This is a genomic window from Acidovorax sp. HMWF029 (assembly GCF_003060895.1).
Taxonomy (GTDB): Bacteria; Pseudomonadota; Gammaproteobacteria; order Burkholderiales; family Burkholderiaceae_C; genus Acidovorax.
On sequence record NZ_QAIH01000007.1, the window covers coordinates 1 to 46,092 of the forward strand.

The 46,092-nt window shown below is 64.1% G+C and carries 38 protein-coding genes and 1 pseudogene; 13 read left to right on the plus strand and 26 right to left on the minus strand.

Translation table 11 applies throughout. From position 1 onward, the window contains the following. Positions 1–161: 161 nt before the first annotated feature. The 9 genes from DBR12_RS00535 to DBR12_RS00575 all read right to left on the minus strand — a co-directional run bounded on the left by DBR12_RS00535 (position 162) and on the right by DBR12_RS00575 (position 9,642). Positions 162–1,151, minus strand: coding sequence for a catalase (locus DBR12_RS00535; protein ID WP_108615466.1), 990 nt, complete (start codon positions 1,149–1,151; stop codon positions 162–164). Positions 1,152–1,244: 93 nt separating this feature from the next. Continuing rightward, the gene (locus tag DBR12_RS00540; RefSeq protein ID WP_108615467.1) at positions 1,245–2,357 is read right to left on the minus strand and encodes an aldose epimerase family protein; all 1,113 of its coding nucleotides are present in this window, start codon (positions 2,355–2,357) and stop codon (positions 1,245–1,247) included. A 9-nt stretch (positions 2,358–2,366) separates the two neighbouring features. Then, the gene (locus DBR12_RS00545) at positions 2,367–3,296 is read right to left on the minus strand and encodes a DMT family transporter (RefSeq protein WP_108615468.1); all 930 of its coding nucleotides are present in this window, start codon (positions 3,294–3,296) and stop codon (positions 2,367–2,369) included. 83 nt (positions 3,297–3,379) lie between these two features. Continuing rightward, positions 3,380–4,954 (minus strand): galactarate dehydratase, encoded by a 1,575-nt coding sequence (garD, locus tag DBR12_RS00550; protein WP_369861265.1) that lies wholly within the window; start codon positions 4,952–4,954, stop codon positions 3,380–3,382. A gap of 54 nt (positions 4,955–5,008) precedes the next feature. Then, the gene (locus DBR12_RS00555; RefSeq protein WP_108615470.1) at positions 5,009–6,292 is read right to left on the minus strand and encodes a TRAP transporter large permease; all 1,284 of its coding nucleotides are present in this window, start codon (positions 6,290–6,292) and stop codon (positions 5,009–5,011) included. Positions 6,293–6,329: 37 nt separating this feature from the next. After that, the gene (locus tag DBR12_RS00560) at positions 6,330–6,818 is read right to left on the minus strand and encodes a TRAP transporter small permease (protein ID WP_108615499.1); all 489 of its coding nucleotides are present in this window, start codon (positions 6,816–6,818) and stop codon (positions 6,330–6,332) included. Positions 6,819–6,892: 74 nt separating this feature from the next. Further along, entirely contained in the window at positions 6,893–7,870 is a 978-nt protein-coding gene (locus tag DBR12_RS00565) for a TRAP transporter substrate-binding protein (protein ID WP_108615471.1), read from the minus strand. Positions 7,871–7,927: 57 nt separating this feature from the next. After that, positions 7,928–8,812 carry an SMP-30/gluconolactonase/LRE family protein gene (locus tag DBR12_RS00570; RefSeq protein ID WP_108615500.1) on the minus strand — a complete coding sequence of 295 codons (885 nt, stop codon included), beginning with the start codon at positions 8,810–8,812 and terminating at the stop codon, positions 7,928–7,930. 11 nt (positions 8,813–8,823) lie between these two features. Continuing rightward, a complete protein-coding gene (locus tag DBR12_RS00575; protein ID WP_108615472.1) occupies positions 8,824–9,642 on the minus strand; it encodes an NAD(P)-dependent oxidoreductase in 819 nt (272 codons plus the stop codon). Between the two features lie 126 nt (positions 9,643–9,768). Between DBR12_RS00575 and DBR12_RS00580 the strand changes: the two genes are divergently transcribed. From DBR12_RS00580 to DBR12_RS00620, 9 genes and pseudogenes are all read left to right on the plus strand, one after another. Further along, entirely contained in the window at positions 9,769–10,497 is a 729-nt protein-coding gene (locus DBR12_RS00580) for a FadR/GntR family transcriptional regulator (protein ID WP_108615473.1), read from the plus strand. A gap of 276 nt (positions 10,498–10,773) precedes the next feature. Next, positions 10,774–12,213, plus strand: coding sequence for an aldehyde dehydrogenase family protein (locus tag DBR12_RS00585; RefSeq protein ID WP_108615474.1), 1,440 nt, complete (start codon positions 10,774–10,776; stop codon positions 12,211–12,213). 149 nt (positions 12,214–12,362) lie between these two features. Then, a complete protein-coding gene (locus tag DBR12_RS00590) occupies positions 12,363–12,722 on the plus strand; it encodes a DUF2946 family protein (protein ID WP_108615475.1) in 360 nt (119 codons plus the stop codon). 183 nt (positions 12,723–12,905) lie between these two features. Next, positions 12,906–15,119, plus strand: a complete 2,214-nt coding sequence (locus DBR12_RS00595; RefSeq protein ID WP_108615476.1) for a TonB-dependent siderophore receptor — start codon at positions 12,906–12,908, stop codon at positions 15,117–15,119. A gap of 27 nt (positions 15,120–15,146) precedes the next feature. Continuing rightward, positions 15,147–16,730 (plus strand): PepSY-associated TM helix domain-containing protein, encoded by a 1,584-nt coding sequence (locus DBR12_RS00600; protein ID WP_108615477.1) that lies wholly within the window; start codon positions 15,147–15,149, stop codon positions 16,728–16,730. 181 nt (positions 16,731–16,911) lie between these two features. Then, positions 16,912–17,229 (plus strand): hypothetical protein, encoded by a 318-nt coding sequence (locus DBR12_RS00605; RefSeq protein WP_146185435.1) that lies wholly within the window; start codon positions 16,912–16,914, stop codon positions 17,227–17,229. Positions 17,230–17,435: 206 nt separating this feature from the next. Next, positions 17,436–17,753, plus strand: a pseudogene (locus DBR12_RS00610) (PepSY domain-containing protein); the annotation flags it as partial. Positions 17,754–18,161: 408 nt separating this feature from the next. Next, a complete protein-coding gene (locus DBR12_RS00615) occupies positions 18,162–18,716 on the plus strand; it encodes a pesticin C-terminus-like muramidase (protein ID WP_108615479.1) in 555 nt (184 codons plus the stop codon). Further along, complete coding sequence (locus DBR12_RS00620) at positions 18,713–19,426, plus strand: hypothetical protein (protein WP_108615480.1); 714 nt, start codon at positions 18,713–18,715, stop codon at positions 19,424–19,426. The genes DBR12_RS00615 and DBR12_RS00620 overlap by 4 nt, the downstream gene beginning before the upstream one ends. 37 nt (positions 19,427–19,463) lie before the next feature. Here DBR12_RS00620 and DBR12_RS00625 read toward each other — a convergent pair whose 3' ends face one another. Next, a complete protein-coding gene (locus DBR12_RS00625) occupies positions 19,464–21,101 on the minus strand; it encodes an iron ABC transporter permease (protein ID WP_108615502.1) in 1,638 nt (545 codons plus the stop codon). A gap of 119 nt (positions 21,102–21,220) precedes the next feature. Here DBR12_RS00625 and DBR12_RS00630 point away from each other — a divergent pair, with 119 nt between their 5' ends. Next, positions 21,221–22,303 carry an ABC transporter ATP-binding protein gene (locus DBR12_RS00630; RefSeq protein WP_108615481.1) on the plus strand — a complete coding sequence of 361 codons (1,083 nt, stop codon included), beginning with the start codon at positions 21,221–21,223 and terminating at the stop codon, positions 22,301–22,303. A gap of 40 nt (positions 22,304–22,343) precedes the next feature. Here DBR12_RS00630 and DBR12_RS00635 read toward each other — a convergent pair whose 3' ends face one another. The 10 genes from DBR12_RS00635 to DBR12_RS00680 all read right to left on the minus strand — a co-directional run bounded on the left by DBR12_RS00635 (position 22,344) and on the right by DBR12_RS00680 (position 31,482). Continuing rightward, positions 22,344–22,763 carry a thiol-disulfide oxidoreductase DCC family protein gene (locus DBR12_RS00635; RefSeq protein ID WP_108615482.1) on the minus strand — a complete coding sequence of 140 codons (420 nt, stop codon included), beginning with the start codon at positions 22,761–22,763 and terminating at the stop codon, positions 22,344–22,346. Next, positions 22,760–23,323: a DUF4166 domain-containing protein gene (locus tag DBR12_RS00640; protein ID WP_108615483.1), complete on the minus strand. Its 564-nt coding sequence runs from the start codon at positions 23,321–23,323 to the stop codon at positions 22,760–22,762. Before DBR12_RS00640 ends, DBR12_RS00635 begins: the two co-directional genes overlap by 4 nt. Before the next feature lie 154 nt (positions 23,324–23,477). After that, positions 23,478–24,704, minus strand: a complete 1,227-nt coding sequence (locus DBR12_RS00645; protein ID WP_108615484.1) for a Yip1 family protein — start codon at positions 24,702–24,704, stop codon at positions 23,478–23,480. Positions 24,705–24,981: 277 nt separating this feature from the next. Next, entirely contained in the window at positions 24,982–26,673 is a 1,692-nt protein-coding gene (locus DBR12_RS00650; protein WP_108615485.1) for an OmpA family protein, read from the minus strand. Positions 26,674–26,831: 158 nt separating this feature from the next. Further along, positions 26,832–27,569: a 1-acyl-sn-glycerol-3-phosphate acyltransferase gene (locus tag DBR12_RS00655; RefSeq protein ID WP_108615486.1), complete on the minus strand. Its 738-nt coding sequence runs from the start codon at positions 27,567–27,569 to the stop codon at positions 26,832–26,834. 27 nt (positions 27,570–27,596) lie between these two features. Further along, complete coding sequence (locus DBR12_RS00660) at positions 27,597–28,892, minus strand: dihydroorotase (RefSeq protein ID WP_108615487.1); 1,296 nt, start codon at positions 28,890–28,892, stop codon at positions 27,597–27,599. 79 nt (positions 28,893–28,971) lie between these two features. Next, on the minus strand, positions 28,972–29,934 hold the full coding sequence (locus DBR12_RS00665; protein WP_008903259.1) for an aspartate carbamoyltransferase catalytic subunit: 963 nt from the start codon (positions 29,932–29,934) through the stop codon (positions 28,972–28,974). 2 nt (positions 29,935–29,936) lie between these two features. After that, positions 29,937–30,458 carry a bifunctional pyr operon transcriptional regulator/uracil phosphoribosyltransferase PyrR gene (gene pyrR / locus DBR12_RS00670; protein WP_108615488.1) on the minus strand — a complete coding sequence of 174 codons (522 nt, stop codon included), beginning with the start codon at positions 30,456–30,458 and terminating at the stop codon, positions 29,937–29,939. Next, entirely contained in the window at positions 30,455–30,886 is a 432-nt protein-coding gene (gene ruvX, locus DBR12_RS00675; protein ID WP_108615489.1) for a Holliday junction resolvase RuvX, read from the minus strand. Before ruvX ends, pyrR begins: the two co-directional genes overlap by 4 nt. Next, positions 30,883–31,482 (minus strand): YqgE/AlgH family protein, encoded by a 600-nt coding sequence (locus DBR12_RS00680; protein WP_108615490.1) that lies wholly within the window; start codon positions 31,480–31,482, stop codon positions 30,883–30,885. Before DBR12_RS00680 ends, ruvX begins: the two co-directional genes overlap by 4 nt. A 21-nt stretch (positions 31,483–31,503) precedes the next feature. On the opposite strand from DBR12_RS00680, the gene DBR12_RS00685 reads away from it, so the two are divergent. Continuing rightward, a complete protein-coding gene (locus tag DBR12_RS00685) occupies positions 31,504–33,006 on the plus strand; it encodes a deoxyribodipyrimidine photo-lyase (protein ID WP_108615491.1) in 1,503 nt (500 codons plus the stop codon). Between the two features lie 413 nt (positions 33,007–33,419). Here the strand turns inward: DBR12_RS00685 and DBR12_RS00695 are convergent, their stop codons facing one another. The 6 genes from DBR12_RS00695 to DBR12_RS00720 are packed head-to-tail and all read right to left on the minus strand — an operon-like array spanning position 33,420 to position 43,575. Then, positions 33,420–39,677 (minus strand): response regulator, encoded by a 6,258-nt coding sequence (locus DBR12_RS00695; RefSeq protein ID WP_108615493.1) that lies wholly within the window; start codon positions 39,675–39,677, stop codon positions 33,420–33,422. A 48-nt stretch (positions 39,678–39,725) separates the two neighbouring features. Next, on the minus strand, positions 39,726–42,014 hold the full coding sequence (locus tag DBR12_RS00700; RefSeq protein WP_108615494.1) for a methyl-accepting chemotaxis protein: 2,289 nt from the start codon (positions 42,012–42,014) through the stop codon (positions 39,726–39,728). Positions 42,015–42,035: 21 nt separating this feature from the next. Next, positions 42,036–42,563: a chemotaxis protein CheW gene (locus tag DBR12_RS00705; protein WP_108615495.1), complete on the minus strand. Its 528-nt coding sequence runs from the start codon at positions 42,561–42,563 to the stop codon at positions 42,036–42,038. A gap of 15 nt (positions 42,564–42,578) precedes the next feature. Next, a complete protein-coding gene (locus tag DBR12_RS00710) occupies positions 42,579–42,944 on the minus strand; it encodes a PleD family two-component system response regulator (protein WP_010459520.1) in 366 nt (121 codons plus the stop codon). After that, entirely contained in the window at positions 42,944–43,342 is a 399-nt protein-coding gene (locus DBR12_RS00715; protein ID WP_005796099.1) for a PleD family two-component system response regulator, read from the minus strand. Before DBR12_RS00715 ends, DBR12_RS00710 begins: the two co-directional genes overlap by 1 nt. A gap of 59 nt (positions 43,343–43,401) precedes the next feature. Further along, a complete protein-coding gene (locus DBR12_RS00720) occupies positions 43,402–43,575 on the minus strand; it encodes a rubredoxin (RefSeq protein ID WP_108615496.1) in 174 nt (57 codons plus the stop codon). Between the two features lie 94 nt (positions 43,576–43,669). Here DBR12_RS00720 and DBR12_RS00725 point away from each other — a divergent pair, with 94 nt between their 5' ends. Together DBR12_RS00725 and hemL are read left to right on the plus strand one after the other, a co-directional pair. Beyond that, complete coding sequence (locus tag DBR12_RS00725) at positions 43,670–44,632, plus strand: bifunctional hydroxymethylpyrimidine kinase/phosphomethylpyrimidine kinase (RefSeq protein ID WP_108615497.1); 963 nt, start codon at positions 43,670–43,672, stop codon at positions 44,630–44,632. Next, complete coding sequence (hemL, locus tag DBR12_RS00730) at positions 44,616–45,920, plus strand: glutamate-1-semialdehyde 2,1-aminomutase (RefSeq protein WP_108615498.1); 1,305 nt, start codon at positions 44,616–44,618, stop codon at positions 45,918–45,920. Before DBR12_RS00725 ends, hemL begins: the two co-directional genes overlap by 17 nt. The last annotated feature ends 172 nt before the right edge of the window (positions 45,921–46,092 follow it).

Sequence of the window (46,092 nt, forward strand, 5' to 3'; positions counted from 1 at the left end):
GGCCAGGATGAGTCGGCGGGGTGTAGAGGTCAGCGTGGTCGTGTTCATGGTGGTATGCCTTTCCCATCGGAGTTGCGATGAAAGGCAGTGTGGACACGCACGCTTAGACGAAACTTAGGCGCCGCCAAGGGCGCCCCGCAAGACCAGGGGAAGGCCGCAGGCTACGCCGCCCCGCGCCCTTTCTGGCTCTCGAAGTAGACCACCTTGCGGGCGCGCATCACGTCTCCAAGCGGGCGGTGCGCCGCAAGGGCCTGCCAGGGGTCGAACACGGCGGCCTCGACCTGCGCGGCCAGCGTGGGGTCGGCTGCAGGGTCTTGGCGGGGCAAGGTCAGCCGGGCCACGGTGGTGTAGGGCGTGGGCCAGTCCACGCTGGCATCCTCAATGGGGGTGGTGGCCTCGTCCACAAAGGGCTGCAGTTGCAGGTCCCACGACAGGTCCTGCTGGCACAGGCGGCCCGAGAACTCTGCGTTCCAGTCGTCCTGCACCTGGGTGACCGGCGCACCATTGGATGCATGGGGCACCAGGCGCACACGCACGGCATAGGGCCCGCTGGCGATGGGGGCCGCACTGTGCAGGGGGTGCGACGCGAAGCCGCCGAAGGAACGCCCAAATGTCTTGACTGTCTTTGCGATCTGCCTGGCGGCCCCCAGCAGCCCGTGGCGCTGCACCAGGAACTTGATCAGCGCACCACCGCCATGCGAGGCAGCCACCACAAAGTCCACAAACTCGCCACTTTGGGGAAAGGCAAACTTCTCCTGGTTGATAAGCAGGAAATCCTGACTTTTGGCAGGCCCGTTGCCCAGAGCAGAATCGCCCCGCACGCCCAAGACGCTGAAGGCAAAGCCACGGATGTCCGGCTTGCGGTCTGAGGCTGTGTCCATGCCGCCGTTGCTCAGCCGCACAAGCACCTCGTACAACCCGGGCTCCGCAAACAACCCCTGGGCCGCAAACGCGGGCAGATCGCCCAGCACCTTCAGTCGACCCCGGGCGGCCGTGAGCTGCTTGCGGTGCAGGCCCCGCCCATTGCCGTACTTTTGCGACTTGCGTGCCTGCAGATCTGCAAACTGGCGCGCATACCCGGCAAAGCGCTGCGCTTCGTCGGGAGCCACCACTTCTTTCCAGCCGGTGCTGGGGGTGTAGCGTGTGTCCATGGGCCACCTCGTTTTAAAGCCAGCGCGCATGGTAGCGCGCCACACCCCAAACCGCCCCCCCCTGCAGCCACTGCAGCCACTGCAGCCACTGCGCTACAGGCTCAAGAAACGGTACACGATGGCCCCCTGCACCGCCTCGCCCGGTGCCAGCCAACGCACCGGAAAGGCGGGGTGGTTGGGCGCATCGGGGTACTCCATGGGCTCCAGGCAGATGCCGTCACCCGGCTGCCAGAGCCAGCCGCCCGGCCCAGCCCCACGCCCCAGGTCCCGCGCGGGGTCGGCCTTGAGGCCGTGGCCTGCATACACCTGCACGCCGGGCGCGGTGCTCCAGACCTCCAGGGCGCGGCCGCTCACGGGCTCGCTGAGCAGCGCCGCCAGGCGCAGGCCGGGTGGGGTGGCGGATGCAGCCGGGGCAGCGTGGAAAGCGCCCGGTTCATCGAGCACCAGGTAGTGGTCCAGCCCACCGGCCAAGGCCATTTGCTCATGCGGCGTTGTGATGGCATCCCCCACACGGCGGGCCTGGCGGAAGTCGAACGGCGTGCCCGGCACAGCTGCCAGCGCGCCCGTGGGGCACACATCGGCGGCCAGTGGCACATAGCGGCTGGCGGGCACCTGCAGGCTGTGTCCATGGGTGCTGCCCCGGCCTGCCAGGTTGAAGAACGCATGCCCCGTGAGGTTGAGCACCGTGGGCGCGCGCAGCGCCTGGGCCGTCCAGGCCATGTGCAGCGCGTTGTCGGCCGTGACCTGCAGGTGCAGCAGCACATGCACATCGCCCGGTACGCCGTCGTCTTCGGTGCGAAAGGTGTGGCTCAGTGTGAGTGCATCTGTCTGCACATCATCCACAGCAAACACCTGAAAGCGGCTGCCGCGCGGCCCACCGTGGTGGTGGTGTGGGCCGCTGTTGGTGGGCAGCTGCAGGTGCGAGCCGTCGGGCAGGGTGAGCGTGCCTGCACGCAGCCGCCCGGCCCAACGCCCGATCAATGCGCCCATGGAGAGCTGACCGTCTAGGTAGCCCTGCAGGCTGTCATAGCCCAAAGCCACATCCACCAGACCGCTCTGCCCATCAGGCACCGCCACCTGCACCAGGCGGGCGCCGTAGTTGCTCACGGCCACCTGCAGGCCACCGGCTCCATGCAAAGTGAAAAGATCGGTGCGCTGGCCATGCAGGTCGCGCTGGAATGCTTCGCGGGAAAGTGGGTATGCCATGCGCCAAGTCTATTTCGTGGGGCTGGCTGCGTCGCGCGTCACCAGCCAAATGCCGCCACACACCAGCACCAGGGCCAGCAGGTTCTTCCACTCCCACAGCGCCTCGCCCAAGAAGAGTGCTGACAGCGCCGCGCCGAAGATCGGCACGGTGAAGTTGAACACCGTGACCTGGCTTACCCGGTTGTGCTTGAGCAGGATGCTCCACAGCGAAAACGCGGCCGACGACAGCAGCGCCAGGTACACCAGCAACACGCTGGAGCCCCAAGTAAAGCCCCTGAGCGAGCCGCCCAGGCCCCAACCAATCGCCAGCAACGCCGCGCCGCCAATGCCCAGTTGCCATCCTGTCATCACCACCGAATCCATGCGCTGCGACACCTGCTTGCCGTAAATGCTGGCCGCAGCCAGCACAAAGGCCGCGATCACCACAAAGCCTTCGCCCAGCAGGGTGAAATCCAGGTCCAGCGTGCCACGCCCCAGGTTCACCACCATGACGCCCGCGAAGCCCACCAGGCAGCCGCAGAGCTTGGCGTGGCTCAGGCGGTCGTTGTGATAGACCCAGTGCGCGAGCAGCACGCTGAAAAAAGTGCCCGTGGCATTCATGATCGAGCCCTTGACCCCGGTGGTGTGCGCCAGCCCTACGTAGAAGAACACGTACTGCAGCGTAGTCTGCGCCAGGCCCAGCCCTACCAGCTGGCGCCCTGCCCCAAAACCCAGGCCCCAGATGGCCTTGCGCGTGGCCGCAGCCCAGGCGAGCAGGATGAGCCCCGCGCCCAGAAACCGCCAGCCTGCAAACACCAGCTGAGCAGGAATGTCATTGCGGGCAATGCCAAACCAGGCGTAGCCGGTCTTGATGGCAGGGTACGAACTGCCCCACAGAAGGCAGCACAGCAACGCCAGCGCCACCACGACCTTGCGGTCGGAAAAACGGGAATGCCCCATGAGAAACGGTCTTTCAAGGACAACAGCCCTTGCGGGCAAGGGCTGTGGAAGAGAGAACACAAAGGGCCGCAGCCCAGCGAGAGTCAGGTCACAGGTGCGGGGTTGAACAGCACCAGTGCGTTGTGCAGCTGCCACTGCTCTGCCCAGGTCTTCTTGCGGCCGCTGGCCACATCGAGCAGCAGGTGGAACATCTCCCAGCCCAGGTCTTCGATGGTGGCCTGGCCGTCGGCGATCTTGCCGGCGTTGATGTCCATCAAATCGTGCCAGCGACGGGCCAGATCAGTGCGCGTAGCCACTTTGACCACCGGGCATTCGGCCAGGCCGTAAGGCGTGCCCCGGCCGGTGGTGAAGACGTGCAGGTTCATGCCAGCGGCCAGCTGCAGCGTGCCGCAGATGAAATCGCTGGCAGGCGTGGCGGCGTACACCAGGCCGCGCTGATCGCACCGCAGCTTTTCGCCAGGCGCCAGCACATGCGCAATGGGTGCGGTGCCGCTCTTGATGATGGAACCCATGGCCTTTTCGGCAATGTTGGACAAGCCCCCCGCCTTGTTGCCCGGCGTGGTGTTGGCCGCACGGTCCACGCGGCCCCGGTCCAGGTAGCGGTCGTACCAGCCCAGCTCGCGCACGATGGATTCGGCCACCTCGGGCGTGGCCGCGCGGCTGGTGAGCTGCTCGACGGCGTCGCGCACCTCGGTGTTCTCGCTGAACATCACGGTGGCGCCCGCGCGCACCAACAGGTCGGCGCAAAAGCCCACGGCGGGGTTGGCGGTGACGCCCGAGAAAGCATCGCTGCCACCGCACTGAACGCCCAGCACCAGCTCGCTGGCGGGGATGGTCTCCCGGCGGCGGGCGTTCAGGCGTTCCAGGTGCGGGCGCGCGCTTTGCACGATGTGCTCGAGCATGGACATGTAGCCCACATGCTCGTCGGCCTGCAGGCACACGGTCTCGGGGCCCAGGGCGGCATCGCGCTCGTCGGTGATGGGGAAGCTGCCCGGAGGCAGCAGGCGATCAGGCTGGAGCTTTTCGCAGCCCAAGCTGACCACCATGACCTCGCCACCAAAATTGGGATTGAGGCTGATGTTGCGCAGGGTGCGAATGGGGATGATGGCGTCGGCTGCATCAATGGCCACACCGCAGCCATAGGTGTGCTCCAGGCCGATCACGTCGTCCACCCGTGGGTACAGGGGCAGCAGCTCGGCCTTGATGCGGCGCACAGCCTGTGCCACCACACCGGCCACGCACTGCACGGTGGTGGTGATGGCCAGAATGTTGCGCGTGCCCACCGAGCCATCGGCGTTGCGGTAGCCCTCAAAGGTGTAGCCCGTGAGGGGCTCCAGCACGGGCGGCTTCACCGTGGCCATGGGCAGGCCCTCCAGCGCGCGGGCCGAGGGCATCTGCAGCAGGCGCTCATGCACCCAACTGCCCGCGGGAATGGGCTTCAAAGCGTAGCCGATGGGCACGTTGTAGCGGCGCACCACATCGCCCTCGGCAATGTCCTGCAGTGCCACCTTGTGGCCCTGGGGCACTTTGTCGCGCAGGGCCAGACCTGCGCCGGGCACACCCGGGGGCAGCACAGTGCCAGAGGGCAAGCCGCCGTCGTTGGCCACGATGGCGACGTTGTCATCCGCGTGCATGCGGATGGTGAGGGGTTCTCGCATCGGTTCGCTCACTTCGTTGTCATTTCGCGCGCAGCGCAGCCATGAGCACGCACCTCACTTGAGCACCAGGTTCGGTAGCCACATCGAGAACGATGGCACGTAGGTCACCAGCATCAAGGCGGCGATGAGCGCGCCATAAAACGGCCATATCGTGCGCATGACCGACCCCACGGAAATGCCTGCAATCGTGCACCCCAGGAACTGGGTGGTCCCCACCGGCGGCGTATTCAGCCCCAGTGCGCAGTTGATCAGGATGACGATGCCGAACTGTTCGGTGGTCATACCGAACTGCTGGCAAATCGGGAGAAAGATAGGCGTGCAGATCAGGATGGTTGCCGCCATGTCCAGGAACGTGCCGAGAATGAACAAAATCAAGTTCACGCAAAGGAAGATGACCCACGGGGTGGTGCTCATGGAGCGCAGCGCCTCTGCAGTCAGCTCGGCCACACCGTACAAGCCGATCAAGTAACCGAACATGGACGAGATACCGATCAGGAGCAGCACGGTGCCAGTAGTTTTGACCGCCTTGGCCGCTGCCTTGAGGAACTGGTCCTTGGTCAGACGGCGGTACACCAACGCGGACAGGAACAGCGCCCACAACACCGCAACTGCTGCAGACTCCGTTGCAGTGAAAGCACCCGAGAGGATGCCGGCAATGATGATGAAGACCACAGCCAGCCCTGGCAGGGAGGCCCTGAAAGAGATCCACACAATCTCCCAGCCAGGGAACGTGCCCGCTGGGTAGCCGCGCTTGACGGCCACCAGATAGGCTGCGAGCAGGTTGCAAATGGTGAGCAAAACGGCTGGCACGATACCCGCAAGAATCAGAGCGGCGATGCTCACCTTGCCGCCGGCAGCGAGCGCAAAGATGATGAGGTTGTGCGAGGTGGGCATGAGCGCACCCACCAGCGATGCATGGGTCGTCACGTTGACCGCGTAGTCCGCGTGGTAGCCCTCTTTCTTCATCTGGGGAATCAGTACGGCCCCCATGGCAGACACGTCTGCCACAGGCGAACCCGACACGCCGCCAAACAGCGTGCAAGCCACCACGTTGCTCATGCCCAGCCCGCCGCGCACATGCCCCACCAGGCTTTTGGCGAAAGTGACGATCCGGTCGGCAATGCCGCCGTACATCATGATTTCACCCGCAAAAATAAAGAACGGAATCGCCAGGAACGAGAACGGGTTCATGCCCGAAATCATTTGCTGGAAGCCCACGGCCAGCGGCAGGCCTTCGTACAGGATGGTGGCGAGCGACGACAGGCCGATCGAAAAGGCGACGGGCACGCCCAGCAGAAGTAAGAGCGTGAAAGTCACGCACAGAATGGTCAACGCCATGATGGAATCTCAGGTGGTTCTCAGGGAGAAAAGGGGATCAGTGCCAGGCGGGCTCGACCTCTGTGCCGCGGACCAGGGCGATGATGTGCTCCAGCGAGAACATCGCCACCAGCACGCCAGCGAGCGCGGGGGGAACGTACTTGAACGCTTCAGAAATACCGAGCGTGGGAATCTTGTAGGGCGCCACGGACTCGGCCAGCACGCCGCAGTTCCAGGCCATGACAACACCGAAGATCAGCACCAGCACGTGGATCACGATTTCCAACTTGTGTCGCAGCCAGTCAGGCGCCAGCACAAGGAAGGACTCCAGTCCGATATGGCCTGCATCGCGCACCCCCACAGCCATGCCCAGCATGGTCACGTACAGCACCAGCAGCACTGCACCGCTTTCCGCCCACGTGGGCGTGTCGTTGAAGATGTAGCGGCCCACGACCTGGTACAGGACGGCACAGACCAGAAGCACCAGCCCCGCCACGCCCAGCTGAAGACAGGTGCGCGCGATGAAGGCGCAAAGACGCGTATACATAAAGAACATTCAAAGAACAGAAAGATGAACTTGCCGCAGAGCACATGGCCCTGCGGCAGGCAAGCCCAGGCTGGTTACTGCACCGCGTCGATGCGTTTGACCATGTCCTGCAGCTTGGGATCTTTCAGGAACTTGTCATACACAGGCTTCATGGCGGCCTTGAAGGCGACTTTGTCGATCTCCACGATCTGCGCGCCACCCGCCTTGACGGTGGCCAGAGACTTCTCTTCCCGTTCGTCCCAGATCTTGCGCATGAAGCCCACAGACTCCTTGGCTGCCGCACGGATAGCCTTCTGGTCATCTGCACTCAGCGTATCCCACACGCGCTTGCTGAACAGCAGGATCTCGGGCGCCATCGAGTGCTCGGTCTTGTTGAAGTACTTGGCCACTTCGAAATGGCGCGAGCTTTCGTAGCTGGGGTAGTTGTTTTCGGCGGCATCCACCAGGCCCGTCTTGAGCGCGGTGTAGACCTCGCCGAACGGCATGGGGGTCGCGTTGGCCCCCATGGCTTCGAGCAGGGACACCCACAGGTCGCTCTGCTGCACGCGCACCTTCAGGCCCTTGACGTCGGCCAGGGTCTTGACGGGCTTCTTGACGGTGTAGATCGAACGCGCGCCAGAGTCGTAAAACGCCAGGCCCACGAAGCCTTGCGATTCGCAGTCCTTCAGGATCTCGTCGCCAATGGCGCCATCGAGCACCTTGCGCATGTGTTCCTTGTCGCGGAACAAGAAGGGCATGGTGGGCACCATGGTGGCAGGGCAGATGTTGTTCATGGGCGCGACGTTCACGCGCGTCATGGCGATTGCCCCCAGCTTGGTCTGCTCGATGGTGTCCTTCTCGATGCCCAGCGACCCCTTGGCGTAGACCCGGATGCTGTGCTTGCCGCCGGTGGCCTTGGACAACGTTTCGCCCATGTGGCGCACGGCCAGCACAGTGGGGTAGTCCTCAGGGTGGATGTCCGACGAGCGGAACTCCGTAGCCTGTGCAGCCAAGCTTCCGAGCAGAACGCTGGCAGCCAATGCAACGCGGCCAAAAAGATGGGGGATTTTCATGGTTGTCTCCTGGGTTGAATGTGTTGTGAACGGGCAGAGTCCTGAGGTCTGTGGTCCTCAGGCGCTCCGATAGGATGTTTCTGGCAGCCCCGCCACACCAGGCCGAGTGGCAAAAATGGCGCCGCCTAGCGCCACGTCGTCGCCCTTGGGCTGACCAGGACGGATGGAGGTGACGAACAGCACGTCCAGCCCCGGGCCGCCGAAGCTGCACATCGAGGGCTTGCTGGTGGGCACGTCGATGGACCGGTCCAGGCGGCCGTCGGGGGTAAAGCGATGCACCACGCCAGCGTCGTTGCCGCAGATCCAGTAGCAACCGTCGGCATCCACAGCGCCGCCGTCGGGCCGGCCGGGCAGCGAGCGCATGTCTACAAACAGCGCGCGTTCGCCCAGGGACCCATCGTCGTGCAGCGGCAACTGCCAGATCTGCTGCACGCTGGGGTGGCTGTCGCTCAGGTACATGGTCTTGCCGTCGGGGCTGAAGCCCAAGCCGTTCTGCGTGACCAGGCCCTGCACCTGCGGCGCCGACAGGCCGCGCTCTGCATCCAGGCGATGCAGGCGGCCTGCGGCCTGTGCCAGCGACATGTCGCGCACCATGGTGCCCGCCCAGAAGCGGCCCTGCCGGTCGCAGCGGCCGTCGTTGAAGCGCATGCCGGGCTGGGGGTGATCCACACCTGCAAGCAGCGTGGCAGACAGCAGGCCACCGGGCTGTGGCTGCAGGTGGAACACGCCAGTTTCCATGCCCGCGATGAGCCCTCCCGTCGCATGCAACGCGATGCAGGCGGGCCGCTCTTCGGTGTCCCAGCTTTGCACCTGCTGGTCAGCATAGGTCCAGCGGTGCAGCTTGCGGCCTTCGATGTCCACCCAGTAGAGCGCCTGCTCGGCGGGGCTCCACACCGGGCTTTCGCCCACCTGGTCTCGGTGGCCGGGCAACAGCAGATCCATGCGTGCCTCCATCACTCGAACGGGCCGGTGCGCACAAACGGCCCACCCTGGTAAATCACGGCTGGGTCGGTCATGTCAGGCACTGGATCGGCGGCTTCGACCTTGGCGCGAAACGGCTCCGAACTGTCTTGCGGGCGGTAGCCGATGTGGCGAGCGAGCGTGTTGTCCCACCAGGTGGTGGTGTTGTCGCCCATGCCATAAATGATGCTGTGGCCTACCACGGGGGCGGTGAGGCTGGCGACCACCAGGCGCTCCAGGTCGTCGTAGCTCATCCAGGTGGCCAGCATGCGGCGGTTGCGCGGCTCAGGGAAGGATGAGCCAATGCGCAGGCACACGGTTTCGATGCCATAGCGGTCAAAATAAAAACGCGAGAGGTCTTCGCCAAACGCCTTGGAGACGCCGTAGAGCCCGTCGGGGCGCGCCGGGTCGCGCAGGCCCACGACTTCGTCCTGGCGATAAAAACCCGTGACATGGTTGGAGCTGGCAAACACCACCCGCTTGACGCCCTGCTTGCGCGCCGCTTCGTACAGGTTGTAGACGCCGACGATGTTCGCCTGCAGGATCGGCTCCCAGGGCTGTTCGGTGGACACGCCCCCGAGGTGCACCACGGCATCCACCCCCTCCAGCAGGCTGAGCACGGCGCCAGCATCTTCCAGGCGCGCGGGGCGCAATTCCTCTCCTGCGCCCTCATCGCCCAGGTTGGCGATGTCCGACAGGCGCAAGGTCGTGCAGTAGGCCTTCAGCCGCGTGCGCAGCTCCTGACCCAGGCCTCCGGCAGCTCCGGTCAGCAGCAGGCGTTGAAAGCGGAGGGGCGTCGGGTGGCAAGGCATAGCGGTTACAAAGGCAGAGGTTCTTGGTACAGTGGCAACACATTCGGTGAACGTCATCAGTTGTCGTACAACGAACTGCAATGTACTGCTTCTGCCCCCGGCGCCCCATAGGGATAACACCAACAAATGACCACAGACATCGCCCTTCGCCGCAAGCCCCGCACCCTGGCCCTGGAGCTGGTGGAGTCCCTCGGAGACCGCATCCGGGACGGCCGCCTGGCCCTGGGCGACAAGCTGCCCACCGAGGCGGCGATCATGGCCGAGTTCAGCGTCAGCCGCACCGTGGTGCGCGAGGCGATCTCCAAGCTGCAGGCCTCCGGCCTGGTGGAAACGCGGCACGGCATTGGCACCTTTGTGCTGGGGCTGGGCCAGGCACCCGGCTTCAAGATCACGCCCGACCAGTTCAGCACCCTGCGCGATGTGATTGCGGTGCTGGAACTGCGCATCGGCGTCGAAACCGAGGCCGCCGCACTGGCCGCTCAGCGCCGCACCGATGCCAACCTCAAAGCCATGCGCGAGGCGCTGGACGCGGTGGCCGCCGCCGTGGACGCAGGGCGCGACGCCGTGGCATCCGACTTCCAGTTCCACCTGGAGATTGCCCGTGCCACGCAAAACAGCCACTTCGCCGAGTTGATGGGCACGCTGGGCAGCATGATCATCCCGCGTGCGCGCCTGGCCGCCATGGATTCAGCCAACGAAGAGCGACGGCAATACCTTCGGCGCGTCAACGGCGAGCACGAAAGCATCTACGACGCCATCGTCGGCCAGGACCCGGATGCTGCCCGCGCCGCCATGCGCACCCACCTGGCCAACAGCCGTGAACGCCGACGGCGTGCACAGGCAGAGGCCAGTTAACGGCAGGCACCGCTCGGCGGCCACACGCCCCTGCGCAGCAAGCGTTCTCCCGCACAGCCTGCGCAGGCTTGCCCTGGGCCCATGCGTAGTTACCCTCAATATCCAAAGTTTGCATCATGTTGTACGATGACATACAACAAAACCCACACCAGTCTCCGCACGGCGTGCAGCCACCGCCCAACGCCAAGCAACTGCGGCGTTGGGTTGTATTTGCCCCATGTTCTACGGCGCGGGGGCTTGGATTCGACTTTCTACAACCACCACATCACTACAGCCATGCATGCAAACCTGATTGGCGGCGCCTGGACCGACGGCGTCCGCACCTACCAGAACACCAACCCCTCCGACACGCGCGACGTCATCGGCGACTACGCCGTGGCCAGCCGCGAACAGGCGCTGGACGCCGTGGCTGCGGCACATGCAGCCTTCCCGGCCTGGAGCCTGTCCACCCCACAGCAGCGCTTTGACATCCTCGACGCCGTGGGCAACGAAATCATTGCCCGCAAGGCCGAGCTCGGCGACCTGCTGGCCCGCGAAGAAGGCAAGACGCTGCCCGAAGCGATTGGCGAAGTCGGCCGCGCCGCCGCCATCTTCAAGTTCTTTGCAGGCGAAGCGCTGCGCCCTGGCGGCGAGGTGCTGCCCTCGGTACGCCCTGGCGTGGGCATTGAGATCACGCGTGAGCCGCTGGGCGTGATCGGCATCATCACACCATGGAACTTCCCCATCGCCATCCCGGCCTGGAAGATCGCGCCCGCACTGGCCTACGGCAACACCGTGGTCTTCAAGCCCGCAGAGGTGGTGCCCGGCTCCGCCTGGGCGCTGGCCGACATCCTGCACCGCGCGGGTCTTCCAGCCGGTGTGTTCAACCTGGTGATGGGCCGGGGATCGGACGTGGGTGCCGTGCTGCTGGAAGACGAGCGCATTGCAGGCGTGAGCTTCACCGGCTCCGTCGGCACGGGCCAGCGCGTGGCGGCCGCCTGCGTGCCACGCGGCGCCAAGGTGCAGCTGGAGATGGGCGGCAAGAACCCGTTTGTGGTGCTGGACGACGCAGACCTGAACGTGGCCGTGGGCGCGGCCATCAATAGTGGCTTCTTCTCCACCGGCCAGCGCTGCACCGCCAGCAGCCGCGTGATCGTGACCGAAGGCATACACGACCGCTTCGTGGCTGCCATGGTCGAGAAGATGAAGACCCTGAAGGTGGATGACGCCCGCAAGGCGGGTACCGACATCGGCCCTGTGGTGGACGACCGCCAGCTTGCGCAAGACCTGGAGTACATCGCCATCGGCCAGCAGGAAGGCGCCAAACTCGCCTACGGCGGCGAAGCGCTGGAGAAGAACGGCGACGGTGCGCCGGGCTTTTACCTGCGCCCCGCCCTCTTCACAGAAACCACGCCCGGCATGCGCATCAACCGCGAAGAGATCTTCGGCCCCGTGGTTAGCGTGCTGCGCGCCAAGAACTACGACGAAGCGCTGGCCCTGGCCAACGACACGCCCTTCGGCCTGGCCAGCGGCATCGCCACCACCAGCCTCAAGCACGCCACCCACTTCAAGCGCCACGCGCAAGCGGGCATGGTGATGGTGAACCTGCCTACGGCGGGCGTGGACTACCACGTGCCATTTGGCGGCCGCAAGAGCAGCAGCTACGGCCCGCGCGAGCAAGGGCGGTATGCGGCGGAGTTCTACACCACGGTGAAGACGGCGTATACGCAGGCATGACCCCGTACAACTGCAGCCTCCCGCGCCGCACGATTCTTAGTAAAAATGGCCGCTTCCGCCTATCCACAAAGCGCTAGCCGCTATCATTTTTGAATCAATCGATTGGCCAGCCCCTGTGCGGATGCCGTGGGCGGCTATCATCGCGCCCCATGATTGCCTCCCAACGAACCTTTGCTGCGCTGCGCCTGTGGGTGCTCGCATGGTTCGTGGCGTCGATGGGGGTGGCGATTGCGTCGCCGCTGGTGCACCCGCAATCCTTTGAGGTGATCTGCTCGGGCGCTGGCACCATCAAGCTGCTGGTGCAGACCGACGACGGCACGGTGGAGATGGGCGCCATGGGCATGGACTGCCCCTTGTGCTCCACCCCCAGCGCCCCGCCACCCGCGCCGGTGGCTGCCACACTCACCACCCATCCCCTGGCCCATGCGCTGCAGCCCATCGAGGCGGCACGTATCGCGGCCGCCACCGCAGCGCCACTGCCGGCGCGCGGGCCACCAACACGCTCTTGAACTAAGAGTCTGCTTGCGATCTCGCAGGGGATCGTGAACAGGCTCCAAGCCTTCGCAGCGCCCGGACCTGGTGGGCGGGTGCTGCGCTTTCGTTTCCTGTTGGTTTCCAGACAGTGCCGCCTTGCGTGTTGTATCGACGCACGCAAGGCAACTGCACTGTCGTTTCAAGGCAAGAGCGTTTTCATGTCCCGTATCTCCTCTTCTTCGCGCAGCGCTGCGGCTTTCCCGCGCCTGCCTCTTTCCCCCCTGTGCCTGGGCGTGCTCGCCACCTGTACGCTGGCCTCGATGGCAGCCCACGCTCAGACCACCACAGACCCCACGCTCAAGGCCGTGGATGTGGTGGATGCCGCAGCATCCCCCAACGGCAAGCTCAGCCTCGACACCCCCGTGGACACCGGCAGCCGCCTGGGCCTGACAGCACGCGAGAACCCGGCCTCTGTGACCGTGGTGGACCGCGCCACCATCGACGCGCGCGGCGCGCAGGACACGCAGGAAATCCTGCGCGCCGTGCCCGGTGTGGTGGCGCACAACGCGCCAGGCTCCATGGCCGCGCAGTACCGGGGCTTCACCAGCAACTCGGTGGCGCAGCTCTACAACGGCATCAACCCGCAGTACGGAAGTGCCACGCGCGCTGTTGATGCGTGGATCTACGACCGCGTCGAGGCCATCGGCGGTGCGTCGAGCTTTTTGTACGGCTCGGGCGGTGTGGGCGGCTCCATCAACTACATCACCAAGACGGCCGAGCGCAGCGACTTTGCCGAAGGCCAGCTGCGCCTGGGCTCTTACGACCTGAAGGAAGTGTCCGTGGGCCTGAACCGCCGCATCGCAGGCGCAGACGGTACTGCAGGCCCTGCGCACTACGCACGCATCGACCTCAACCACCGCAACGCAGGCAGCTGGACCGAAGGCACCAAGACACAGTCCACCCAGTTGGCGACCTCCCTACTGTCAGACCTGGGCGGCGGCTTCACGCACACGCTGGCCTACGAATACCAGAAGGACCACGTAGACCGCCCCTACTGGGGCACGCCGGTGCTGAACCCCGCCGTGGGCGCGCTGACCATCGACCCGGCCACACGGTTCAAGAACTACAACAGCGCCGACGGCATGTACGAGCACCGCGTGCAGTGGCTGCGCTCGGTGTCGCAATGGCGCGTGTCCGATGCGCTGCAGCTCAAGAACACCTTCTACGTGTACGACGCGCTGCGCGACTACCGCAACGTGGAGATTTACACCTTCAATGCCGCCAACACAACCGTGACACGCACGTCGCCCCTTTTGCAGCGCCATGACCAGCAGTTGCTAGGCGACCGGCTGGAGGGCACCTACCAGGGCCAGCTGGCAGGCAGAAAGAGCGACTGGGCCTTTGGCCTGGACGTGAGCGTGAACAAGCAGACGCGCTTCCCACTGGGCCCCTCGGTCACCGTGAGCACGGTCAACCCATACAACTTCACGACCGAGAACTTCTTCAGCATCCCCGGCATTTCTCCCATCTGGAGCCCTGACAAGGACAACAAAGTCACCAACACTGCGCTGTACCTTGAAAACCGCACGGCCGTGGTGCCTGGCGTGAATCTGATCACCGCACTGCGGCACGAGCGCATCGAGCTCGACCTGGTGAATCGCCGCTCCGTGACGGCCACCGCGCCCGCCACCTTCAGCCGCAGCTACAGCCCCACCACTGGCCGCCTGGGCGTGGTGTGGGACATTGCACCCGGCGCTAACCTGTATGCACAGGCCTCCAACGCGGCCGACCCACCATCGGGCTCGCTGGCCTCGGCCTCGTTCGCCGATGTGCGCAACAACAGCGACCTGACCACGGGCCGCCAGGTCGAGGTGGGCAGCAAGTTCGACTTCTGGGACGGCAAGGGCAGCGCCACAGTGGCAGCCTTTGAAATCCGCCGCAAGAACATCGCCTCGCAAGACCCGTCCAACCCCAACCTCACGGTGCTGGTGGGCGAGCAGTCGTCCAAGGGCATCGAGCTGTCGGCAGGCATCCGCCCCACGCCGCAGTGGCAGTTGCAGGGAAATCTGTCGCTGATCCGCGCACGGTATGAGAACTTTGTGCAGGGCGGCGTCTCGCGCGCGGGCAATGTGCCGCAACTGGTGCCGCAGCAGGTGGCCAACCTGTGGGCCTCGTACGCGATCACACCCACCGTCACCGCCAGCGCGGGTGTGCGCCATGTGGGCAAGGTGTATGGCAATGCGGCCAATACCAAGTTCTGGCCGTCGTACACGCTGCTGGACCTGGGCCTGGCCTGGAAGGTCAACAAGACCACCGCGCTCACCGGCCGCGTGCGCAACGCCACCGACCGCATCTATTCGGCCGAGACGCGCGACCAGGTGTACCTGGGGGCACCGCGCACGCTGGATGTGACGCTGCACACCACGTTCTGATCGACCACCGGCTGGAGACCGCGCGCCATGCAACACGCCAAACGCTGGCTGTACCTCGTCCACCGCTGGCTGGGCGTGTTGCTATGCGCCTTCTTCGCCATGTGGTTCGTCTCAGGCGTGGTGATGATGTACGTGGGCTACCCCAAGCTCACGCAGGCCGAACGCCTGGCCCATCTGCCGCCACTGCGCAGCGCCACACTGGGCACGGCGCCTCTGCTCGAGCCCGCCGAAGCCCTGACACGCGCAGGCATGGCGGGCCCGCTGCAAGACCTGCGGCTGGCGGCAGCCAGCGGCGGGCGGCCGGTGTATCTGGTCGTACCCGCAGCACCGACCGGAGACGCCGCACCACGGCCCCGCAGACCGCCAGCCCCCGCTGTCATCGACGCCACGACGGGCGAGCGACTGCAGCGCGTGGACACCACGCACGCCATCGCATCGGCCCGCGCCTTTGCACAGGAAGCCAACCCGTCCATCGAGTACCAGGGCACGATCGACGAAGACGCCTTTACCCACTCGCGCGCGCTCGATGTGCACCGCCCCCTGCACCGCCTGCACCTGGGCGACAGCGCGGGCACCGTGGTCTATGTGTCGGGCACCACGGGCGAGGTCGTGCGCGATGCACCGCTGCACGAGCGCGCCTGGAACTACGTCGGCGCATGGATCCACTGGCTGTACCCCTTTCGGGGCAATGTCTTCAATGACTACTGGACCGACATCGTCAACTGGCTGTCCATCGCGGGCATCGTGCTCACAGTGACGGGCACCGTGGTGGGCGTGCTGCGCTGGCGTTTCAAGGGCCGGTACAAGACAGGGTCGCGCACGCCGTACCGGGGTTTCATGATGCGCTGGCACCATGTGTTCGGGCTGGTCTTTGCCCTCATCACCTTCACCTGGATCTTCAGTGGTCTCATGTCCATGAACCCGTGGAAGATTTTTGACAGTGGTGCCGCCCCGCTGCGCCAGCAGGCCATGAACGGCGGCCCGCTGGTGCTTCCTGCGCAGGCCGCCACGGTGCAGGCCCTTCTGTCAGCCGGATCCCCCAACACCCGCGAACTGCGCTGGGTGCGCAGCGCAGGCCACACGCTGGTACTTGCACACAGCCCGGTGGGCGCCCCTGCGGTGCTGGACGCCACCACCGCTGCGCCCCACACCTGGGGCCCAGAAGCGGTGGCAAAGGCCGCAACCCACCTGCTGCCCCACGCCGTGGTACGCATCGACACCCTCACGGCCTACGACCTGCACTACTACGACCGCGCTGCCCACACCATGACCGGCGGCGCCGAGAAGCCTTTGCCCGCGCTGCGCGTTGTGTTTGACGACCCCCAAGCCACCTGGGTGCACATCGACCCGCACACCGGCGCCGTGCTGGGCCGCACCGACAGCCACCGCCGCACCAGCCGCTGGCTGTTTGCCATGCTGCACAGCTGGGACTGGCTGCCCCTGCTGGAGCGGCGCCCGCTGTGGGACATCGTTCTCATTGTGCTGAGCCTGGGCGGGGCAGTGATGAGCCTGACCGGGGTCGTAATCGGATGGAGACGGCTGGGGCACAAGCTGCATGCATTCGGCACCGGAAGTGCCAAGCCATCGCGTGCAGCCGACGCTGTTCGCTGACGCATGGTCATTCAGCGCTTATCAAAAATGTTTCGAATGATTACACTGCGCCCCGCGTTCTTCGTGCAAACGCGCAAAAACGTCCAGGCCATCCCACACGCCTCAGAGCCTGTCTTCGATTTCCGCGCGCATTGAACATTGAAAACAGGCTCTGATGTTTTACCCTTTCGAGAAAAACACCATGAAAAAGACTTTCAGCTTGACCGCCGCATTGCTCCTGACCCTGGCCGCCGGTACCACCCTCGCCCAGGGTGGCTACAACCGCCCTCCGGCAGACGACAGGCAATACGCCCAGTGCCTGGTCTATGCAGACCGCCTGTACGAAGGCGGCAACGAGCCCAGCCCCGTCAAAGGCCAGACCAAGGCGCAAGCCTGGTGCACCTGCATGTGGAATGAAACCCCCGATGATTTCAAAGGCAACCTGGTGAAGTTTGCGGAAACCCGCAAAGGCAAGGAAACCAACAAACTGTGCGAGAAGCACTCGGACTGGAGCGAATAAGCGCCGCTGGGCAGCAGGCAGGTTGGCGCCTGTACCTACAAAAAGCTGCCACCTGGCAGCTTTTTTTGCGCCTGAGGACCATGCCCTTGAGCAGGCGAGCTCCCCGACGCAGTAACGCAGAGTCAGCCACTCACCCCTTGCTGCGCAGTGTCCGGCTCAGCAAGATCACCGGCACCAAGCCCACTGCCACCAAGGCCAATGAGGGCAGGGCCGCCCACACCATGACAGGAGGTGTCGAGAAACCCCTGCCCGCCTTGCGTGTGGTGTTTGACGATCCCCAAGCCACCTGGGTGCACATCGACCCGCACACCGGCGCCGTACTGGGCCGCACCGACAGCCACCGCCGCACCAGCCGCTGGCTGTTTGCCATGCTGCACAGCTGGGACTGGCTGCCCCTGCTGGAGCGGCGCCCGCTGTGGCACATCGTTCTCATTGTGCTGAGCCTGGGCGGGGTAGTGATGAGCGTGACGGGGGTGGTGATGGGGTGGCGCAGGCTGGGGGTGAAGCTGCGGACAAACGCGTAGAAAAAGCAAGCAAGCGCAAGCATTCGCCACGGTTGCGAAAGCGTAAAAAAGTGTGCCTCAAAAAAAACGCTGCACAACGCTCACCCAAGTCGATTTCACTGCAACGCCGCAAGTCGATTGGCACCCCAGCAGCACCGCAACTACCCCTTGAGTTTTGTTGCAGTTCGAGACAAATTCAGGCACTAAACAGCTCGCCGCCCCCCGCCACAAGAGGAAGAATCTTCGGGCCGTGAAAGCAGCGGACTGAATGCGCAGAAGCATCTGCCGGAAACATGGCGACGAAAGCCAAGACCCATGCCCAGGGAAATCGGCAGGTATCGCCTGGATCGCACTATTTGGCTCCGCAACTAGCCGCTTGCACAGCACCTTTCAAGAACCTTCATTCATTGCCCAAACCCAACACTCCGAATGCCCGATTCAATTGACTACTCCTTTTTGAGCGACCTGGAAGGCGGCAGAGCCACCAAGGGTTATGTCCCAGCATCCGGCGTCAGCAAAAGTGGCGTCACGATAGCAACCGGCTTCGATCTGGGTCAACGATCAGAAAACGATCTTAAAAAACTGGGGCTAAGCGTCGCTTTGATTGAAAAGCTGAAACCCTATCTCGAAGTCAAAAAAGAGGACGCTAAAAAACTTCTCGAAAAAACGCCTTTGACGATTACAGCGGCCGAGGCAGAGTCCATCGACAAGGCTGTGAAGTCTGCGCACTTGGCGACGGTGACACTGAAGTACGACACAGCCTCTAGCAACAAGAAATTTTTGGATCTGCCCGCGGAAGCACAAACCGTGATTGCATCGGTTTCTTTCCAGTATGGGAAAAACCTCGATGCAGCCACACCCAAATTCTGGACTGCTGTCACCAAACAGGATTGGGAAGAAGCCGCCAAGCTGCTCAGAAACTTCGGCGACGTGTATCCCACCCGCAGGAAGAAAGAAGCCACCTTGCTGGAGAAAATAAAGTGATCAAAACAATCCTGTTCACTGCAGTCGCTGCACTGACATTCAGTGGCAGTGCGCTACATGCATCGCAAGGCACTGGCGAACGCGCCCTCACTCAGGTTGGCACCACCAGCCCCGAACTGGCAACGGCACTGCAAGACCTCAAGACTACGCTGTACACCAAAAAAACTCCGCTAACGTTCGACAACGGCGCCGCTGCGAGCAACTGTGCGGAGTATTCAAATCTACTGACAAACCATTCGCCGGAAGAATCCGTGCGGAATGCAGAAATCAGAGCCGAGTACCTAGTGTGCGATGCTGTCCGTCTGATTTCCAACGAGTCGTTCCTGGTGAAAAGGCACACCCTGCCCGCCACCGCAGCCAAAGCCCTTTTGGAGCGCCTGGACCTGCGCTCTTTTCCATCATCTCTGCATAACCGCGCCACTGATCAAAGCCATACGTTGAAGAAGCTACTTATATCGGGCACAGTGAAAATGACCCGTGACAGCGTGGCGGTTGAAACCGACGAGCAGTTCTTCAGCCTGCAAATCGCTGCGGTGGTCAGTCGCCCAGCCTCCAACAGGAGCGTGAAAACCCTCGAGAGCGAATGGATCGTCTGGGTGGGCGACGAGATGAAGAACGGCAACTACAAGTCCTACCGCACGTTGATCGTCCGCCCTCCAACACCATCCTCTGGCGGTCAGTACACAGGATCCATCTATCCACCCCATTAATTCCACCGGCCGGCTCGAGTACTCAACCCGATTGAAACTACCCCTTGCTGCGCAGTGTCCGGCTCAGCAAGATCACCGGCACCAAGCCCACTGCCACCAAGGCCAATGAGGGCAGGGCCGCCTCGCCCAGGCGTTCGTCGCGCGCCAGCTGGTAGGCCACCACGGCCAGGGTATCGCTGTTAAAAGGGCGCAGCACCATGGTGGCGGGCAGCTCCTTCATCACATCCACAAACACCAGCAGCGCAGCGGCTGCGGTAGAGCGCTTGAGCAGCGGCCAGTGCACGCGTGCCAGCAGCCCGGCACTGCCCACGCCCAGCATGCGGGCAGAGTCGTCCAGGCTGAGCGGGATGCGCGCATAGCCGCTTTGCATGGACTGCAGGGCCACGGCACAAAAGCGCACCAGGTAGGCCCACACAATGCCCAGCGCCGTGGCCGTGACCAGCGCACCCACGCCCCACTGGGGCACCGCCGCCTGCAGCCAACCCACGGGCAGCAGCAGGCCCACCACGATCACAGCGCCCGGCACCGCGTAGCCCACGCTGGCCAGTTGCACCACGCCGCGCGTGATGGCGTCGGGCTGGCGGCGTACGGCAAAGGCCAGGGCCAACGCAATCACCACTGCCAGTACGGCGGTGATACCCCCCAGGCGCACGCTGTGCCAGGCCCATTCCATGAACCGCTCCCATGGCAGCACCGACCAGTCGGCCGCGAGCGGGCGCAGCATGAACAGCACCGGCGCCACAAAGCCCATGAGCACGGGCACCGTACACACCGCCCAGGCGGCCCAGCGGCGCGCACCGTGCAACGCCAGTGGCTGTGCCTCGGCCGAGCCTGCCCGCCCGCCACCGGTGGCAAAGCGCATGCGCTTTTGTGCGCGGTGCTCCAGGTGCAGCAGCGCCATCACCACCACCAGCAGCATGGTGGCCAGCTGCGCGGCGGCCAGGCGGTTGTCCATGGACAGCCAGGCCTTGTAGATGCCGGTGGTGAAGGTCTGGATACCAAAGTAGCTGGCCACGCCAAAGTCGGCCAGGGTTTCCATCAGCACCAACGCCACACCAGCCGCCACCGCAGGGCGCGCCAGCGGCAAGGCCACGGCACGGATGCGGCGGGACAGCGGTGCGCCCAGCAGGCGTGCGGCCTCCATGAGGTGCGCGGCGCGCTCGCCCAGGGCCGTGCGTGCCAGCAGGTACACATAGGGGTAAAGCGAGAAGATGAACACCCACACCGCGCCGCCCAGGCTGCGCACCTCGGGCAGCAGGCGGCCTTCCAGGCCGAAGGTGTTGCGCAGGCCCACCTGCAGCGGGCCGCTGAACTGCAGGAAGTCGGTGTACGCATAGGCGGTGACGTAGGCGGGCATGGCCAGCGGCAGCAGCAGCAGCCATTCAAAGGTGCGGCGGCCCGGAAAATCAAACAGCGTCACGGCCGCCGCCGCCAGGGTGCCCACCACGGCGGCGCCCAGCGCCACCAGCACACTCAGCCACAGCGTGGTCCACACATAACCGGGCAGCACGGTGGCTGCCATCTCGCGCAGGATGGCGCCCGCCTGGGCATCGCCCTGCCCGGGGGCCGACAGCGGCAGCCACGACGCCAGCACCGCCAGCACCGGCAAGGCCAGAAAGCCTGCAAACAGGATCAGCGGGACGCTGCGAAGGACAGAAGACAGGGTGCGGCGCAAGGCGGTGGGCTCGGCAGAAGGAAGAAAGCGCACACCTGCCGAAAGGCGTGGGCACCGCAGCACCCAGGAATGCAAATGCGAATTTTAAGCATTCGCCCCTGCCCACCTAGAATGCAGGCATGTTTCTTGAGGTCTCCCAACTCGAAGTGCGCTACGCAGGCCGCGCACAGGCCGCCGTGCAAGGCGTCACGCTCAGCCTGAAAGCCGGTGACATCGGGGTGCTGATCGGCCCCTCGGGCTGCGGCAAAACCACCCTGCTGCGCGCCGTGGCCGGGCTGGAGCCCGTGACGGGAGGCGAGATCCGCCTCACAAAAAGCGTGGTCAGCAGCGCCCAGCTGAGCGTGCCGCCCGAGCTGCGGCGCATCGGCATGGTGTTCCAGGACTACGCACTGTTCCCCCACCTCTCGGTGGGGCGCAATGTGGCGTTTGGCATCCACCAGCTGCCCCGGGCCGAGCAGGCCGCGCGTGTGGCCGAGGTGCTGCAGCTGGTGGGGCTGGAAGGCAGCGAGCACCGCTACCCGCACGAACTCTCGGGCGGACAGCAGCAGCGCGTGGCCCTGGCGCGGGCGCTGGCCCCGCGCCCGCAGCTCATGCTGCTGGACGAACCCTTTTCCAACCTGGACGTGGACCTGCGCGAGCGCCTGGCGCACGAGGTGCGCGGCATTTTGAAGGCAGCGGGCGCCACGGCCTTGTTCGTGACGCACGACCAGTTCGAGGCCTTTGCGATTGGCGATGTGATTGGCGTGATGCACGAAGGCCACCTGCACCAGTGGGACGACGCCTACACCCTGTACCACCGCCCCGCCACGCGGTTTGTGGCCGACTTCATCGGCCACGGCGTGTTTGCCCCCGCCACGCTGGAGCAGCGCGGCGACAACGTGGTGGCCCAAACCCCCTTGGGCGAGCTGACCGACCTGGACGAATGCCCCCTGCCCGGCAGCTACCCCGGCGGCGCCTGCGATGTGCTGCTGCGCGCCGACGACATCGTGCACGATGACCACGCGCCGGTGCAGGCGCAGATCTTGCGCAAATCGTTCCGGGGTTCGGAGTTTTTGTACACCCTGCGCCTGGCCAGCGGCCACACCCTGCTGGCCCATGTGCCCAGCCACCACGACCACGCGCTGGGCGAGTGGATCGGCATCCGCGCGCAGGTGGACCATGTGGTCACCTTCCCACGCGAACTGGCATCAGAATCCAAGTAAAAAACGACTCCTCCGCGCATCTATCATGCGCTGATAGCTATCATTTTTGAAGCATCTCAGGACCAGAATCCTGGTCCAGAAACCGCACCGCATGCTCAGGCGCAGGCAGCATGCAGGTGGCAGAACGGCCCCAGATGCGATAGCGGTTGCGCGCCACCCAGCGGTACAGCACATCGCGCAGCGGGGCCGGCACCAGCCAGCCCACCCAGGCCAGCCGCCAAGGCCAGCCCAGGGCATGCAGCACGCGCAGGATGGCAGCCGTGTGTTGCCAGCTGCGCTCCCCATCCACCACCAGCAGGGTCTGCAGCCCCTCGACCTGGAGCCCCACCCGTGCCAGCAACTGCTGCCCAACCACGCTCTGGATGGACGCGAACCGGATGCGCTGAGCGCGGTCGTGCCGCAGCAGAAACTGCACCCAGCCGTTGCAAAGCAGGCACTGCCCGTCAAACACCACGATCATGCGGATGCCCCCGCCACAGCAATACCCGGCGGCACCAGCAGGTGCCCCCTGTAGCTGACCACACGCCCCACGCCAGGCACGGTGGCCTGCACGCGAAAGTGCAGCGCATCGCCCACGCCGGTTTCTTCGGCCACCACCTGCGGGCACAGCCACGCGGGGCACGGAATGCCACAGAAATGCAGCTGCTGCAACTGCATCAACAACCGCCCCTCGGATTCGTGCAACACAAAGCTCAGCCGCGCGGCCCCCAGGTGTTCCACCACCCGGCCTGCTGCTTCGCGCAGGGTGGACTGCATGGTCTGGGCAGGAAAGCGGCGCGTCCACACCTCGGCCTCGGGGCGCGCCTGCAGCTCGAAGGTGATCGCCCCCTGCACCGCGCGCTGGGGCGCGCCCAGGGCCCAGGCCAGCCCACGCCCCAGCCAGGTGGCGGGCGCCTCGACCTGCACCTGGCCCACCAGCCGGTGCGGGCCCGAGAGGCCATGAAACCGCGCCAGCGCGGGCGCCAGCCGCTGGTAGGCAGGGCCACCCAGGGCGCGTTGGTACAGGGACAGGGGTGGCATGGAATCGGAAAGGAGACGGGGGAAAGGAGAGAGGGAGCTATGGATGACCAAAGCCAGTCTATCGCCCGCCACCCCGGCCACCGACCGCAGGCGGCAAAGAAAAAGGCCGACATGCGTCGGCCTTCCAGAGCGAAACTGCAGCTCCTCTGTGGGATCAGGACTTGCCCTTGCGCTGCAGGCTCTCCAGCCCGTTCAGGTCCAGCTGTGACATCAGGCCCTGCAACTCCTTCACACCGACCTTGTCGCCCTCAATGCTGACCACCAGGCCGTTCTTCAGGATGGTCTTGAACTCGGCATGGCTGCCGTCTTTTTGATAGCGGGTGTGCAGCGTGCGGCCGCCCTCCTGCCAGGTCTTCTCGGCGCGGGTTGGGTCTTCCTTTTCGCCCTGCGCCATGCCCATTGCGGCCATCTGGCCCAGGCCGCCTATGTCCACGATCTCCAGGCGCAGTTGCTTGTCGTCGTTGCCATACTGCGCGCTGGCCTGGCTGGTGGGCAGGCCCAGGGCCGCGCCGTCCTGCACGTCAAAGCCCGTGCGGGGCAGGCCCGCCAGCTTGTCGGGCAAGGCGGCCTTGAGGGCCTGTGCCGCAATGGCCTGGCCGCCGCCCAGCATGCCTGCTGCAGCCTTGGCAGCGTCGCCGGTGGCGGCGGCAATGGCGGCGGGGTCCTGGCTCTTCTGGGCCTCTTCCATCTTGCGGGCGGCTTCTTCCATCTTCTTGCCTGCGGCCTCCAGGCCTGCGGTGTCGATGGACACCTTGCCACCGGGCGTGGTCATGGTGATGGCCGGGGCCCCGCCGCCGCCAAACAGCGCACCACTGCGCGGCATGAACAGCGCGCTGACGGCACCGATGACCACCCCCACCACGATGGCGGCAACGATGACCACCACGGTGTAGCCCACCGACTTCTCGGGGGCGCTGCGCATGAGCACCGGCAGGCCGGTGTACAGCAGGTAGATGGAATACAGCGCCGCCAGCAGCCCCAGCATGGCCAGCGCGGGCAGCAGGCTGAAGATGCCGCCCAACAGGGCGGCCGTGCTGGCATACACCGCTACCTTCAGCGCCTGGATGGAGTTCCTCTGGCCGCCGAAGGTGGGTGCCAGCGCGTCGATGATCAGGCCCAGCACGAAGATGCCGACCAGACTGAGCACGTACGACACCACCATGTTCACCAGCCCCGACACAAAGGGCACGCGGATGGTGACGCCAAAGCCCCCAAAGCCGATCAGCGACATGCCGATGAAGCCGCAGACCGCCGGAATGGCGGCCAGAACCATCGCGTAGCGGGTGAACAGGGTAGCTGCATCGGTGCTTTCGGCGTCGATGGCGGCCCAGGCCTCTTTGGGTTGCAGAAGAATGCTTTTGACGCGTTCAATCAGGTTCATGGTGCCCTCCCGGCAATGTGGATGGGCCTGCCAATGCATCTGCATGCACGGCCAGGCCGAAAGACGCGGACGATACGGGACCAAACGCCGCTTTGGCTAGCACCGACAAATCTTGCGCTACCCAAAACGTGGAATATGCACGGTTTCCGAGCGGCGGATTGCCCCAAAGATCTGCAGCGGCGGGCCCGGCAATTCTGCGGCGTCATCCAACCGGGGATAGGTCCGGCGCCAGAACGATAGAGGCCCAACAAGATGGAAGGCCGCCGTTTGCGCCATGTCAGGGACGCCCAGTCCTCAGGATCTGCAAAATTTCATTTTTCTTGCGCTGGCGCTCCAGGTCTACAACGGGCGGGTGCGGCAAAGCAGTGGGACATACACCATAGGACGCACAAGGGGGTGGAGGAACCACTTCCGACAGGCTTTCTGCGGCCTCAAGGGCTGGCTGGACCGGAGCCTCGCGATTCATGCGATTCATGCGAACCTGCAAGGGCACACCCCGCTCCACCAAGAAACGCACCACGGCGGGCTCATACATTGAGATTGCAATGCCCAATGCACTTTCTCCCCAAGCAGTGGCCCCACCAAGGTCCAGTCCGCGTTCGTGCATAGCCTCCAGCACAGGCAGCGCCACCTCTCCCTGGCGGGCCACATGCACCACTGCCTCGGCTACTTTCGGGACCGGCACCCCGTTGCGCACCATCCAGATCTGGTTGGCGGCGATTCGGGTACCCCGCAAATTTGCTGGGCCCAGGCTATTGATATCGGCCCCTGCCTGCTTCATGAAATCAAGGACTTCCACACTGGCGTAGCTCACAGCCTCTTCCAGGGGGGTCGTTTCCGGGTTAGATCGATAGGTGCGCCCCTTGGCATTGATATCCAGGCCCCCATCGAGCAGGCGCTGCACATCAGCCACAGTCCGAAGCCGAGACGTGTGGAACAGCGTGGTGCCATGCACAGTCCGGCTCGCCAGATTGCCGCCCCAGGCCAGCAGGCGGTCCAGGACCTCTGGGCTACCACCAGCTTCGACGACCAGGTCTGCATCGATGAATCGCTGCGCGCCACCGGCAAGATAGGCCTCGACCACTGGGGCGTTACGGTGCATCACTGCGCATTGCAAGCCCTCTCGCGTGCGGGATACCGCACCCGCTGCATGCAGCATCCGGATGACAGCGGCACGCTCAAGCACATTGCCCTCTCCCTTGCACGCTCCTTTCAATAGCGCGTCTCGTTGAGCGCTTTCCAGGGAACGCCCCTCGCTGCGTAGCCAGTTCTTGAAGTAGTCAAACTTTCCGAAAGCCAAGGCCATTTGGGCAATCTCGATCCGCTGCAAGCGGGTGGTTGCTATACCCGCGTGCGGCAAGCGTATAAACAAATCATCCCGCCGTCTTTCCAACGCGATGCGGTACAGGCTGGGCACGCGCACCCATCCCGTGCGTGCGAGAGATCGGGCAACCACCATGGCAGAGTCGCCTTCCAGCGCGAGAAAAGACTGCACCCACCGCAAGTCACGACAGTGACTGGAATGAGACCGGACAGAGTGATCACGCGTCGCCGGAAAAACCACTTCCATCTCGGCCCTGCGATTCTTTGCGCTGCCCTCATCTGTGTTGTTGTCCGCAATAGGCTGGCGTGCGCCTTTGGCCTCGGCGAGTACTCTGGTGGCACCCCACTGCGTGTTGTCCACAAACCATTGCTTCACAGCGAGCGCCCTTGCCATCGACAAGGCCTGTGCATTGCGTTCACGCGACGAGGCGTGCCCAACGACAATCAACACATCTATCGGCGTCGTTCCCACACGGCACTTCAGCCTGTCGAGCTGGTCTATTTGCTCGCCGTGGAGGACTGACGAGCCTGGTTCAAAAAAAACATCGGCCGCTATCTGGAGAGGGCTAGAAGCCCAAGAGAGAGACGGCACCAGCGCGATCGCCAGCAACATTGACTGTGTGAAGGTGCGCAGCATGAACAGCATGACCACACTCTAATGCAACGTGGCGGCCGCCAAAATTTGCCCCAGTTGGAACCATGGGTCGGTGCAGGTGGCGGCGTGTTGAAGCCCAGGATTACGGTAGCCCTAGCGCTGATGAAGGCCAGGACCGCCCTCACAGTGACGACGGAGACTTTCCGTCCTCAGCTGCGGCGCAACCGGTCTACCGCCTGCTGGAGATCCTGTGTAAACACACGCCGATCGCGGCCACCGGGCAGCTCCGGCGGGCCATAGTGCACCACGGCCTCGATGGGCGGGGCGCTCAGCGTGCGCCAGATGGAGCCCACCAGGGTTTCGTCGCCGATGTAGCTGGGCGCAAAGCTGGTGGCGCCCGTGGCCTGGTCGGCAAAGCGCAGGCCCACGGGCTGCACCGGCGCCTGCGCGGCCACGGCGGCCTGCAGCAGGTTGGCGTGGAAGGGCAGCATCTCGCGGCCGTCGCCCGTGGTGCCTTCGGGGAACACGGCCAACACCTCACCGCGCGCCAGCGCCTCCTGCATGGACCGCACCATGCGCAGCGCGTCGCGGCGCGAACTGCGTTCGATGTAGAGCGTGCCAGCGGCCGTGGCCAGGGTGCCGATCAGCGGCCAGCCCTGCACGTCGGACTTGGAGACAAAACGACAGTGGCGTGCCGCATGCATCACGGGGATGTCGAGCCACGAGATGTGGTTGGCCACGAGCATCACCGGCCCGGCGACGGGCGGCTGGCCCAGGATGCGCAGGCGAATGCCCGCATGGGCCAGCAGCTCCAGTGACCACGCCTGCACACGGGCGTGTTGCTGATCGGGCGAGAGCGCAGGAAAACGCAGCGCCACGATGGCCAGCCCTTTGACGATGTGGCCCAGCAGGCGCAGCAGGCGCCAGCAGGCACGCAACGACTTCACCGCAGGGCCTCGCAGCGTCGCACCACCTCAGCCTCGGTCAAACGCGACCTGGCCACCGACAAGCGTCATGCGCACGCGGCCGGGCAGCTCGTAGCCCGAGAAGGGGGTGTGCTTGCCCTGGCTGCGCAGCGCATCGTCCTGCACGGTCCATGCGGCCTGCGGGTCAAAAATGCACAGGTCACCCACGCCGCCCTCCACGATCTGGCCCACGCTGGCCTGCAACGTGCCCAGGGCGCTGCCGAGCACGCGCGCGGGCTCGGACGTGACGGTGGCGAGCGCGCGCTGCAGGGGCACGCCGCTGTCCTGCGACCACTTGAGCGCGAGCGACAAAAGCAGCTCCAGCCCCGTGGCGCCGGGCTCGGCCTCGGCAAACGGCAGGGTCTTGGCGTCTTCATCGACCGGGTTGTGGTCAGACACCAGGGCGTCGATGGTGCCATCGGCCAGTGCGGCATTCAGTGCATCGCGGTCGCGCTGCTGGCGCAGCGGGGGCGACAGGCGGGCGCGGCTGTCGAAGAAGCCGATGTCCACGTCGGTGAGGTGCAGCGAGTTGATGCTGACATCGGCCGTGACCTTCAGGCCCTCGGCCTTGGCGCGGCGGATCAGATCCACACCCGCAGCGCTGCTGATGCGGCACAGGTGCACGCGGGCGCCGGTGGTCTTGAGCAGTTCGAAGATGGTGTGCAGCGCGATGGTCTCGGCCGCCACGGGCACGCCCGACAGGCCCAGGCGCGTGGCCAGCGGGCCGCTGGCGGCCACGCCCTTGCCCAGGTGCATCTCTTGCGGGCGCAGCCACACGGTGTAGCCGAAGGTGGCGGCGTACTGCAGCGCGCGCTGCAGCACCTGGGTGCTGGCCAACGGCACCTCGGCCTGGCCAAAGCCCACGCAGCCAGATTCGGTCAGCTCGGCCATCTCGGTCAGCACCTCGCCCGCCAGGTTGCGGGTGAGTGCGCCCAGCGGGAACAGGCGCGACTGGTGCAGCTTCTCGGCGCGGAACTTGAGCATCTCGACCAGGCCCGGCTCGTCGAGCACGGGGTCGGTGTCGGGCGGGCAGACCAGGCTGGTCACGCCCCCGGCCACCGCGGCGGCCATCTCGGACTCGAGCATGCCTTCGTGCTCGTGGCCGGGCTCGCGCAGGCGCGCGGCCAGGTCCACCAGGCCGGGCAACACGATGCAGCCGGAGGCGTCCACCACGCGCTTGGGCGCGAAGTCGGGCGGCACGCGGTTCACGCCCACGATGCGGCCTGCGGCAATTGCAATGTCACAGGTCTGGTCGAGGCCCGAGGCGGGGTCGATCAAGCGGCCGTTCTGGATCAGTATCTTCATGATTTCAAGCCAAATTGGCTGCCTCCGCGCATCTGGCATGCGCTAGCAGCTATGAAAACAGGAGCATTCATTCCAAGCATCATGCCTCGTTACCAGCAACGATGGACATCACGGCCATGCGCACGGCAATACCGAAAGTCACCTGCGGCAGGATCACGCTTTGTTTGCCATCGACCACGGCGGAGTCGATCTCCACGCCCCGGTTGATAGGGCCGGGGTGCATCACGATGGCATCGGGCTTGGCCAGTTGCAGCTTTTCCTGGGTGAGGCCGAAGCTCTTGAAATACTCCTGGCTGGACGGCAGCAGCGCGCCGCTCATGCGCTCGTTCTGCAGGCGCAGCATGATGACCACGTCGGCGTCCTTGATGCCTTCCTCAAGCGTGTGGCACACGCGCACGCCCATCTGAGCCATGTCCGACGGCACCAGCGTGCGCGGGCCCACCACGCGCACTTCGGCGCAGCCCAGGGTGGTGAGGCCATGGATGTCGGAACGCGCGACGCGCGAGTGCAGCACGTCACCCACGATGGCCACCGTGAGGTTGCTGAAATCCTTTTTGTAGTGGCGGATGGTGTACATGTCCAGCAGCCCCTGCGTGGGGTGGGCATGGCGGCCGTCGCCTGCGTTGATCACGTGCACATGGGGCGCCACATGCTGCGCAATCAGGTAGGGCGCACCCGATTCGCTGTGCCGCACCACGAACAGGTCGGCCGCCATGGCCGAGAGGTTGGCGATGGTGTCCAGCAGCGACTCGCCCTTGCTGGCCGAGCTGCGCGCGATGTCGAGGTTGAGCACGTCGGCCGACAAGCGCTTGGCCGCGATCTCGAAGGTGGTGCGGGTGCGCGTGCTGTTCTCGAAGAACAGGTTGAACACGCTCTTGCCACGCAAGAGGGGCACCTTCTTCACTTCGCGGTCGTTCACGCTCACGAAGTTGGCGGCCGTGTCGAGGATGTGCGTGACGATGTCGCGCGGCAGGCCCTCGATGGACAGCAGGTGGATGAGTTCGCCGTTGCCGTTGAGTTGGGGATTGCGCTTGTGCAGCACGGTCAGGCCTCTTTGACTTGGAATTGGAAGATACCGCTGTCGTCACGCGCCAGGGCCAGCGACTGGGCGGCAGGCAAGGCCACGCGGGCGGCGGCAAAGTCGGCCTGCACGGGCAGCTCGCGCCCGCCCCGGTCTACCAGCACGGCCAGGCGCACGCTGGCGGGGCGGCCGTAGTCGAACAACTCGTTGAGCACGGCACGGATGGTGCGGCCGGTGTAGAGCACGTCGTCGAGCACCAGCACGTCGGCACCGTTCACATCGAACGGCAGCGAGGTCTGCGCGCTGGCCGACAGGCCGCGCTGGGCGAAATCATCGCGGTGCATCACCGACGAGAGCACGCCAGCCGGGCCTTCCAGGCCCAGGTCTTTTTGCAGGCGCTCGGCCAGCCAGGCACCGCCCGAGGCAATGCCCGCCAGGCGCGTGGTGGGGGTGAGCATGCTGCGCACGCCGCGCAGCAGTTCGCGGTACAGCGCTTCGGCGTCAAGCACCAGGCTGCCAGTGGCTGCAGGGGATGGATGGCTCATGGGAGATTCCTCAAAAACTGTTCCAGGATGATGCAGGCGGACGCTGCGTCCGCATCCTTGGCACCACCCGCGATGGCTTCGGTGGTGCTGTAGCGCTCGTCCACCTCGAACACCTGCAAGCCAAAACGCCCGCGCAGCTGGCGGCCGAACTTGAGAGCGCGTGCGGTGTTCTCGTGGCTCGCGCCATCAGGGTGGTAAGGCACGCCGATCACCAGCGCGTCGGGCTGCCATTCCTTGATGCGCTCGGCCACCTGGGCAAAACGGGCGTCGCCTTCGGCCTGGATGGTGCGCTGGGGCGTGGCACTGCGCAGCATGCGGTTGCCCGAAGCCACGCCTGTGCGCTTCTGACCAAAGTCAAAAGCAAGAAAAGTCTGGAAATGCGCAGGAACGGCTGGCGGCTGGGGAGACTGAGCGGACATGCCGGTCATGCGTGCCCCGCCTCGGGCGACAGCATCCAGGCCTTCAGGCCCAGCAGCGACAGGGCCCGGTCATAACGTTCGGGCACTGGGGTGTCGAAAATCACCGACAGATCGGCCGCCACCGTCAGCCATGCGTTTTCGGCCAGCTCGGTCTCCAGTTGCCCCTCTCCCCAGGACGAATAGCCCAGCGTGACCAGCACGCGGCGAGGCCCAGCGCCGGTAGACAGCGCCTCGAGCACGTCTTTGGACGTCGTCATCTCCAGCCCGCCGGGAATGGTCATTGTGGAGGCATAAGCCGGTTCATCGGTCTCGGCCTTGTCCATGAGCATGGGTTCGTGCAGCACAAAGCCACGCTCGGTCTGCACGGGGCCGCCCTGGAAAACAGGCTCCCGGGTAAGGTCTTCGCGCCGCAGCGACAAATCGACTTTGTCGAACAGGCTTTTGAGAGTGATGTCCGAGGGCTTGTTGATGATGAGCCCGAGCGCGCCGCGTTCGCTGTGCTCGCACAGGTAAACCACACTCCGCGCAAAAGACTCATCTTCCAGGCCGGGCATCGCAATCAGGAAGTGATGCGTCAGGTTGATGGGCGCAGAATCGAAAGACATCCCTCAATTTTAACGGTGAACATGGCGCCTTCTTCCAGGCCTTGCGGGCCTCTCGAGTCTTCCTATCCCTGCGGCCTTGTCTGGTTCCGCCGCGACTTGCGCACAGCAGACCACGCCGCCCTGTACCGGGCGCTGACGCAATGCGAGCAGGTGCACTGCGTCTTCGTGCTGGACCGCGAGATTCTGGATGGCCTGCCCCGCAGAGACCGGCGGGTGGAATTCATCCTCGCATCGCTGGAAGAACTGGATGTCTCGCTGCGCGCCCTGTGTGGCCAGCCGCAGGGCGGGCTCATCGTGCTGCATGCCGTAGCCAGCGACGCGATCCCGGCCCTGGCGCACAGCCTGGGCGTGCAAGCAGTGTTTGCGAACCACGATGATGAGCCCCGGGCGCTGGCACGCGACAGCCTGGTGCGCACCCGCTTGGCTGCTGCGGGCAAGGCGTTCCACACCTTCAAGGACCACACGATTTTTGAACGCAGCGAGGTGCTGACACAGACCGGCAACCCCTACAGTGTGTTCACGCCCTACAAGAACGCCTGGCTCAAAAAAATCGACGCTTTCCAGCTCACAAGTTACCCGGTGGAGCGCCACGCGCACCGCCTGGCGCCCCGCCCCCAGGCGCATTGCCAGCCCATGCCCACGCTGGCGTCGCTGGGGTTCGAGGCCAGTGCGTCGCCAACCCCCGGGCTGCCCACCGGCGCCCGTGGCGCGCAGCAGCTGTTTGATGACTTTCTGGGCCGCATCGAGCGCTACGACCATGCGCGCGATTTCCCTGCCGTCAAGGGTCCCAGCTACCTCAGCGTGCACCTGCGCTTTGGCACCATCTCGCCACGGGTTCTGGCACGCACCGCGTACGGGCTGGTACAGGCAGGCAACCCTGGCGCCGCAACATGGCTGAGCGAGCTGATCTGGCGCGACTTTTATTTTCAGATCCTGCACCACCACCCCCATGTGGTGGGCCACAGCTTCAAACCCGCCTACGACGCCATCCAGTGGGAAACCGGCCCCGAAGCCGACGCCCTGTTTGCCGCCTGGTGCGAGGGCCGCACCGGCTACCCGCTGGTGGATGCCGCCATGGCGCAAATCAACCAGACGGGCTACATGCACAACCGCCTGCGCATGGTGGTGGCGAGTTTCTTAGTGAAGGATCTGGGGATCGACTGGCGCCGAGGCGAGGCCTACTTTGCCATCCACCTCAATGACTTTGACCTGGCTGCCAACAATGGCGGCTGGCAGTGGGCCAGCTCCAGCGGATGCGATGCGCAGCCCTACTTCCGCATCTTCAACCCCGTGAGCCAGAGCCAAAAGTTCGACCCCGAGGGCAAGTTCATCCGGCGCTACCTGCCACAGCTGTCGCGCCTGCCGAACACGGCCCTGCATGCCCCCTGGCTAGCCCGCCCGCTGGAGCTGCAGGAGGCAGGAGTGCAGCTGGGCACCCACTATCCCATGCCCGTGGTGGAGCATGAGGCCGCGCGGCAGCGCACGCTGGAGCGGTATGCGGTGGTCAAAACAGCCCTGGGCTAACCCACTCATGACCGCAATGCCCTTGGATACAGGGGCCGTGTGGGAGGATTGGTAGCCTGCTGCGCTCAACGTTGCAGCGCCGGTGATTCACCAATAGCTTGCGCCTGCTGAGAGATCGGCGCAAACGCTCCCTGCTGCCTGATGGTGGGCAGAGCGCCTGCCAGAAGCAGAAGACCGAAGGTCCGCTCCCTGGCCTCAAACGCCAGCCGCACCAGCCGGCGAGGGACGACAGAGGGCGACAGAGTTGCCGGGTCCATCAGCACCCAGCCTCTGTCGAAGGCAGATTATGGCTAGTCAGCACCAGAGCGCAGCCCCCTGCCCGCCATAACCTCTCCCGCCCCGGGAACATGACACCCTCAAAAAACCACAGCCCCGCCTAAAAGAACGGGGCTGTGGGCGCTGAACAGGGTGTTTCAGGCTTCGGCAGCTGCCGCGATGCGGGCGTAGTGCTGGATCAGGCTCAGCAGTTCTTCATCCGAATACGGCTTGCCAAGATAATGGTTGACGCCCAGCTCCATCGCATGTTCACGGTGCTTCTCCGCGATACGCGATGTAATCATGATGATCGGAAGGTCGCGCAAGGCGCCGTCTGCACGGATGTTGCGCGCGAGATCGAAACCGTCCATGCGGGGCATTTCGATGTCGGACAGAACCACTGTCGGACGTTCCTCCTGCAGTCGCTCCAGGGCCTGCAGGCCATCGGCAGCCAGGGCCACCCGGTAACCTTCGCGCTGCAGCAAGCGCTGCGTGACGCGGCGCACGGTGATTGAATCATCTACCACGAGCACCAGCGGCACCTGGCTGGTGCCCGACAACTGGGGCGAGACCATCTGCTTGCCACCACCTGCGCCACCATCCACTTGCGGAGCCGACGCCATGCCCGCGCTGGCAGCACGCACCTGGTCGCCGTACACCGTGGCCAGCGCCACCGGGTTGTAGATCAACACCACAGCACCCGAGGCCAGAACCGACATCCCGGCCAGGCCCGGCAGGCGGGACAGCTGGGGGCCAAGGTTTTTCACCACGACTTCCTGGTTGCCCAGCACTTCGTCCACATGCATGGCCACACGCTGCGCCGCGCTGCGGAAGATCACCACAGGGCGCGTCTTGCCAGCGGGCTCGTTGCTGCGTGCAGACGCCTGCAGCAATGCGCCGGACCAGAAGAACGGCACCTTTTCCATGCCGTCGTCAAACATGCCGGTGCGGTAGGCTTCCTCCAGGTCGGCTGCAGAAGTGCGGCGCACGATTTCAACCACGTTGGCAGGCACGCCCACCGCCAGGTCGCCTGTGCGCAGCATCACCACCTGCGTCACCGCGGTCGTCAATGGCAGCACCATGCGGAACGCTGCGCCCTTACCCGCCTGGGTCGAGGTTTCGATGCGCCCCCCCAAGGCGTTGATTTCGGCGCGCACCACGTCCATACCGATACCACGTCCAGCCAGACCGGTCACTTCGGATGCCGTCGAGAAACCGGGCATGAAGATCAGGTTGGAAGCCTCGGCATCGCTGAGTTCTACGCCAGGCTCCACAATGCCCTGAGACAGGGCCTTTTCGCGAATTCGCGGCAGGTTCAAGCCCGCGCCGTCGTCGCGGAACTCCACCGACACGTCGTTGCCTTCGTGGTGCAAATCCACCGTGATCGTGCCGGAGGCAGGCTTGCCAGCCGCCACCCGCACTTCGGGATCTTCGATGCCATGGGCCACACAGTTGCGCAGCAGGTGCTCGAACGCCGGGGTCATGCGGTCCAGCACGCCACGGTCCATTTCGATGGAACCGCCTGTAATGTCCAGCTTGATCTGCTTGCCGGTTTCCTTGGAGGCCTGACGCACCACGGCGTAAAGGCGCTCGGCAATGCCTTCGAACTCCACCATGCGGGTGCGCAGCAGATCGCGCTGCAGCTCCCGGGCCTGGCGCCCCTGGGCAATCAGATCGTCTTCGGCGCCTTCCATGGCACGCTGCAGATTGCGCTGCACCGTCGCCACGTCGTTGACCGACTCGGCCATCATGCGGGTGAGCTCCTGCACACGTGTGAAGCGGTCGAACTCGAGCGGGTCGAAACCCGCGGCCGAGTCCTTGGACAAGGCCAAGCGAGACTGCATCTGCGATTCGGCCTGCAACTCGATGTCGCGCAGTTGCTGGCGCAGCCTGTCCAGGTTGCCCGAAAGGTCGGTGAGCGAGCTGCGGAACTGACCCAGGCGCACATCCAGGCGCGAGCGGCTGATCATCACCTCGCCCGCCTGATTCACCAGGCGGTCCAGCAACTGGGCACGCACACGCACCGACTGGCTGGCGGCCACACGCAATGGCGCCAGTTGCGACGGGCCGGGCAAACGGACCGCCGGAGCGACCGGTGCGGCGGCGGCGGCACCCGTCACAGCAGCGGCAGGCGCCGTGGACAGCTCTGCTGCATCCGAACGATCATGCGCAGCTTCGACCGGCAGTGTGACCACCGTATCGCCAGGCGTCTGGCCAATAGCACGCAGGGCGTCAAAGTTCGCTTGCAGGCCGTCGAAACTGCCCTGCAAGGGGTCGATCTGGTCGGCGGTTACAGTCTCGGCATCCAACTGCTCAATGGCCGACTCCAACCGGTGGGCCATTTCGCCCAGGCGCATGGCGCCAGCCAGTCGCGAGCTGCCCTTGAGCGTGTGCAAGGCACGAAGCACTTCGCTTCGGGCACCCAGGTTATCGGGCCGCGCAGCCCATTGCCGTAGAGCGCCCCCCAGCTGGGGCAGCAACTCTGCCGCCTCTTCCTCGAAGATCGGGAACAGGTCGGGGTCAATGACGTCAATCGCATCGATGTCGTCATCCACATCCGAAGACAGTGCTACGGCGTGGGCGATCGCATCGTCGATCATTTGATCCTGATCGTGAGCCACCACCGACAGCGCAGGCGCCACATGGCCCTGCGGGATGATGAGCGGAGCGGGCTCAAGAGCCGCCTCGTCAAAGGCCTCGGGTTCATCGACAGGTTCTGGAGCAGGTACGGGCTCAGAGGCCACAGGCTCTACCATCTCAGTGGGGAAGGCTTCGACCGCATCCTCTTCGGGTGGAGACAAGGTGGCAACCACCTCGGCTTCCAGAATCTGGCGCAACTGGTCCAGAACCTCTTCGTTGGGCTCCTTGAGGAAACCCGCAGCAAATTGATGCAGCAGGCGGCGAATGTCTTCGGCTGCGCCCATAAAAGCTTGGGCCTGCTCCAACGTACCACCGGATTGCAACTGCACATGCTGCATCGCATGTTCCAGTGCACGCGCCAACTCCGACAAAGCCGTGAAACCGACCGTGGCAGAACTTCCGGCCAGCGAATGCGCGAGCGCCACCCCCACATCGGGCAGGGGCTCGTGCAGCTCCAGCGACCACTCCTGGAGACAGGTCACCAGGCGACGCGACCATTCGTCGGCCTCGTTCAAATAGACGTTGTAAAGCGGGATGCTGATACGCAGGGTGTCAATCACCTTGACCGCATCGTCGCTCGTGGTGCTGTCCTCTTGCGGCAGGGCATCCTGAAGTTCTGCCATTTCAGAGGCCACATCGATATCGGCAGGTGCAACTGCCTCAAGAGCCTCGCCAACCACAGGCGCCTCCGCAGCCGCCGCAGCGGCCTCGGCTTCCAGCAACCGCTCAAGGGCTTCGACATCCAGTGACGCCAAGGCATCCGATGCCTCTGGCAACTCAGCTTCGATTTCAGTGGTCGCCGCAATGTCTGGGATCACTACGGTTCCAACGTCAGACAAGTCGATTGTCTCTACCGGAGTGTCCACGAGCGGCTCAGATGCGGGCGCGATGGCTGCAGGCTGGGCAACGGGCGCCACATCGGACAGGTCCACATCGGACAGGTCCAAATCGGGCAACTCCAGGTCGAGCACAAAATCGGCACTCGACGGATCTACCACCGGCGGTGGTGTGGAATCTGCATTCAAGGCTGCGGTGAAGACGGAGAAATCAATGTCCTCGGCTACCTCGGCCACACCCGGCGCAGCTGCCGCTTCAAACGCAAAGGGTGCCTCAACGGCTGCAGACTGTTCGGGTATGTGCTCCGAAATTTCGGTCGCCTGAAAGTCCATCAGGCTTACATCGTCCTCAGGGGCCGCAGGGACATCGGCCACCACTGCGTCGGCAGGCAAACTGGTCGCCTCTGGCTTCAGCTCCACGGAGGTTTCGGCCTCTGGAACAGACAACAGGGGCTCGCCGCCCTCAAAGGGCACCACCAGAGGCACCAGCGCACCATCAAGGCGCATTGCATCTGCGGATTTACGGAACGACTCGGGGTCCCAGCCAGTCTCACGGCCTGCAGCAATGTCGTCGGCCCAGCGGCCAAATGCCCGCAAGGCATCCGAGGACAACGTCAGCAAACCCGGTTGCATGGGCTTTTGCTCAGCCAGCCAAGCATTGAGGATCTGCTCCATCGACCAGGCGGCCTCGCCGAAGTCGTTAAGCCCCACCATGCGTGAACTGCCCTTGAGCGTATGGAATGCGCGGCGCAACGTGGTCTGTTCGCTCAGATTGCCAGGCTCTCCATGAAGCTGGTCGATGGCGGCCAATCCGTTGACCACCACTTCGCGAGCTTCTTCCAGGAAAACTTCCAGCAGCTCATCTTCCACATCGGGCAGGGCTGCCTTGACCGAGGAGGCTCGTGCCTCCGCAGCGGTGACAGCTGACGCCGGTGTAGCAGGAGCGGCCACATCGAAGGAAATGTCCGGAGCGAGGCTTTCGGGTTCTGCCGGGGCCACAGGTTCACTGCCTGGCGCGGCACCCAGATCCAGGATGGGTGCAAAGTCCGTGGGTTCACTGACAGGCTCTGCCACGGGGAAACGCGGCAGCACGTCAGGCACCAGCGTGTCGGTGCGCTCCTCCAGTTTGGCGGGAGCTTCCTCCATGGCATCCGACGCGCGCGCGCGCGTCTTGCCCATGAGGATGCGCAACTCGCCGAGATCCTCGTCATAGACAAAGAGCTTGCGCGCCATCGTGCGCTGGTAGCTCAGCATGTCGATCAGGAAACCAAGTGCCCCCAGACTGTTGCCGAGTTTCTCAAACACCACCTGGCGGCCTTCTTCGGGCACCTCGTTGATGAGCAAACGCTCCACCGTGTCGCGCATACGCACCACAGCCAACGAAGCCTGGTCCAACCCGAGCACCGACAACACGCCGCGCATCTGGGCCAAGTGCCCGGGCACTGTGGCCAATACAGCCGTCTCCCGGGGGTTGCGGAAAAACTGATCAAGCGCCTTCTCCGCCTCGCCCAACGTCACGCGTAGCTCGTCTACCACACTACCCATGGTCTGGTTGTCACTGACCCTACGGTACAGCTCCTCCATCCAGGGCTCCAAAGGCTCGGGTTCAGCCCCGGCAGTCACCGCATCCAGGCGCTCCGCCAGCCGTGTCGCCCGCACTTCCATCTGGTCGTCTGCTGCATCCAGCTCTTCAAACGCAGCTTGCAGGTACAACACCGAGGTCGCCACTTCCATCGCCAAGGCGGCCGAAGGCGGTTCACCTGAACGGGTGGTGGACTCCATCGCCCGGCTCAGCGCCTGAGCCAAGTTTTCGCTACCGGGGTGCAGCTTTCTCAGCGAGTCGCATACCAGACTGAACTGGTCGGTGGCCGGTTTGAGTTTGTTGCGATCACCACCAGCCAGCGCTGACCAAGTTTCGGTGGCCGACGCAATGCGCTTGCGCGCCTGCGCCAGCACTGCCGGATCAAAACGCCCGAAACGAGCGGTTTCGTAGTCAACGGGCTTGAAACGGTCCAAAGAGAACGCCTGGCGCACAGCGCGCAGAGAAGGCACTGCCTCGGGTGGAAGCTCGGAAGCTCTGGCCTGAGAACAGAAAAAGAGTAAGTCCTGAACCAGGCGGTCTGCAATGGCGGGATCCCCCTTGGCAAGGGTTGCGTACTGCATCAACACTCGGGATGCAACACGCTTGACATACACGTCGGGCGCCAGCAGACCGGAACCAAACGCCTCGAAGAAGCCAGCGCAGATCTTCCAGAATGCACGCGCCTGACGGTCTGTCTGGGCCGCCACTAAGCCGAGACAGGTGTCACGCAGGTTCAGCGCAGCCCTGAGATCACCAGATTTGACAATACGCAGCACGGCCGCATCCAGCCGCGCCCGCGCCTCGGGGCCATAGGGCAATGGCGGAAGTGTTACCGTCCCTTCGGGCTCACGGAAACGACGCTCCACAGGCCAAAGGTCTGCAGGGTGGACACGATCCGCTCCCGCCAAGGCCTGAGCATCACGGTATTGAGGGAACAGGGCCACGGGAGAAACCGACTTGCCCGCCAGCACGGTCTCCAGGTATTCAATCAGCGCAAAGCTTGCGCGCTCAATCACAGCCGCAGCATCGTCGCTGCAGGTTTCAGGCCGTTGGACAAACCTCTGGACGGCCGACTCCATGGAGCGCAGCACCAGGGCTGGCGGCCCCATGCCCACCATCTCCAGTGCGCCACAGGCTTGGTGCAGTTGCTGGCGCGCAATGCGCAGAGCACCCGCATCCAGCGCCGCCAGATCGGATTCACGCGCGACCTCAGCATCGCGCACAAAGCGGCGCATGGCCTTGACCGCACCGTCAAGTGACTTACGCAGTTCGTCAAGCACCCAAGCCAAAGGACCCAGGTCCTGATCTCCCTGGGTCCCTTCTGCGGCCGGTGCATTGTTGACATCAATAGATGACATGGATTTGTCCCCGGCTGCAATGAGCCAGCTGGTTGATGACTACTGCTGTCAGGCGATCTTGAAACGTGCCACCGATTGGCGCAGTTCTTCGGCCATGTGTGACAACTCCCGCACCTGCTGCGCTGTGGTGCGAGTACCTTCACCCGTTTGTTCCGTCACCGCAAAAATGTGTTGAATGTTGTCGGCCACTTCGTTGGCCAGAACGGCTTCACGCGAGGTGGAGGACGAAATCTGCTCAATCAGCTCAGCAAGACGGCGAGACACGCGGTCGATTTCAGTCAGTGCGGTACCGGCGGAGTCGGAGAGGCGAGCCCCCTCCACCACACCCTGCGTGGAACGTTCCATAGCGGCCACAGCATCCTGAGTGTCTGTCTGAATGGCCTTCACCAGCGCCGAGATCTGGCGCGTAGCATCTGCAGAACGCTCAGCAAGACGCTGCACTTCTTCCGCCACCACCGAGAAACCGCGACCGGCTTCACCAGCGGACGCCGCCTGGATGGCGGCATTCAGAGCCAGTACGTTCGTCTGCTCGGTAATGTCTGAAATCAGCTCGGTGATTTCACCAATCTCCTGCGACGATTCGCCAAGGCGCTTGATCCGCTTGGAGGTGTCCTGAATCTGGTCGCGGATGGAGTTCATACCGCCGATGGCGTTTTGCACCGCCTGCAGACCCGAGTCGGCAGCTTGCAGCGACTGGCGGGCCACCGTGGCGGACTCTTGGGCCTGGGTAGACACCTCGTTGATTCGGGTCGCCATGTCCAGAACAGATCGGCCAGTTTCGCGAATTTCACGTAGCTGCTCGGTCGATGCGGCCAGCAGTTCGGTGGAGGTGTTATCTACCTGCGCGGTCGTCTGTGCCACACGGGTAGCCGTGTTCTGCACGCTACCCACCAACTGACGCAGTTCTTCCACCGTGTAGTTCACCGAGTCAGCAATGGCACCCGTAATGTCTTCGGTCACCGTGGCTTCTTGCGTCAAATCACCTTCAGCGACCGACTGCAACTCGTTCATCAAACGCAAAATGGCTGCCTGGTTGGCGTCGTTGACGCGTTTGGCTTCCTGCTCCTGGCGTTTGGCGTCTTTCTGCTGCGTTTCTGCAGCCGCTTGGCGTCCACGGCTATCAAGCAGCTGAACGCGCGAAATACCGATACCGCACAGCAGCACGAACAAACCCGCCAGAGCCAGTGCGGCAAACTGCCCCGCCCCCAGACCGGTTTGGGCAGACAACTTGGTCTGCAGGCCTTCCAGTTGGCGGCGCAGTGGTTCACTGTCGGCAATGATGGCGGACTGCGCTTCACGGGCCGACACCAGACCCTGCAGGTTGCCCAGAATGGCGCTGGCCTGGGTACGGGTCTGTTCGTAGAGCTTGACCAACGCTTCGAGTTGTTCACGGGTCTGAGCATCTTTGGTAGCGGCCAGACGCAGCTCTGGGCTACCGTCCAGCAGGCCTTGCGCAATTTCCTTGAACGAATTCAAGTCCTTGCCCAACAGGAACACAGCCTCGGGACTCACGCCTTCCATGGTCTGGAATTCGTTGGCCGACTTGCCGATACGCTGCGTCAACATCACCAACTGGCCAGCGGCTGAAATTTCAGCGGCAGGGGCATTCTGCTGGAGCTTCAGCGAGGACACGGTTTCAGCGATTTCCAGCAGGTCAGAAGACTGACGGTTGATGGTGCGCAGAGCGTCACCCACCTGGGTCAGAATCTTTTGCTGGCCCATCACCACACTGGCGTTGCGCTCGGCGCGCTCCATCAAGGGATTGACGGCATCCAGATCAGGCTTGAACGGCTCGCCAAGCGATTGAACACCCAGTTCGCTGTCACCCGCATTGAGGGCGCGCACGTTGCGCGCCAGCACGCCCGAGCTCTCCACCACGTCCGGAAAGGCCTGAGGGCTCCCCACCAATGCCTGCGACACCGACTTGGCCAGACGCTGTGACTGCATCAGCGATTGGCCGGTAGCTGCCAGCTGTTGCGCAGACCGATCAGCCTGCTGCAGCACCCAGAATGCAATTGCCCCCAGCACCAGCACGCCTACCAGCAGCAGGGCCAGCAGACGGCGTTGGTGGCCCGCAGCCGTGGACCGCCCCAGCAACGGAAGGGAGATCAACTCCTCATCAGTTTCCGTTGTAGCCAACTCGGAAGGGTAACCATCGGGATCGCCCTGAACACTGTTCATGGCCTCCGCCTGATAAGAGTCACGCAACTGTGCGCCATCCAAGGCGCCCGTGGCCAGGACATCCTGCCCATCGTCAGCCGTGCCGGTGGCCGGGCCTGCGTCCGGCGTAGCGGGTTTCCGATTGAACAGTTTTCCAAATTGATTGACGACGGACATGGTGCAGCCTTACAGAAAAACTCAAGCACTGATGCTCAGGAATGCGGGATGTTGGGACAGGATCTGGAGGTTCAGCTCCTGCCAGCGTGAGCCGCTGGAATCGATATAGGTGGTGCCAAAGAAGCTAGGCGCATCTTCAGCCGGCGGCTCGGACGACACAAAGGCGTCGGTTCCACGAAGACCCGCCAAGCGGTCCACCAGCAAGGCCGCGTTGACATCCAGCGCGGCATTGAAGGCCAGCAGGCTGGACTCGGCCAGGGCCTGCTCGGTGCGGGGAGCTGCCGACCCCAGCAGGCCCGCCAGGTCCACGACACCCACCAGACCGCCACGCAGGTTGGCAACGCCCAGAAACCAGCTTTGGGTGTAGGGCACAGCCTGGACGGAGGCCCAGGGGAAAATCTCCCCGGACTGCCCCAGGGGCAACAAGTAGAAACTCCCGGCGGACTCGACAGCCAGCCAGGATGACACAGAGGTCCCTTCGGTTCTTGCAGCCTGCAGGCGGCTGGCAAGTCGGGTCTGCAGCTCTCGCAGGGCTTCGCGGTTGGCCATGAGCGCGCCGCAGCCTCAGTTCAGAGCGTCGATTTTGGCCTGCAATTCGGCGGGGTCCACCGGCTTGGTGATGTAGCCGCGCGCGCCCTGACGCATGCCCCAAACACGATCGGTTTCCTGATTCTTGCTAGTGCACATAATGATCGGCACATCGGCATACAGCGGGTCGCGGGTAATGGCGCGCGTGAGCTGAAAACCATTCTGGCCAGGCATGACCACATCCATCAAAATCAGGTCAGGCTTTTCTTCGGCAAGACGGCGGAATGCTTCGTCGGCATTTTCTGCAGTACGGACTTGCATGCCTTTTTTCTGAAGCAGGTCCGTCAAAAACATCAACTCGGTCTTCGAGTCGTCGACGACCAATACTTTCTGAATGGGCATTACATGGCTCCTTGTTGGGAATTGCCAAACTGTTGAACGGCTTGCAACAGCTGGTCTTTGGTAAATGGCTTGGTGAGATATTCTTGGCAGCCGACCATGCGCCCACGCGCTTTGTCGAACACGCCGTCCTTGGAGGACAGCATTACCACAGGAGTATCTGCAAAACGGGCATTGCGCTTGATAATGGCGCAGGTCTGGTACCCGTCGAGCTTGGGCATGAGGATGTCGCAGAAAATCAGCTGAGGCTGGTAATCGTTGACCTTGGCCAAAGCATCAAAGCCGTCGTCAGCCAACAAGACTTCATGCCCTCCTTGCTTCAGAAAAATCTCGGCGCTTCGACGGATGGTATTGCTGTCATCCACCACGAGCACTTTGAAAGATGCGCCTGTTGTAGTCAATTGTCACTGCTCCCGATGGAGAAAACAAACAACGCTGCAGCAAGTGGTGCTGGAACGTCTCAGATCTGAACCATCTCGAAATCTTCCTTGCGGGCGCCACATTCGGGGCAGGTCCAATTCATCGGGACCTGATCCCAGGGCGTGCTGGGTGCAATGCCGTGCTCAGGGGATCCCTCTGCCTCGTCATAAATCCAGCCGCAAATCAAACACATCCAAGTTTTAGAGTCGGTCACAGCTTAAAGGGCCTTCACATAGAATGCAACGATTGTATCTAGTCATCTCCATGGGCTGCGGCTTCGGTGCCACCCCTCAAGCAGGATCTGGTCCATGACCATCAAAGCGTCTCCTCCCCCCTCAGAAATCACAGAGATCGAAGATGACGGCGCGGAGGAAGCAAGCCCTGCATGTGTGCTTGTCTTCAATGCCAGCGACCCCAGCGGAGCAGGTGGCCTTACCGCAGATATCACCACGATTGCATCCGTCGGCGGGCACCCGATTGCCGTGGTCACAGGTGCCTACGCCCGCGACACAGCAGAGATTTTTGACCACTTCGGCTTTGACGACGAGGCCGTGGCCGAACAAGCCCGGGCCGTACTGGAGGACCTGCCGGTTCAGGCCATCAAGGTGGGCTTCGTGGGCAGCCCAGAGAACATCAGCACCATCGCCGAAATAACCACAGACTATGACGAAGTCCCGGTGATAGCGTACATGCCCAACCTTTCCTGGTGGCGTGATGAGCTGATCGACGAGTACCTGGACGCCTTCCGCGAATTGTTGTTGCCGCAGACCTCAGTGTTGGTTGGAAACCACAGCACCCTGTGGCGCTGGCTGCTGCCGGACTGGAACGGCGAGCGCAACCCCACCGCCCGCGACATCGCCCGCGCCGCGTCCGAGATGGGCGTGCCCTATACCCTGGTCACAGGCATCCCTCTGCCCGAGCAGTTTGTCGAGAACGTGCTGGCTTCTCCCCAGACCGTGCTGGGCAGCGGCAAGTTCGAGCTGTTTGATGCCACTTTCGCAGGCGCAGGCGACACGCTCTCGGCTGCGCTCACTGCCCTGGTAGCTGCAGGCAACGATCTGGGCGAAGCCACCAGCGAAGCACTGAGCTACCTGGACCGTTGCCTGGACGCCGGCTTTCGCCCCGGCATGGGCCACATCGTGCCCGACCGCATGTTCTGGGCCCAGCCTGAAGACGACGAGCCCGGCGCGGACGAAGATGAAGAGACCCCGATCGACGAAGCACAAGCCCTCGAAGGCTTTGTGATGCCCCCCCATGACACCAAACACTGACCTCAACATCCCCCTGTTCGAACGCGCCAAGGCGCTGATCCCCGGCGGCGTGAACTCGCCCGTGCGGGCCTTCAAGGCCGTAGGCGGCACGCCTCGCTTCGTCAAGCGGGCCCAAGGCGCCTATTTCTGGGATGCCAACGACCAGCGCTTCATCGACTACATCGGCTCCTGGGGCCCGATGATCCTCGGCCACGGTCACCCTGCTGTGCTCGAAGCCGTGCAGAGCGCAGCGCTCGAAGGCTTCAGCTTCGGCGCCCCCACCGAGCGCGAAGTGGAGCTTGCCGAAGAAATCTTGAGCCTGGTGCCATCGATGGAGATGATCCGCCTCGTCAGCTCGGGCACCGAAGCGGGCATGAGCGCCATTCGCCTTGCACGCGGTGCCACCGGCCGCAGCAAGTTCATCAAGTTCGAGGGCTGCTACCACGGCCATGCCGATTCGCTGCTGGTCAAGGCGGGCTCGGGCCTGGCCACGTTTGGCAATGCCACCAGCGCGGGCGTGCCGCCCGAAGTGGTGCAGCACACCATCGTGCTCGAATACAACAACGTCGCCCAGCTTGAAGAAGCCTTTGCCTTGCACGGCAAGGAACTGGCCTGCGTGATGATCGAGCCCATCGCGGGCAACATGAACTTTGTGCGCGCCAGCGTACCCTTCATGAAGCGCTGCCGCGAGCTGTGCACCGAGTACGGCGCGTTGCTGGTGCTCGACGAAGTGATGACCGGCTTTCGCGTGGCGCTGGGCAGCGCCCAAAGTGTGTACGCCAAAAGCATCCCGGGCTTCAAGCCCGACCTCACCGTGCTGGGCAAGGTGATTGGGGGGGGCATGCCTCTGGCCGCCTTTGGTGGGCCACGCGCCATCATGGAACACCTGGCGCCCCTGGGCGGGGTCTACCAGGCCGGCACGTTGTCGGGCAACCCGGTGGCCACCGCCTGTGGGCTGGCCACGCTGCGCGAGATCAAGAAGCCCGACTTCTTCGATGCACTCTCGGCCCGCACCCGTTCGCTGGTCGATGGCCTGGCCGCAGCAGCAGCTGCTGAAGGCGTGCCTTTCAGCACCGACTGCGAAGGCGGCATGTTCGGCTTCTTCCTGATGCCCGAGCTGCCCCAGAACTACGCCCAGGTACTCAAGACCGACAGTGCACGCTTCAACCAGCTCTTTCACGGCCTGCTGGACCGGGGCGTCTACATTGCCCCCGCACTGTATGAAGCAGGATTTGTAAGCGCCGCCCACACGGCCGACGACATTGCCGCCACCGTGGCCGCTGCGCGCGAAGTGTTCAAAACACTATAAAAATAATAGCATATAACGCTTACTAAATAGGCGGCAGAGCCTATTTTTACCGTGAATTGAGCCGAGGCGACACCGCCCCGGCGCGCTTCACACCGCCGTCATGCGGCGCGGGCAGTCTCGGGGGCTTTACCCAACGGCCTGCGCCATGACCGACAAACCCCTCTCCTCCCCT

Bases quoted from the DNA above. Each gene is read 5' to 3' on its own strand.
- DBR12_RS00535 (WP_108615466.1), bottom strand. From the start codon at position 1,151: ATGGACACACGCTACACCCCCAGCACCGGCTGGAAAGAAGTGGTGGCT.
- DBR12_RS00540 (WP_108615467.1), bottom strand. From the start codon at position 2,357: ATGGCATACCCACTTTCCCGCGAAGCATTCCAGCGCGACCTGCATGGC.
- DBR12_RS00545 (WP_108615468.1), bottom strand. From the start codon at position 3,296: ATGGGGCATTCCCGTTTTTCCGACCGCAAGGTCGTGGTGGCGCTGGCG.
- garD (WP_369861265.1), bottom strand. From the start codon at position 4,954: ATGCGAGAACCCCTCACCATCCGCATGCACGCGGATGACAACGTCGCC.
- DBR12_RS00555 (WP_108615470.1), bottom strand. From the start codon at position 6,292: ATGGCGTTGACCATTCTGTGCGTGACTTTCACGCTCTTACTTCTGCTG.
- DBR12_RS00560 (WP_108615499.1), bottom strand. From the start codon at position 6,818: ATGTATACGCGTCTTTGCGCCTTCATCGCGCGCACCTGTCTTCAGCTG.
- DBR12_RS00565 (WP_108615471.1), bottom strand. From the start codon at position 7,870: ATGAAAATCCCCCATCTTTTTGGCCGCGTTGCATTGGCTGCCAGCGTT.
- DBR12_RS00570 (WP_108615500.1), bottom strand. From the start codon at position 8,812: ATGGATCTGCTGTTGCCCGGCCACCGAGACCAGGTGGGCGAAAGCCCG.
- DBR12_RS00575 (WP_108615472.1), bottom strand. From the start codon at position 9,642: ATGCCTTGCCACCCGACGCCCCTCCGCTTTCAACGCCTGCTGCTGACC.
- DBR12_RS00580 (WP_108615473.1), top strand. From the start codon at position 9,769: ATGACCACAGACATCGCCCTTCGCCGCAAGCCCCGCACCCTGGCCCTG.
- DBR12_RS00585 (WP_108615474.1), top strand. From the start codon at position 10,774: ATGCATGCAAACCTGATTGGCGGCGCCTGGACCGACGGCGTCCGCACC.
- DBR12_RS00590 (WP_108615475.1), top strand. From the start codon at position 12,363: ATGATTGCCTCCCAACGAACCTTTGCTGCGCTGCGCCTGTGGGTGCTC.
- DBR12_RS00595 (WP_108615476.1), top strand. From the start codon at position 12,906: ATGTCCCGTATCTCCTCTTCTTCGCGCAGCGCTGCGGCTTTCCCGCGC.
- DBR12_RS00600 (WP_108615477.1), top strand. From the start codon at position 15,147: ATGCAACACGCCAAACGCTGGCTGTACCTCGTCCACCGCTGGCTGGGC.
- DBR12_RS00605 (WP_146185435.1), top strand. From the start codon at position 16,912: ATGAAAAAGACTTTCAGCTTGACCGCCGCATTGCTCCTGACCCTGGCC.
- DBR12_RS00615 (WP_108615479.1), top strand. From the start codon at position 18,162: ATGCCCGATTCAATTGACTACTCCTTTTTGAGCGACCTGGAAGGCGGC.
- DBR12_RS00630 (WP_108615481.1), top strand. From the start codon at position 21,221: ATGTTTCTTGAGGTCTCCCAACTCGAAGTGCGCTACGCAGGCCGCGCA.
- DBR12_RS00635 (WP_108615482.1), bottom strand. From the start codon at position 22,763: ATGATCGTGGTGTTTGACGGGCAGTGCCTGCTTTGCAACGGCTGGGTG.
- DBR12_RS00640 (WP_108615483.1), bottom strand. From the start codon at position 23,323: ATGCCACCCCTGTCCCTGTACCAACGCGCCCTGGGTGGCCCTGCCTAC.
- DBR12_RS00645 (WP_108615484.1), bottom strand. From the start codon at position 24,704: ATGAACCTGATTGAACGCGTCAAAAGCATTCTTCTGCAACCCAAAGAG.
- DBR12_RS00650 (WP_108615485.1), bottom strand. From the start codon at position 26,673: ATGCTGTTCATGCTGCGCACCTTCACACAGTCAATGTTGCTGGCGATC.
- DBR12_RS00660 (WP_108615487.1), bottom strand. From the start codon at position 28,892: ATGAAGATACTGATCCAGAACGGCCGCTTGATCGACCCCGCCTCGGGC.
- pyrR (WP_108615488.1), bottom strand. From the start codon at position 30,458: ATGAGCCATCCATCCCCTGCAGCCACTGGCAGCCTGGTGCTTGACGCC.
- ruvX (WP_108615489.1), bottom strand. From the start codon at position 30,886: ATGACCGGCATGTCCGCTCAGTCTCCCCAGCCGCCAGCCGTTCCTGCG.
- DBR12_RS00680 (WP_108615490.1), bottom strand. From the start codon at position 31,482: ATGTCTTTCGATTCTGCGCCCATCAACCTGACGCATCACTTCCTGATT.
- DBR12_RS00685 (WP_108615491.1), top strand. From the start codon at position 31,504: ATGGCGCCTTCTTCCAGGCCTTGCGGGCCTCTCGAGTCTTCCTATCCC.
- DBR12_RS00695 (WP_108615493.1), bottom strand. From the start codon at position 39,677: ATGTCATCTATTGATGTCAACAATGCACCGGCCGCAGAAGGGACCCAG.
- DBR12_RS00700 (WP_108615494.1), bottom strand. From the start codon at position 42,014: ATGTCCGTCGTCAATCAATTTGGAAAACTGTTCAATCGGAAACCCGCT.
- DBR12_RS00705 (WP_108615495.1), bottom strand. From the start codon at position 42,563: ATGGCCAACCGCGAAGCCCTGCGAGAGCTGCAGACCCGACTTGCCAGC.
- DBR12_RS00710 (WP_010459520.1), bottom strand. From the start codon at position 42,944: ATGCCCATTCAGAAAGTATTGGTCGTCGACGACTCGAAGACCGAGTTG.
- DBR12_RS00725 (WP_108615497.1), top strand. From the start codon at position 43,670: ATGACCATCAAAGCGTCTCCTCCCCCCTCAGAAATCACAGAGATCGAA.
- hemL (WP_108615498.1), top strand. From the start codon at position 44,616: ATGACACCAAACACTGACCTCAACATCCCCCTGTTCGAACGCGCCAAG.